Origin of the sequence: Bacillus cereus group sp. MYBK108-1 (assembly GCF_051917185.1) — a bacterium.
Classification (GTDB): domain Bacteria; phylum Bacillota; class Bacilli; order Bacillales; family Bacillaceae_G; genus Bacillus_A; species Bacillus_A cereus.
Genome location: NZ_JBQAHZ010000005.1, coordinates 1 through 57671, shown reverse-complemented (window position 1 = coordinate 57671; position 57671 = coordinate 1). Strand labels below are relative to the sequence as shown.

Here is a 57671-nt window from a genome sequence, read left to right as displayed (position 1 = left end):
TCATGATGAACACCTCGTTCATCGGCCCTACTTATCTATAATGAGGGCTGAATTAATCTTTCTACCTTTAAATCTATACTATTTTGTCATCGCATGTTCTACTTTAATACAACGATCCATTATTACAGTATAGTCTTTTTCTTTTAAAAGTTTATATGTATCCTCATCTTGTACTCCTAATTGTGCCCAAAAAACATCTGCATCAATCTCTACAAATTCTTTTGCAACATCCATTAAAAACTCTGAGCGACGAAATACATTTACAATGTCAACGTGTTCCTTAATATCCTTTAGTGAAGAAACTGCCTTTTCTCCGAGCACCTCATCTACTGTTGGATTAACTGGAATAATGCGGTATCCAGCATCTTGCATTGCTTTTGAAACCATATACGATGTACGTTCTGGCTTATCTGATAATCCAACAACCGCAATTGTTTTGCTTTTCTTTAACACTTCACCAATTTCCGTACGAGTTGGGTTTTCAATTGTCATAATTAATCCCTCCTATTCCTTTAGTATAGCCGATAAAGAAAGTCTCTTTCAATATGAAAGAGACTTTCTTTTATTTCGATTATTGATTCTTTGTAGCTGAATTATCTGCTAAAGTAGCCGATTTCGTCATTTTTTGACCGTTACGGTAGAATGTAACTTCTACTTTCTCGCCTACTTTTTTCTTTTCATATAAATATTTACGGAATTGAAGAGCATTCTCTACTTTTTGATTATCTAATGCTACTACAATATCATATTGCTCTAAACCAGCTTTTTCAGCTGGTGATATTGGGTAAATTTTACCTAATACAACGCCGTTTGTTACTTCTTTCGGTACTTTCAATTGATTGACTGCATAAGCTTGCACATCTTCTAGTGAAACAACACCTACTCCAAGAGCTGGACGTTTTACTACTCCATCTTTTTCAAGAGATTCAATAACTGGTTTTGCGATGTTAATTGGAATAGCAAATCCAATTCCTTCAACTTCTTGTTGTGCAATTTTACTTGAATTAATCCCAATTATTTCACCATTTTGGTTAAATAATGCACCACCACTATTACCTGGATTAATCGCTGCATCCGTTTGAATAACTTGTGCTTGCCAATCTGGTCGTTTATCCCCATCAATATCAACCGGAATTTCGCGTTCTTTACTACTGATTATACCTTCCGTTACACTTCCATCAAATCCAAGTGGATTACCGATTGCAATGGCTTTTTCACCCGCACGAAGTTTACTTGAATCACCTAAAGTGGCAACTTTATTTACATTAGATCCATCAATTTCAACAACCGCTAAGTCTAACCAAGGGTCCTTACCAACTAATTTCGCATCAACTTGCTTTCCGTCGCTCAGCTTCACAGCAAGTTTATTTGCTCCATCTACTACGTGGTTGTTTGTTACAATATATGCTTTATTTCCTGCTTTTTTATAAATAACACCTGATCCTGAACCGGCTTGTTGTTCTTGACCTGTCGGTTGCATTGCAAATGGATCAACACTTTGTTGCATATTAATAACACCTACAACAACATCTTTCGCCCCTTCAATCATACCAGGTAAATCAGTTTCATTTTTCGCTTTATTTACAACAGGAACTACAGTACCTTCTACTTTTGAATCCGAACTAAATGATGATACTGGCGCTCCATTATTTTGAGCCCATGGCATATATGGTGCTGCAAAACTAATCGAAACCGCTCCGACTACAGCTCCCACTAAACCTGTGAAGAAATAGCCTTTTTTACTACCTGATTTTCTCACTTCTCTCGTTTCACTATGCTCTTCATTTAAATTTGGTCCGTCGTAATATCCCATGTTTTATTTCCCCTCTCTGGTGAATTCGTATTTTCAGTATAGTCACGTTTTGTGTCCTTCTTGTGAACTCATCGTGAAATCCAATTAAAAAAATACACTTATCTAACATTGTAGACAAAAAAAGTATTTTTTGTACATTTTACCTTCAAAAGAGAGTATAAAATTACCATTTCCCTAGGCTAAATTACACAAATCGTTCTAGATTATTCTTCAAATTTATAACCAACTCGAATAACAGTACCGATATGCTTCGCTTTATCTCCTAGCTTATTTCGAAGTTTTTTAATATGGGTATCAACCGTTCGGTCATCACCGTAATAGTCATATCCCCATAACTGGTCTAATAAATGTTGACGTGATAACACAATTCCTTTGTTCTCCATTAAATACACAAGAAGTTCAAATTCTTTATGTGTCAATATAATTTCTTCTCCATCTACTAAAACAGTTCTAGATAGACGATTCACTTCTATTCCAGCTAAAGACATAGCATTTTCTTCCGCTACTCCTACCGCACCATCCGCACGTTTCAATAACGTCTTTGCACGAGCTACTAATACTTTCGGGCTAAATGGTTTCGTTACATACTCGTCTGCACCTAATTCGAAACCTAGCAATGTATCATCCTCATCCGAACGTGCTGTCAACATAATAATTGGTACTGCTGATTCTTTTCTAATTCTTCTACAAACAGACCATCCATCTATTTCCGGTAACATAATATCTAACATAATTAAATCAATTTCATGCTCTGCAAATAACTCTAGCGCTTTTTTTCCATCTTCTGCTTCGATTACTTCAAAGCCTTCATTACGAAAATAATCACTAACAATTTCACGTAATCTTCTTTCATCTTCAACAAGCAATACCGTTTTGTTCATATAATCTATCCCGCCTTTTTACTCTTTCAATCGAATAATACGTTGATTGGAGCTTCCGCGAAATGGAAGTGTTAAATCTTTTTCCTCAATTTCAAACCTTCCATCGACTAAAACATCCCCATAATGTAACAACTCTATCATATCATTATTTTGAGAACTCTGTATCTCTTCTAACGTATAACCTGTATACATCCATAGGTTTTTTTTCAAATCTTTCACGATTTTTGCTACCTTTTTCACTTCAGCAGCTTGAAAAAATGGATCTCCACCTGAAAATGTTACATCAGTTAATGGATTACTTGCAATCTCTTTCACAATTTCTTCTACTGTCATTTCCGTTCCGTTGCAAATATTCCACGATTTCGGATTATGGCAACCAACGCAACGATGCGGACAGCCCGCAAAAAACACGACTGTCCGCAATCCTTCTCCATCTACTACACTATCATGAATAATATTCATCACTTTCATTTATGTTTCACCCGATCTATCTCTTCACTACGTTTCGCACTATTCCACTTTGACATATCTCCTACAAGATAGCCTGTTATACGGCGAATTCTTTCTATATTAGCCTCATCTTCATTCCCGCAACTTGGACATTCATTCCCAATAACCCCGTGATAACTACAGCACTTACAACGGTCAACAGGATGATTAATTGAACCGTATCCAACGCCATGTTCTGCCATGGCTTGTACAATTTGTTTTAATGCCTTTTTGTTATGCATTGCTGCTCCGTCTAGTTCAATATAAGTAATGTGTCCTCCATTACAGAGAGCATGGAACGGGCCTTCTAAACAGATTTTATTTATCGCTTGAATGTTATAATAAACTGGAATATGGAATGAATTCGTATAGTAATTATGGTTCGTTATGCCGCCAATCACGCCAAATTCTTCTCTATCTTTTTTCACAAACTTCCCTGATAATCCTTCTGCTGGAGTTGCAATTACTGAGAAATTCAGTTGATGTTCTTCTGTCGCTTTATCCATTCTATCTCTCATAAAGGAAATAATTTCATACCCAAGTTTCCATGATTCTTCATCTTCCCCATGATGCTTTCCTGTTAAAGCTACTAAACATTCCGCAAGACCGATAAAACCAATACTTAACGTCCCTTGTTTTAAAATCGAGGCTACGGAGTCTTCAGGCTGCAACGTTTCTCCACCACGCCATACACCTTGTGAATATAAAAACTGAAAATCTCTTGCTCGCTTCGTACATTGATACGCATATCTTTCTAATAGCTGCTTAATTCCTAAATCTAAATAATAGTTTAGCGCTTCAAAAAACGCTTCTTTTGAACCACTAATTAACGCTAATTTCACTAAATTAATAGACGTAAATGATAAATTCCCTCTACCAATCGCTGTTTCTTCTCCATGTATATTAGACATAACACGGGTACGACATCCCATGTAACATACTTCACTTTCTGGTCTTCCATCATAATGCACTGCATTAAACGGAGCATCTAAAAATGAAAAGTTAGGGAATAATCGCTCTGCGGTTGTCTCTAATGCTAATTCAAATAAATCGTAGTTCGGATCACTTTCTTCAAAATTCACACCTTTTTTCATCTTGAAAATTTGAATCGGAAAAATCGGTGTCTCTCCTTTACCAAGTCCAGCTTGTGTCGCTTTTAAAAGTTGTTTAATTAACATTCTTCCTTCTTTTGATGTATCTGTTCCATAATTAATAGAAATAAACGGTACTTGTCCTCCGCCCCTACTATGCATACTATTCGAATTATGAACGAAAGCCTCACACGCTTGATACGTATCATTTTCCGTTTCTTTCCATGCAAATTCTTCTATTTGTTCTTTAGTAAGCGGATATGATTGTAATCGTTTTTTATGTCTCTCAATTGTTTTTCGTACATAAGGTGCTAAATCAATATCAAAGAGTGCAAACGATTGACCACCATGCTGCATATTTTGATTCGCTTGAAAAATAATAGACGAAAGAGCCAATGCACTTTTAATGTCTTGCGGTTGTCTCATATGTCCATGTCCAGTATGAAAACCGTTAGCAAGCATTTGCGCTAACGGAATTTGTGAACAAGTCGTCGTTCCTGTTGCATAAAAATCTAAATCATGTGGATATAATATATTTTCATTTATCGCTTTTTTCACTTGATCTGACAATAAATTCTCAACAGCATAATATTTTGCACTCTCAGATGCGAACGTTCCCATTACGCCCATTGGAGAGCGGCCGTCTACATTTGCATTTTCTTGCATCAAATCTTGTTCATTGCCGTGGACTATTGTCTCAAACACTTTCATTAATTCTTCTTCTCCACGTGTATTATTTTGTAACATTTATAACCCTCCACCAATATGTTGTTATCTTTTGATTAAAATGTTACTACATATAGTCTTACTGTTTCTGTGAGAAATGTAACATTACTGTGAAATTTTTTTCACGAAATAATGAATTTTTCATTTACAAAAAAGAAATGTGCTCTTTACAAATGTATGGTACAATATACGGGAAAAACTCTTTTTACCCTTTATCAACACATTTGAATAAAGGAGACTGAACTTATGGTTACTACATATCTTTTATTTATCGTTGCCTACTTACTTGGCTCGATTCCATTTGCACTAGTTGTTGGAAAAATCGGCTACGGAATCGATATTCGTGAGCACGGGAGCGGTAATCTAGGCGGAACAAACACATTCCGCACATTAGGGAAAAAAGCAGGTTTTACCGTTACAATTGCTGACATTTTAAAAGGGACATTAGCAACAAGTCTACCAATGATTTTCGGATTAGATATTCATCCACTATGGTTCGGGTTAGCGGCTGTTCTTGGACATGTCTATCCAATCTTCGCGAAATTCCGCGGTGGTAAAGCAGTTGCAACTTCTGCTGGGGTGCTATTATGCTATTCACCAGTTGTTTTTGCAATATTGGCTGTTGTATTTTTCACCCTTTTATTTACAACAAGATACGTATCACTTTCTTCTATGGTAACAGCAGTTGTTGCTGTTATTGCATCCATTGTTAGCGGGGATAAAATCTTCATTATTGCGATGTGTTTATTAGCAGGTATGGTTATTTATAAACACCGTGCAAATATCGGACGAATTATAAATAAAACTGAACCAAAAGCAAACTTTTCAAAAAAGCAAAAATAAGATCGTAACCCACATAACGCAAAAAGAAAACGTGAAGCATATTAATAGCGTCTTTTTGCGTTATTTTTTATACTAAAGAAAAAGCAACATAATTTGGAGGAACTATACATGAATCTTTCCGTAACAAAAGAAGCAGCACAATGGTATAAAAATGAATTAAACTTACAATCAAATGAAACACTACGCTTTTTCGTACAATACGGTGGTTGCAGTACTGTGCAAAAAGGACTTTCTTTAGGTATTCGTAAAGATGACCCTGCACATCCTGCTGTTCAAATTCAAGAAGAAGGTATTAACTTCTTTATTGAAGGCGATGATGAATGGTTCTTCGATGGACATAATTTATCTGTTACACTTAACGAAGGTGACGACTTCCCACAATTTAATTATGAAAAATAAAAAAACGTGGCTTCTGCCACGCTTTTTTATTTTTTCTTAATTTCCTCATATTTCGCATACCACTCAGGATATAACTTTTTAAATGATACAGGGCGGAACCCTTCTTTTTTCGCACAAATATTCGTCGTACTTGCAGTAATACAAAGTTCACCATCACCATTATATATTTCATATCCATATACAACGCGAAGTGGGCTCACAGTATCTACCCATGTTTTTACGATTGCTTTTTCTCCGTAACGCATCGCTTTACGGTATGAAATTTGTAAATCTAACACAGGAGAAATAATTCCTTCTTTCTCCATTTCAACATATGAAAAACCTAAATCTTGTATAAGTTTCGTGCGACCTAACTCAAGCCACACTAAGTAGTTTGAATGGTAAACAACACCCATTTGATCTGTTTCCGCATAACGGATTTCAACTTCATGTTCTGCTACAAACATATGTATATTCGCCTTCTTTCACTTCTGCTACCTTGCATACATTTAATCATAATACAGTAACATCAAAAATAAAATAAAAACAGTGAATCTTTTACTGAAAGGAGCCAGCATATGATTCAAATTGTAACTGTTCGTAGTGGTGATAGCGTATATAGCTTGGCATCAAAATATGGATCAACACCTGACGAAATAGTAAAAGACAATGGATTAAATCCAGCTGAAACGCTCGTGGTTGGTCAGGCACTTATCGTTAATACGAAAGGGAATAATTATTATGTACAGCCTGGTGACAGCCTATATCGAATTTCTCAAACATATAATGTCCCCCTCGCTAGTTTAGCTAAAGTTAATAATTTATCTTTAAAATCTATTCTCCATGTCGGACAACAATTATACGTACCAAAAGGTACAAAACGAGCTGTAGAATCCATCGCTTATTTACAACCTTCCACTATACCGATTAAAGAGAGTTTAGTTAATGCTACACGTGCCATCAATCCATTTTTAACATACTTAGCTTATTTTAGTTTTGAGGCAAAAAGAGATGGCACATTAAAAGAACCTACTGAAACAGCTAAAATCGCTAATATTGCAACGCAGGGTAAAACAATCCCTATGCTCGTTATTACAAATATTGAAAATGGTAATTTCAGTGCCGATCTAACATCGGTTATTTTACGCGACGCAACGATTCAAAACAAATTTATTACAAACATTTTGCAAACAGCTGAGAAATATGGCATGCGAGACATTCATTTCGATTTCGAGAGTGTAGCACCTGAAGACCGCGAAGCGTATAATCGTTTTTTACGAAATGTAAAAACACGCTTACCTAGCGGGTACACATTGAGCACAACTCTCGTACCGAAAACAAGTTCAAATCAAAAGGGAAAATTTTTCGAAGCTCACGATTATAAAGCGCAAGGGCAAATTGTTGATTTCGTCGTCATTATGACATATGACTGGGGATGGCAGGGCGGGCCACCGATGGCAATTTCTCCTATCGGTCCGGTGAAAGAAGTACTTCAATATGCAAAATCTCAAATGCCTCCCCAAAAAATTATGATGGGGCAAAATTTATACGGGTTTGATTGGAAGCTTCCATTTAAACAAGGAAATCCACCCGCAAAAGCAATTAGCTCTGTCGCAGCTGTTGCACTAGCTCGTAAATATAATGTCCCTATTCGTTATGATTTCACAGCCCAAGCTCCTCATTTTAATTATTTTGATGAAAACGGCGTGCAACACGAAGTTTGGTTTGAAGATTCACGGTCTGTTCAAAGTAAATTCAATTTAATGAAAGAACAAGGTATAGGTGGTATTAGTTACTGGAAAATCGGTTTACCATTCCCACAAAATTGGCGTTTACTCGTTGAAAATTTTACGATTACGAAAAAGGGCTGACAAAAGTCAGCCCTTTTTTTCATATTACTGCTAAAAACTCATCTTTCATTTCCTCACAAAAAAGAAGAATGATAACATTCTCCTTTTTAACCGTTATCAACAATCGGTTGTTTACCTGTTTGATCTTGCATTTGCTTTCCTTTATTTCCACCAGCTTTTTTCGATTGTGTTCCAATATGATTTGGTGCAAAGTCTTTTGAATTTTTTTTCGGATTACCCATTACTATCGCCTCCTTAACACTAGTATCGTACTAGTGTTAAGAATTATTCAGCTTGCTTAAAAAGTTTCATTTCATAACGTTTTTCAATGCGCTCTTCAATGCGATCAATTGCATCACGATCGCTTAATAATTGTTGTTTATTTTCATTTACAAGTTCTTCAAACGATTTACGGCGACTTCTTCTCATGTTGTTCACCCTCTCTCCTTCGCTTTCTTATTACATAGTATGAGCAAACGAAAAACTCTTTAATCAGATTTGTAAGAAAATTTTATGTTTTAGTACTCCTAAAAAAACTCCGTGTACAATATATTGCACACGGAGTTTTTTATACCATAATATTTAAATACTCTTTCAACTTTTCATCTGCATTCATTTCATTTTCTTTATAATCATGAAGCGCCTGTAATACAAAATCATACTGCTCTAAAATATAACTTTCTAATCTCATAACATCCTCTAAGCTATTAAGCATAATTCTCGTATTACCAACTTCACTTTTTAACGCTGGTTCACATTTTAAGCTTGTACATATTTCTTTCACATCTTCTTCTAATATCTCTGTTAATATATATTTCTTTCGCCCTTTTACCTTTACTCTCATAACTGGATAAAAAGCTTTTATATCTAAATAACTTCCTACGTTCATACAACGTAGCCATTCTACATTACGTTTATTACATGCAAGTATTTCTTTCACCGCTTCATATACCGCAGTTTCATCAAGCATAACCTTATTTACTTTTCGTTTCCCTTCTTCTTCAATAGCTGCACACTTTTGATAAACAGCAGCACACGTAATGCAATCGTCAAATGCATTATGAGAGCTTAAACGAATTCCAAGCATTCGCTTTAACGTTTCAAGTTTATGATTAGGCGCATGCTTCATGTATTTCTTCGCTAAAAATACAGTATCAATTACTTTATTTTTAGGTTCAGGCAACCCAAGCATATTTACATTACTTTTCAAAAAGCGCATATCAAAAGAAGCATTATGGGCCACAATAACATTTGTATGTAAAAATGCTAAAAATAAAGGTAATACCTCTTCAATCGTCGGTGCATCTGAAACACGATAATTGGTAATACCGGTTAAACTCGTTATTCGGTCCGGAATTGGCCGCTCTGGATTCACGTATGAAACAAATTGATCTACGAGTTCATGATTACGATATTTCACCGCTGCAACTTGAATAATTTTATCATTATAAGGGTTAAATCCTGTTGTTTCAAAATCAATTACAACATAATCTAACGGTAAGGATACATTCCCCACTCCATACACTCCTTTATCTCTAAACGATTATATTTCTTACATCATATCATGAAGTTATTACTACTTGAAAAAGAAAAGGCAGAAATGGGAACTCTCCACCTCTACCTTTTCACCATTATTTTAATTTAGCAACCCTTTTCTCCATCTCTTTTTGCGTCATCGGCCCAATAAACTTATCTTGAATGACACCTTTTGTATCTATAAAATACGAAGTTGGAATCGTAATTACTTTATACGCTGTTGTCACATCAATGTTCTTGTCCAATAAAATAGGAAAAGTAATTCCTTTTTCTTTAGCAAAATTGCTTACCTTTTCTGCCCCCCCACCTTTTTCTGAAGGCGTATAGTTGATTGCTAAAATTTCTACGTTTTCTTTATGTTCTTTATAGAAAGCCTCCATATCCGGCATTTCTTGTTGGCAAGGTCCACACCACGTTGCCCAAAAGTTTAAAATCACTTTCTTTCCTTTTAAATCTGATAGCTTTACATTCGTTCCATCTAACTTCGTTAATTCGAAGTCTGGCGCACTCTTCCCTATTTCAATACCATTCCTTGCGATAATCTCTTTCATCGCAGCTTCACTTTTTTCTTGCTTCACTTTTACCGCCTGCTCTTTATTACCAAACTGTTCATAAGCTGCATATCCCGCTAAACAAAGTAACACTACAATAATCGTAAGCTTCCGCCACATTTTATATCACCCTAACGTATTATCTTCTTTTAACACATTCATCAAAATACTATATACCTTATTTTAGCTTATACGGACAAGCTTGGAAATATTCAGAGTCGAAATAATTAGAATATTCTTATTTAAAGTGTAATTGTTTCCTTTTTATCATATAATTAGAAAAACAGATGAAGTGTTGTTTATCTTCTTATGGGCCCATTCACCTTTTTACTTTCGTACTTATATAAACTTCAAAAAAAGGGGGATTTTTTATGAATTCATTCGAAAAAATAACATTATATATTCTTAGTTTTCTTTTATACCCAATCGGTATTATTACATGGATCATTTCACTCTTTAGTAACGATCTTGAAAAAAAGAAAGTAGGGCGTATTTGTCTTTACATCTCTCTAGTCTCATTCGTCCTTTTCTTAATCCTTGGAATTGCAACTTTCCTTATGACTGCTACTTTTAACGTAGATCTAAATCATTCAGAATCTATCCAATATCAAATAAATGATGTTGAATAAAGATAAGGGCACTGCTCTTATCTTTATTCACATCTCTTTCAAAATGAATGACTATTTATTAATTTTTCAGGACTTCCACATGCAACAATACTTCCTTCTCTCATTATGACAACACGATCCGCTAGTATCACTTTCTCTACATCATGTGTTGCCACAATTCTCGTTACATCTCTTCCTAGTCCTTCAATCATATTCCAAACAGTTTCTTGATTACTCGGATCTAACCCCGCAGTCGGTTCATCTAAAATAATAAGATTCGGATTTGAACCAATTGCTCGTAATAATGCAAGACGTTTTCTTTCGCCTCCTGAAAACTCTTCACCGCTTTTATGTAGCACAGTTTGACTCCCTTCAGGTAACCCTCTAATAATCGGCGTTGCATTTATAAGTTCACTATTTTTTTCTAACTGATTTTCTAAACCCTCTTCCCCGAAATACATATTCTCTGTTACCGTCGTTCGGAAAAAACGTGGTTCTTGCCACACTGTAGTCATTCGAGCCTTTTGACCATAATAAACAACACTACCGTTAGATGGTTTATACAAACCTGTCATTAATTTTAAAAGCGTTGTTTTTCCTGCACCACTTTCTCCTACAATGATAACGAATTCACCAGGATTAATTTGCAAATCAATATTATTAATTCTACATTTCTCTTCTTCACTCTCCTGAAATGAAACATTTGTTATTATCATCCCCATCGCTCTTTCTACATTACTATCTGCCACTCTTTTATCTAAAAAGGAAAAAACTCTATTTGCCGAAGCGACTGCAACTTGTGTCATCATTAATAAATCGCCCACATAACGGACTGGGAAAAAGAGCATTTCAATTGTAGCTAACACTGCAACAAGTGAACCAACTTCCATTTCCCCTTTCATTATTTTTTTTGCACCTACAATGAGAACAACGATATATGCTCCTGTTTCAATCACTGTTCCAACTACTCCAATGCAATGTTGCATCATCGTCTTCTTTACTTCTGTTTTATACGATTGTGCCGTTACTCCCTTAAATAAGCGAATGGCCCATTTTTCTTTTTGCAAACTACGTAAATCTTGTACTCCTTTTACAAACTGTGACACCATCTCTACGACACTTGACTGATTTTTTTGAGCAATGCTTGCAATATTTCTTACCTTTTCCCCAAACAACATCGGAACCGTTGCACTTAAAAATAAAAACGGAGTTATCCACAATATGAACTGTATATCTATATGTTGTAGTGCTATGAACGCACCTATAAATTGCGCAATGGCATGTATATATTCTATTAATATAGAACTATATAACCTAATCCAATTCGGAATATCAGATACGACCAAAGTTTCTAACTCCCCTTGCTTAATCTTCTCACTCTCTTCAAACGGTAATAAGAAATAGTGACGCAATAATTCTATACGTTTCGTTTGTAATATACGTTGACTGGCTTTTGAGCTTATATAATCAAATAAAAGATTGTTCGTCCACATTAAAAAGCGAATACCCGCAAACAAAGCTATATATAAATACGCACCTTTTAGCTCCCTTTGAATAAGATTGTCTACAATTAATCCCATGAAAATTGGGCGTGATAAATTTAAAATGGCAGCAATTATCCCACTACATACAGCTGCTATTACTAATATTTTTTCTTTCTGTAACGGTAACAAAATTCTTTTATATTCTTTCATGACGTTTCCTCCATTTTTTCACAGTAAAAAGAAAGGGATGAAACCAAATGGTTTCATCCCTTTCCATAAAATAAGGAAGCTAACAGTTGTTAGCTTCCTTCTCGTTCATTTCAATTATTTAGTTTGACACTTTTGACTCTTCAATTTTCTCACGAAGAACCATTTGCAGAATACCACCGTGACGGTAGTAATCAATTTCAACTTCACTATCGAAACGAGCTACTACTTCAAATTGTTTTTCGTTGCCATCTAAATCAGTTGCAACTACTTTTACAAGATCACGTGGTCTAACTGATTTGTCGATTTGAATTTCAAATGACTCGTTACCAACAAGACCTAACGTTTCAGCACTTTCGCCATCTTTAAATTGAAGTGGTAATACACCCATTAACACTAAGTTACTGCGGTGAATACGTTCGAAGCTTTCTGCGATTACTGCTTTAATACCTAATAAGTTAGTACCTTTCGCAGCCCAGTCACGAGAACTTCCCATACCATAATCTTTACCAGCAACAACTAGAAGACCTGTGCCATCTTCTTTATATTTCATAGCAGCATCATAGATTGATGTTACTTCACCAGTCGGCCAGTATGTTGTATACCCGCCTTCTGTTCCTGGTGCAATTTGGTTTTTAATACGGATGTTCGCGAATGTACCACGCATCATAACTTCATGGTTACCACGACGAGAACCGTAAGAGTTAAAGTCAACTGGTTGTACGCCGTTTTCTAATAAGTAGCGTCCAGCTGGTGTGTGCTTACCGATTGAACCTGCTGGTGAAATGTGGTCTGTCGTTACAGAGTCACCAAATTTACCAACTACGCGTAAGCCTGATAACGTTTCAACTTCACCTGGTTCTTTAGATAAACCTTCAAAGAATGGTGGGTTTTGAATGTATGTTGAATCATTATCCCAAGTATATAAAGCTTCGTTTGAAGTTTGGATTTCATTCCAACGCTCATTGCTATTAAATACTTGTGCATATTCTTTCTTGAACAGCTCAGATGTAACAACGCTTTGAACTACATCTTCAATTTCTTTAGCTGATGGCCAAATATCGTTGAAGTAAACAGCATTACCATTTGCATCTTTACCGATTTCATCATTTTTCAGGTCAATATCAACAGTACCTGCAAGTGCATATGCCACAACAAGTGGTGGTGATGCTAAGTAGTTCGCTTTTACAAGTGGATGAATACGACCTTCAAAGTTACGGTTACCAGATAAAACAGATGTTACTAATAAGTCGTTTGCTGCGATTGCTTCTTCTAATTCTGGCGCTAATGGACCAGAGTTACCGATACAAGTCGTACAGCCGTAACCAACTGTTTGGAAACCTAATTGGTCTAAATATGTTGTTAAACCTGATTTATCTAAGTACTCAGTAACAACTTTAGATCCTGGTGCTAATGATGTTTTTACGTACTCAGGTACTACAAGGCCTTTTTCAATTGCTTTCTTCGCAACTAGACCTGCTCCAATTAATACGTATGGGTTTGATGTATTTGTACAGCTTGTAATTGCTGCGATTGCAATTGCACCTGTTTTCATCGTTACTTCTTTATCTTCTAATGTAACCTTCACTTCTTTATCGAACTCTTGCTCATTAAATCCAAGTCCTTGTGTTCCAACTGGTGCTACAACAGCTTTATGGAACGCATCTTTCATATCTGAAAGTGGAATTAAATCTTGTGGGCGTTTCGGTCCAGAAAGGTTAGATTCAATTGTATTTAAATCAATTTCAACAAGATCAGTGTAAATTGGATCTTGGCTGTCTGCTGTATAGAATAAGCCGTTCGCTTTACAGTATTCTTCAACAACGCGAATTTGTTCTTCATCTCTACCTGTTAAACGTAAGTATTCTAATGAAATATCATCGATTGGGAAGAATCCGCAAGTTGCGCCATATTCTGGTGCCATGTTTGAAATTGTTGCACGGTCAGCTAAAGGCATGCTCTTTAGTCCATTACCGAAGAACTCAACAAATTTACCAACTACACCTTTTTGACGTAATACTTGTGTTACTTTTAATGCAACGTCAGTTGCTGTAGTACCACTTGGAAGTGTACCAGTTAATTTTACACCGATTACTTCAGGTACTGGGAAGTATGAAGGCTGTCCAAGCATTCCTGCTTCTGCTTCAATACCACCAACGCCCCAACCAAGAACGCCGATACCGTTAATCATTGTTGTATGTGAGTCTGTTCCAACTAATGAATCTGGGTATGCAACTAAGTCACCTTCAGCATTTTTCACCGCGTGAACAACTGGTGCTAAATATTCAAGGTTTACTTGGTGTACAATACCTGTAGCTGGTGGAACTGCGCGGTAGTTATCAAATGATTTCTGTGCCCAGCTTAAAAATTTATAACGTTCTTCATTACGTTTAAACTCTAAGTCCATGTTGAATGCAAGCGCGTCTGCCGTACCCGCTCTATCAACCTGTACAGAGTGATCGATTACAAGGTCTACAGTAATTTCCGGATTAATTTTATCAGGATCCCCACCCATGTCTGCCATTGCTTTACGAAGCGAAGCCAAATCAACAACAGCTGGAACACCAGTGAAATCTTGTAAAATTACACGAGATGGTTTAAATGGAACATCGATATCTTGCACATCTTTCGTTCCCCATTTCGCTAAATTTGTAACATGCTCTTCTGTGATTACACGTCCGTCTACTTGACGAAGTACTGATTCAAGTAAAACTTTCACGGAATATGGTAATTGAGATACGTTGCCAACCCCTGCGTTTTCAAGCGCTTTCAAATCATAATAATGATACGTTTTTCCATCTACTTCAAAAGTTGCGCGTGATTGAAATGGATTATGTTTGACCATTATGTTTCCCCCCTGTTAAACGTGACTAAGTTGTCTGAATATAAAATGTAGACAAACTTTTCAATACCTTACGATAATATCTTATTACAACTTTCTAAATAAGTAAATAATAAGAAACTTATAGATTATCATAAGTTTTCTTTATGTTTCTAAATTTGAATAGTGTTCATGTTCCTTATGAATACTATTACCATAAAGTAAAGTGCTCTATTAGCGCTTTCTTTACAGTTCGTACATACTATGAACTGCTCATCATGCAACTTACAAAAAAAGTTATAGAGGTGAAATAAAATGGGTAAAAGAAAAGCAAATCATACTATTTCAGGAATGAATGCGGCATCTGCACAAGGACAAGGTGCTGGTTATAACGAAGAGTTTGCAAATGAAAACTTAACTGCTGCAGAACGACAAAATAATAAGAAACGCAAAAAGAACCAGTAACGAAAAATCCCAAAAGGAGCATTCACCTTTTGGGATTTTTTCTAATGTTTATAACGTAACAATTCCGAAACCGTTACAAATCGATAGCCCTGCTTTTTCAGTTCAGGTAAAATTTTTGCTAGCGCTGCTACTGTTTGACTACGATTATTTCCCCCATCATGTAACAATACAATATCACCACTTTTTGCATTTTTCACTACATGATTTACAATGGATTCAACCCCTGGATTTGCCCAATCACGTGGATCTTGATGCCACGACCATAGAACAGTTTGATAACCAGCTTCTTTCGCTGTTTTAAATACAGCATCGTTAATATATCCACCCGGTGGACGGAATAGCAAAGGTTCTTTCACCCATTTTTCGAAAAATTTCTTTCCATCTAAAATATCATTTTCTAATTTTTCATCTGATGAATTACTCGCATACAAATGATTCATCGTATGATTTCCAATTTCATGTCCCTCTTTTAACACTTGTTTCACTAAATATGGATTACGCTGAACCCGAAATCCAATCATAAAAAATGTCGCTTCTGCTTTATATTGACGTAATAAATTTAAAATTTGTGGTGTATAAGTTGGATCCGGTCCATCATCAAATGTAATAGCAATAATCTTTTCATTATTAGGTACTTCCCATGTTACATAGCCAGTTGGTTCTAGCTCTTTTCTGAGCAACATTTTCGCTTCCACTTTTTCAACTTGAAATATATGTACTGCGCATAATAAAGAAAAAACGAGTAGAAAAATTTTCTGTTTTAGCATAATATTCGTTAAAGTAATGAGGTTGTCGAATACACAACAACCTCATTTACTTTTCTAATTGATCTACATGCTGCATAATATTTTGAAGGTTATTTTCGTATTGCTCAAGTTGTGGGCGTTGTGTTTCTGAAGCTACTTCTAGTGCATTTTGAATTTGTTCATACGCTTCCTGAACCTCTTGGCGTAATTCTTTTAAATCATGACCGTAGTTTGGATCATTTTTTACAATGTTGTTAAATGCATTTTCTGCTTGTGTAACACCTTGCTGAGCTGCTTGAAACGCTTGTTGTTTATCTTTATGATATGGCATTATATAATCCCCTTTCCATAATAGTTAGTCCCATTTATCTTTACCTTTTTTTCTAAAAACATTCTCGTATAAATTTGCAAACTTCTCTCATTCTAAAGAGGAAGAGGAGGTGTCACATACAATGGGAAAAAACAATCGTGAAGCGAAAGAAAAAAAAGGACAACCTGAACCATTAAGCGGATCTCATAAAGTAAAAAACCGTAACCATTCACGCCAAAAACATCATGCGCATCATGATATGTAAAACAAAAAGTGCACACTAGCTATCTTTTCCACATACAATGTTTATATTTTTCCATTTATTCTTCACCCCTACTTCATTCATGCATAACATAGTATGAATTGAGATTTCACGGAGGGTGTCTTACATGGGCAAGAAAAAGAAGGATTGTCTTTTTCATGTTGATGGTTTCGAAGAATGGATGGATCAATTTTGTTCTGACTCTTGTAGTAACTTTAGTTTCCCAAATCAAATTCATATTGACCTTTGCGAAACGGAACAAGAATACATTTTGGAAACAGATGTACCAAATGTAACTGAACAAAATGTAGTCATTAAAAAGATGAAGACAGGCCTAACCATTTGCATACTTCATAATAATATTTCTTTACAGCGGATCATTCCTTTACCCGATAATATTATTTATAAGAAGATGCTAGCCTGCTTAGAAAATGGATATTTAGCCATTCATATTTCCAAAAATGAAGTTGCTGATAAGCATGAAAAGAAAGTTCTTTTTTCAAATTAAGAGTTAATATAATACACACTAAGCCCCAGTTGGTTACTGGGGCTTATGTTATTTCGCATGCATTTCTATATTAGAATTTCTATCATATCTTTTTTTCGATAAACCTTTTGTAACTAAAAGCACAGGAAATGCCACAGTTGAAAATATAGCTAGTGCTGAAAATACTGCAAACCCATTTTGGTACCCGTAGTAATCGAGAAGTACTCCTCCAAACCACGGACCTATTACTGCTCCAATTCCCGAAAAGCCCATCGCACCGAAGTATGTTCCTTTTAGATGCGCAACAGCAATACCATCAATAAATACATCCGTCATTGAAAACATTAGTACTTCTCCAATTGTAAAAATAATTGTACAAACGACAGCACCTAGCATAGATTCTACTATTCCAAAGCCAAATAATCCTCCGCTCACAAATAAAGTCCCCACCATAATTGATGTTAACGGTGTATACTTTTTGCACATTTGAATAACAGGGTATTGGATAATCACTACAACAATTGCATTTAAAGCGAGCATATATGAGAATAGCTTCACTCCATCCTCAAATATATATGCATTTGCAAAATATTGAGATACTGTCGTCGTTAAATGTGAAAAACCGCAATTACTCAAAATAATACCGACTAAAGCAACTAAAAATACTATATCTTTTCGCAATATACGCATTGCATTTAGCATTGTAACAGGTTTTTCTGTACTCACTTTCTTTTTTTCCATTGGATACTTCTTAAATTGGAACGCTAATATAGCTGTATATAGAATATATACCCCAGCTGCTACTAAAAAAGGAATTGTTGATTTTGCACTTCCAATCTGTAATCCAACAATTGGTCCAATTGCAACTCCAACATTTATTGCACCGTATCGTAAGTTATAGACGAGTAACCGATACTCAGGCTTTGTTAAATCTGATAATAATGCTCTTGATGTTGGCTCAAAAAACGACCTACATAATCCATTTAAAGCATTTAATAAAAAGAAACTTAAAACATGATCCGCAAGTGAAAAACCTATAAACACAAAAATCCAAACAATCATGGACCAGAGCATAATCGTTTTCCGGCCAAATCGATCTGATAAATTCCCTCCGATAAAACTAGCAAAAACACCAACAAGTGCACTCGTTCCGATAATAGCACCCGTCATTCCAGCTGATACACCTTTAACAGTCGTTAAATAAATCGCTAAAAAAGGGATACTCATTGAAGTTGCAAACCTAGCAAACAATGTCCCTAAAATAATACTCATTCCAAGCGGATGAATATGCTGTAACTTCCCCTTCATCGTTAAACCTACTCTCTCTATTTTCACAAAAAAAGAAAGCAAAGGATCTGCTTTCTTTTCCTTTTTCTATACTTGAGCTGTTGATACCCGAGTTGTTCTCGTTATGTCCATATCAATTCCATATGTGAACTGTAATTCTTTACACACATCTTTAATTAAGATTGCGACATTATACTTTTCATTAAATTGTAAAACTATGTTTTCTACTTCTTCATATGTATACTTATATTCCCCTGTAATGACACTTTTTAGATCAAAGCATTCGTTAATACAAAGTTGTACAAGTAGCTGGTCATATTTCTCTATTACATCTTCTTTCTTCCAAAGTAACTCTTTTACATATAACCGATCAAACTTCACACTTTCTCGATTACAATCCGTTAAAATCCGGGTCATTTCATTTAATTCTCGATATAATTCAGAAATATTTCTGCTTAAACTAAGCAGTTTATCTACGCCGTTTTCATATAACATATTCATTCCACCCCCGCATTTTCTTTTTCTTATTATAGCAAGAAAATTCTAAAAATAGTTTCTTTCTTCTGAAATATTAGGAAACTAATTTCAATTGCTTTACAATGAAACTAGTTAATGCGAGAGGAGAAAGAAAATTGGAGCACAAATTATATTACACTGACGCTTATAAGCAAGACTTTACTACTAAAATTATAAAGCAAGATTATGATAAAGACGGTAACTTATACGTTGTTTTGAATGAAACAGCATTTTATCCGACAGGTGGCGGACAACCATATGATACTGGTACATTAAATGATATCAATGTAATTAATGTAGAAGAGATAAACGGAGAAATTCGTCATTACATTGCAGAACAATTACATACAGAAGACGTAGAAGGTAAAATCAATTGGGAGCGCCGTTTTGATCATATGCAGCAACATGCGGCTCAGCACATTTTATCTGCTGCCTTTTGGGACCATTTTAACATGCCTACAATTGGATTCCATCTTGGTAAAGAAACAGTAACAATTGATTTAGAAACAGAAAATCTTCATGCAGAAACGGTTGAAAAAGCAATACAAATTGCAAACAAAATTGTTTTTGAAAACCATCCAATCCGCATCCAGTGGATGAACTTAGAAGAAGCGAAAACGTTGCCCCTTCGTAAAGAACCGACTATGACAGAAAATATACGCGTTGTTATGATCGAAAACTTTGATTATAACGGCTGTGGCGGAACACACCCGAAACGTACTGGTGAAGTAGGTCCTATTCAAGTTCTTAGCTGGGAACGCAATAAAGGTGGCATACGACTAACGTTTATCGCTGGCTGGCGCACACTTAAATTAATAGGGCAGCAACAACAAATTATGAAGAATGTTTCCAAACAATTAAACAGTAGCGAAACTGATATTCCAACAAAAGTGGCGCAACTGCTTACTTCTCAAAAAGAAAACGAAAAAGCAATACAAACAATGAATGAAAAATTATTATTTGCAGAGGCAAATGAACTACTTCAACACCCTACGGAAATACATGCCGGCATACTTATTTCTAAAGTATTTACAAATCGTTCTATGCAAGAAATCGCAAAGCTTTCCGCTATTATTACAGAACAACAAGAGCATGCAATTACGTATTTCGTCATCGAAAATGATGACAAACTACAATGTATTCTCGCTTGCGGAAAATCAGTATCACTCGATATGAATGCTCTTTTAAAAGACGCTCTTCCTACAATCGAAGGAAAAGGTGGCGGAAATAAGAAGAGTGCTCGCGGTGGCGGGAAAGCAATTATGAGCGGAGATGAATTTTTAAATCAGCTTGTTTCTTCTTTACAGTCAGCAGTTTAAAACATGTTATGAAGGATAGCGAACGGCTATCCTTCCCCTATATTTACAGACCTATATTTTGTTTCAAACCTTGATAACCCCCTGCATTTACAAAACCTTCACTTATAAGATTGATAAAAGTTTCCGAAAAACCATAATGACTTAAATCTTTAATCGGCACCATTTGCACATCATGAATTGGATTATGATCAAACTCGTTAGAAGGTAGCATAATTTCACCTTCAATCCTTTTAAGCAAAAACGTTATATGTAATAAAGACGGGCGAGCATCTGGTTTATCACAAACATAGAGTAGCTTCTGAATGTTAACTTCTAACCCTGTCTCTTCTCTCATTTCTCGAATCATTGCTTCCTCTAACGTTTCGCCATTCTCTGCTCTTCCTCCAGGTAAAGACCAATTTCGATTAGCCACTTTTTGCTTTACTAGCAATACCTTTTCATCTTCAATTAAAATTCCTGTAACACGAACTTGCATTACATTTTCCATATGCAATCTCCTCTTCCCATTATATTTACAAATTAACCCTTCCATAAAAAGAACATATGTTTTATAATTGAAGAAAATTATGGAAGAAAGTAGTTGTTACATTCATGCGTCCACCTTTAACAAAGTCTATATCAATTGAAGATTTCCAAAACTATTATTGGCTAAAAGCAGAACTCCAAACATTTTGTCGTGAGAATGGGTTGCCAGCTAGTGGCTCTAAGATCGAAATAACCGATTGTATCTCACATTATTTAACTACTGGTAAAATATTAAAAAACAGCTCTGTTCAAAAGGTGAGTAAAGCTTCCCTATCCTATAAAGACCTTTCTCTTCAAACGATTATTACTAACAATCACCGCTGTAGCGAAGATGTTCGTGCTTTTTTCAAAGAAAAAATCGGAACAAACTTCAGCTTTACAGTAGCTCTTCAAAAATTTTTCAAAGAGAATGTTGGAAAAACATATGAAGACGCGATAGCTTTTTGGCATGAAGAAAACGAACGAAAAAAATACCCTACATACAAAACAACTATCGGTGCACAATTTGAATACAATCGCTTTACTCGTGACTTTTTCGAAGATCCAAATAATAAAGGGAAAGCAAAAGCTGATGCGATTGCTGCTTGGAACGAAATGAAAGCGAAGCCTGGTAGTAATGTTTATGTTCCTCAAAAAGTAGAAAACTAGTTACCTCGCTAGTCTTCTATTTTCTCAAATAATAGCGCCATCCCTATCCCGCCTCCAATTCCTAATGTAGCAATTCCATATTTCATAGACTCTCTTTGAGCCTGATAAAACAAACGTGTTACAAGCATAGCACCAGATGCACCGTACGGATGACCGAGCGCAATTGCTCCACCATTTATATTTACTTTTTCGTACGGAATTTGTAACTCTTTTGCGCAAGCAACAACTTTTGAGGCGAATGCTTCATTTATTTCAAAATAATCGATGTCCTCTACTTTTACATTCATTTCGTTTAATAATTTGTTCACCGCAAATATCGGACCAGTCCCTGGAAGCTTGGGATCCACTCCCACTACAGCACTACGAACGAAACGAAGGACAGGTTTATAACCTAACTTTCGGGCTTGTCCCTCTTCCATTACAAGAACAGCACATGCCCCATCATTTACACCACATGAATTACCTGCCGTCACTGTTCCATTTTGTAAAAATGCGGGCTTTGTTCTTTTAATGATTCGTTCATAATTCATTTCTGGCTTTATAGATTCATCTAATAATCCATTAAAAGAAAATATTTCATCATGTATATATCCTTTTTCTAACGCTTGCAGTGTCCGCTTATAACTAAGACAAGCATACTCGTCTTGCATTTCTCTCGTTATATTATAACGCTCCGCAACATATTCAGCCGCTACTCCCATGTCAGGATCACCAATTGTTTCAGGTGAAAATCGTGCTCTTTTTTGAAAAGGTGACGTACTTGTACTCTCTACTCCCCCGGCGATATAACACTTACCTGCCCCGCCTTGAATGAGATGACACGCAGTTCGAATTGCTTCTAAACCAGCACCACATTGCCGATCAATCGTTACACCAGGAATATGATAGCCAAGTCCCGCCTCTAAAGCAGATAGTCTCGCAACATTCCCTCCTGGCCCAACAACATTACCTAATATGACATCATCTATTTCCCTCTCAATCCCTTTACTTAAAAACGTAAGAAGCGGCGTTGTTAATTGCTGAACTTCATACTCTTTTAACATCCCATTCTTCTTACCAATAGGTGTTCTTTTCGCCTCTACAATGACTGCTCTATTCATATATTTTCTCCCTGTTTTCAATCATACTTTTTGCTTCCATACGAGCGATTTTCCCACTATTTGTATAAGGTATTCCATCTACAAAATGCCATTCTTTCGGTATTTTAAAAGAGGATAATCTCTGTAAGCAAAAACTCTTTAATTGTTGTTTCGTAGCACTTCCTTTTACGATCGCGACGGGCTTTTCACCCCAGTAACTATCTTTCACACCAATTACAACTATTTCATCAACAGCTGGGTGTTCATGTAATACACTTTCTATTTCTTCTGGATAAATATTGATTCCTCCAAATAAAATCATATTCTTCTCTCTACCAACAATATATATAAAGCCTTCTTCATCTTCATAGCCTACATCTCGCACTGTCATCCAACCTTCTGCATTCAACTCCCGTGTTAAAACCCCATCTATTATGTATCCCATAAAAAACTGATCACTTTTCACATAAACAGTTCCTATTTCACCTTTTTGTACTTCTTCGCCTGCTTCATTACATATTCGAACTTGCACATTATGACAAGGTTTTCCTACTGAATTTGGCCTTCTTTCGCTTTCTGCATCGACTAGTGCTGTTACAAAACTTAACTCTGATGCACCATAAAATTCATATCTTTTCGCATAAGGAAATATATTCTTTATTTTTTCTTTCGCTTCAGCTTCCCATTTCGCTCCTGACGAAATAATTTTCACTTTATTTTCTATTAATCTACTTTCTTTATATAAAGATTCAAGCATTGTCGGAACTGTATACATAACTGATATATTTTCAGTTTCTAACTTATCTAATACTTGATTTGGAAAGAACTTTCTCATAATGTGCACTGTTTGTCCTACATATAATGCACTTATTGCCCCGTATAAGAAAAGAGAATGAACGAGCGTCCCAGCTATTAAAATTGAATCCTCCCTTTTCATATGAAAGTCATGTACATTACAATCAAAACTATGAACCCACGATTGCTGTGCACGTAAAAATGCTTTTGCTGTTCCTGTTGATCCTGATGTAAATCCCATATAAAAAGGAGCATGTTGTACACTTTCTACAGTGGAATATGTAGGAAGATATTTCTCTATCATTCTTTTCCACTCATCAATTTCAATTACTCTTCCTTCTTCATCCAATAGATCATTCACCTTATATCGTTCTGTCACAATCATATCCGGATTACTAATTTCAATTCTTTCTCTGAGCTCATCTTGTTTCCACTTTATATCTAACGGAACACAAACCCACCCGGCCATAGCGGCACCAGAAAATAGTTGTAAAAACTCTATACGATTTTCTAATAGGATTGCTATCGTTTTATTCTTCGATTTTTTTTCATTTAACCAGCTTGCTACTTTACAAACTGATTCAAACCACTCTTTATATGTTAAAACTCTATCATTTTCCTTTATCGCTATTTTATTTAGTTGTAAAGAGGCATGCTTTTTATATTCTTTTGTAATCCCCATATGAGACGTCCTTTCTTTACAAAAATAATAAAAAGAAACACGCAATGTACGTGTTTCTTCCCTTTATCATCCCGCATTTGTATATTTTCTATTCTTTAAAGCGGGTGTAATAATATGTTTCAATGAACGATGTAATTTTGTTACGAGAACTGCCGCAATAATTGCTTTTATACAATCCCCTGGTAAAAACACAGCACTCACTTTCATTGTCTCCCATACAGAAACATCCATTAAAAACGCTTGTACAGTAATACCAAATACATAAACTACGAAAATACCACCAATTATATTAATACATAATACTTTTATAATAGAAACTTCACGTAAACGCTCAATTAAATAACCAATAACAAACGCTCCAATGATGTAACCAAGTAAATATCCTGCACTTGGTCCAACAAATACACCAAGGCCACCGCGTCCACCAGCAAGTAATGGTGCTCCAACTCCTACAATAAGTAAGAAAATAAGCTGACTTAACGCACCTAGACGTGATCCTAACAACCCACCCGCAAGCATAACACCGAGTGATTGCAATGTAATCGGAACTGGTGTAATAGAAAGAGCAATCGGAGGTATTAACCCTAACACTCCCATAATAGAACTAAATAAAGCGACGAAAACTAAGTTTTTTGTATTCATATTTGCTTCTCCTATTTGTAAACTTACGATTGTTTTTAGATAACATATTACAAAAGTTATATTATCTTTCCGCCCTTCTTTTGTCAACTATTAATTAATTTAAGTTTACAAATAAGAATTCACTTATTTCTCTCTATGCAAATGCTCCAGTTCTTTCCGAAGCGCCTGTTTTAAAAACTTCCCAACAGATGTTTTCGGTATTTCTTCCATAAATACAATATCGTCTGGCAACCACCACTTCGCAAACTGTGGTTTTAAAAACTCATATATTTCTTCTTTTGTAACCGTACTATTTTTCTTTTGAACAACGCAGGCAATTGGTCGCTCTTGCCACTGAGGGTGAGGAACTGCAACGACAGCCGCTTCAAATATAGCATCATGTGCCATTAAAGCATTTTCAAGATCGACCGAAGAAATCCATTCTCCCCCGCTTTTAATAACATCCTTCGTACGGTCAACAATTTTCACGCAACCTTCCTCATCCACTGTGACAACATCACCAGTATATAACCATCCATCGCGAAAACCTTCGACAGTACGATCATCGTTATAATAGCTTTCAGCGATCCAAGGTGCTCGTAAACATAGTTCTCCCATCTCCGTACCGTCCCACTTCACTTCACCATTTGTACCGACTACTTTCATCTCTACACCAGGGACAAGATACCCTTGCTTTGATCTAATTTCTAATTGCTCTTCATACGATAATTCTGTTTCATAACTTTTTAAACGTGCAAGTGTTACGAGTGGGCTTGTTTCGGTCATACCATATGCATGGATGAAAGGAACATTGTGTTTCTGTTCAAATGCTTTAATAACACTTTTCGGTGCGGCTGCACCACCACATAGTATTCTCGTCATACTAGATAAATCATAACTATTATTTTCTAACTCTTGTAATACACCGAGCCAAATTGTCGGCACACCCGCAGCTAACGTCACTTTTTCAGATTGGATCATTTCTAATAAAATTTTCGGCGTAAACATCGGTCCTGGAAGAACTTGTTTTGATCCAAACCAAGTCGCCGCAAAAGGAAGTCCCCAAGCATTCACATGGAACATCGGTACAATTGCCATCGCCGCGTCACTTTCCGATAAAGCAGCTGTATCCGCTAAACCGAGTGCCATGCAATGCAGTACAGTACTACGATGCGTATATACAACACCTTTCGGATTTCCTGTAGTCGCTGACGTATAACACATACCAGCAGGTGTATTTTCATCAATATCTTTTACAAATTGGAAAGTTGGATCGCCTTCTTCTAATAGCTTTTCATAATGATATACAGGTTCTAGCGTAGTATTTGGAAGTTCATCTTTATCAGTCATAATAATGTAGGCTTGTACAGTTGATAATTGTGATTGAATATTTTCAACGAGTGGTACGAGATCTTCATCAATAAGTAAAATTCGATCTTCTGCATGCTGAATAATGTATGAAATATGTTGAGGAGATAAACGAATATTAATTGTGTGTAAAACGGAAGCAATACCAGGAATAGCAAAATACGCTTCCACATGCCGATGATGGTTCCACGCTAACGTTCCTACACGTTCACCTTCTTTAATTCCAAGCTTTTTCAACGCACTGGAAAGTCTTCTCGTCCTTTCCCCTAACTGCTTATACGTTAACGTTGTAACTGTATCATGCGTCCGTGAAACAATTTCTTTCTTCGAAAACAGTTTCTCTGCTCTTTCCATCATAGAACTAATTGTTAGCGGTACATTCATCATCATATTGGTTATATCCCCCTTTAAAACGTTTTCATTTTTTGTTCATTATAACAGACTTCTACAAATGATTACGACATTTTTCTGTATTTTCTGAATTATTTCTTTGGAAATAATTCAGAAAATACAAAGAAAAAATATACTAAAATTCCTTCTTACGATATATAAATACCGAAATAATAAAAGAACAGATATATATGATAACGCCAAATATTGTATATAGAATGGAAACGTATAAAGATGAATTTAAATTTGATATTGGAAATTGTTCTATTAGGTAGCCAATTACACTTTGTAATCCATAATAAGTAACAAGCCCCCCGCATGCGCCTCCAATTGTAATAGCATCAGATTTTTCTGCTCCAAAAACATAGAGAAGTGGATAGGCTATTGCTCCGGCATTAAGAATGATGAACGTCCCTAAAGAAACACTCTTAAACATACCATCATCAATTGGTGTATCCGAAACTAAACCATGTACATAAAATATGCCATATGATAATACAGTACCAATAATTACAACTAGAAAATAGAAAAAGTAGTGACTTTGCACAATATTACTTCTAGTAATCGGTAAAGTAAGTACATATTTTTCATAACCTGACTTACTCTCATATTTAATAACTTCAAGTGCAGGAATTGCAGCAAAAAAGATAATAAACGTAGCAATTAAACGGTACATTGAAGCATCACCAAAATAAAAAACGCATCCGGCTCCCAATATCGCTATTCCCACGAACATAAAGAAAGTTCGATACACTAGGTAATAGTTTGTCAATAATAAACCTCTCATTTATTTTTCACTCCTCGTTAATAAGACACTCATTTCTTCTATCGAGATGGTTCTATGAGCAATACCACTTGGTAATTTATGTACATCTGATACGAGTACATTGAAATATGAACCATGTCTCCTTCTAGCAACAACTATATCTTTGTTAATTAAAGTGAGTTGTTCCTCATCAACATCTATAATGGCGTAACTGTCTAAAACCTTATCTTTTTCTTCGTTTAATAAAATTTCTCCATCTTTTATAATGATAAGATGGCTAGCTATTTTTTCTACATCACTCATAATATGAGAAGAAAGTAATATACCACCATTACTTTTACCCACAAAACTTTTTAATTCCTCTAACACTTCCTCCCTAGATGAGGGATCCAGACCTCCTGTCGCTTCATCTAGGATTAATAATTTTGCATTATGTGACAACGCAACAGCTATAGTTAGTTTCATTGACATTCCACGCGAGAATTTACCTACTTTCTCATTAGTGGGTAAAGAAAAAGTATTAACTAATCGATAAAAATTATCTCGATCCCAAGATTCAAACATCTTTTCAAAAACTTTGTTTAGTTGCTTTATTGTAAGATGAGCCGGTAGATTCATAGCATCAAATACGACTCCTATCTTTTCCTTAAGCTTGGCATCTTTATTTATATTTTCTTTACCAAATATTTTTACTGTACCACTATCTTTAGAAATTAATTCTAGTACTGTTTTAAAGGTTGTTGATTTCCCTGCTCCATTGTCACCAATGAATCCAACAATTGACCCAGACGGCACATTGAAGGAAACATCCCTTAAAACAACTTTGTTTCCAAATGATTTACTTAAATTTTCAATTTCTAGAAGATTTGACATCATTACACTCCTATCTTAACTTTTCATAAAATATGTTTTCTCCTATTAAAAATTATCTACTTTTTCTCTCACTTTCTTTTTCAGTTTAAAAATAAAACGATTACTATATTCTTTATTTTCTACTAAAATTCGATACACCTCTAATACTCCTAACACACGAACAAAAAGATAAACTCCGATAGCAATAAGTACAACACAGTAAGGGTAATACTGCACTAATTCTCCTGAAGTGATATGCTTTTTCTCAAACAAAAACGGTATCGCGCCTGCGGCTATAAAACAAAATCCAACGATCATCACTGCTGCATACTTTTTCTTAATAATCGCATATCTCTTTGTCAATTCTTTTAAAAATGTTTGATCAAATAGTAGTTCTTCTTTTTTCAATACATTGTATCGACTCTCTTCTATCGTTGCAGGTACCATCATTGCTCCAATTCCAAAGACAGCAACAATAATGACAAGGAACGTAGACATTGTTGCATTTTCCTTAAATAGTAAATACGGTATTGTCGATAAAATGAGCAAGCTAAATCCTAACGCAATATATTTAGAAATTTTTTGTCCATACACTACATACCCTTCTGCCATTTCCTGACTTACGTAATATCCATCTACATTTTCATTACTTTGCTCAGCAGTTTCTTTTAATAAATAGTCGAGTGATACTTCAAATACATTTCCAATTATTATTAACTTTTCAGTTTCAGGAAAACCTTGACCGTTTTCCCATTTACTAACCGCTTGTCTCGTTGTGTTTAATTTCTCGGCTAACGCTTCTTGAGAAAGACCCTTTTCCTTTCTTAATTTAAAAAGCTTTTCACCAAATCCCATATGTGTGTCCCCCTTTGTTTTCTTAACTAAATTGTATGTAAACATTGTCACTATCTCTATCTTCCTGCGGTTGCACTTTGTCAACTTACGGTTGCGATTGTGTTATATAGCGGTTTTGTATACGATTTAGCTATTTTCCTTCTAAAAATATGGTGTTAATAAACCTCGACCTCTCAATAACCAATTATAACAATTAAAGGTAATTATTGTTATAAAAATAAAAACTCCCTTATTCATTTAAAGGAGTTTTTAATATGAAATATTTCATTTATCCATATATCTTTCTCGAGATATACAATATCTTTTCGTGTCACGATACTTACCTTTAATGAACATATCCTTTTGAATCGTGCACTCGTACTCCATATTCAAACGTTTCATTAATTTTTCAGATGCTTCATTTTCTGAATCACATCCCGCTTCAATACTATTAAGATGCAACTCATGAAAACCATAGTAGAAAAAAGCTAATGCAGCCTCCGTGGCTAATCCTCTTCCCCAATATTTTCGAGATAAGGCGTATGCAATTTCTGCTGTATGTGTGACCAAATCATATTTTATAAATCCACACGTGCCTATAAGTTTTTTCTCCTCTTTTAATACAATTCCAAGAGGTGCTACTTGCCCTTCATTATATTGCCCCACAATTTCTTCTACATAGTTATATGTGTCACATAACGATCGATGAGCATCCCATACAGTAAAAGTTGTCATCTCTTTATCTGTAGCATACTCATATATATGTAAACTATCACTCATATTCATTTTCCTTAACATAAGTCGTTTCGTATACAACGTTGGATATGACCATTTCTCAATGATCATAACGGCTTCTGCTTAAACTTTTCATAATGTCGTACTTTTAATAGAAGGATATTCCCACAATCTGTACAAATATAAGCATCCACCGGTGAAGATGTGAACATCGTTTCCTTTTTCCGTATTTGTGCATATCCGACAAACTCACCTTCTCCTATGTTTTGAGAACCACAATTATAGCATGTCTGCACGGTTTTTTGTTTCATGAGAGCACCACCTTTAATCTGTTTCCACTCCCTTCGACAGCTCACTTCCATTTCCCTTCCAAAAAACCTCTTATTCTCTCACATTTCAACAGGAATCTCAAAACAAAAATCGTATATGTACTATGAAATATATTTATTAACGGAGGAATTTTATGACTACTGTTATGACACTCGATATAGCAACAGAAATTGAAAATGCAGAAATTGATATGCTCTCTTCTAGATTAGAGAGACTACAAACAATAAGCGGAAACCCAATGCAAGTGCAAATGAAAAAATTCGGTAGCACCACTGCCTTTTCATCAAAAATAATTGCTGGTCCAGCTTTTAATACGGTAAAAGGTATTACAAATGCAGATGCGATTGATGCAATCATTTCTTATTATGAATCACTACAAATCCCTTGTCGTTTTGAAATTACCCCAGCACAAAGTACAACTGAATTATTTCAATACTTATCTCAAAAAGGGTTTTATCAATCTAGCTTCCATACTGCTTTGTATAGTATACCGAGAGAGGGTTCATCACTTCTTCCTTCTAATATTACAATACGAAAACTAAAAGAAAATGAGTTTGATATTTTTGCAGACATTTATGTACGTGGATTTAATATGCCATCCTTTACAAAAGATAGCGTGCGCCAAAATAATGAAATTCTTTACAATGAACCAGGATGGCATTTTTTCATAGCTGAAATTCAAAATATCCCTGCTGGTATTGGTGTCCTGTATATAAATAAGGGTGTCGCATCATTAGCTGCTTCTGCTACTTTGCCAGAATTTCAGCGTAAAGGCTGTCATACTGCATTAATTCAAAAACGAATTAAGACAGCTATTGAATCCAATTGTACTTTAATAGTTGGACAAGCAAGGTTCGGTAGCGGCAGTCAAAATAACATGGAACGTGCCCACATGAAAATTGCTTATACAAAATCAATATGGACCGCAAAAGACATATTATAATTTACTTTATTTCTCCTTCCGTTACATTTTTAAACATTTTATGACAATTCCTTTTCTATCCTATTAATCATTTGAATATTCAAACTAGATTTGTTACGCTATTACTAGATACATCATTCAACTTGCAATATGAAAAGAGAATTCTAATCAAACTACAAGGAGGAGAAATGTATGACTAAACATGATCATGGTTTAAAAGAAAAAGTAGAAGGTGCCATTGATAAGGTAAAAGGTGAAGTAAAAGAAGTTGTTGGGAAAGTAACTGACAATAAGAAATTACAAGCTGAAGGAAAATGGGATAAGGTGAAAGGCACTGCTAAAGATACAGTTGGTAATGTGAAAGAAAAAGTACATGAATATAAGGAACATAAGAAAGAAAAATAAAAAAGAAAAATAAAAAAGAGCCCATCGGCTCTTTTTTTATTTCCCTTCATTTTTCTCTAACACGTATAAATCTTCTTCCATATTCGTTAATTTCTCACTTACAAGCTTTCTTGCATCTCCAATTGCTTGATTGTATGCAAATGGTCCAACTAATTTAATCATTTCTTCTATTAAACGCTCTGCTTGGAAACGTCCAATTTCATCTAGATCTTCTTCCATGAAAAATTGCTGAATTTGCGCTACAAGCTCTTCTTTTTTATCATTTGGTATTTTTATATTCATCATTGTTGTTACTCCTCTATATTTAAGATAATATCTTCCTTAACTCTACCATAGAAAAACGATTACCAGGACAGCTTTTTGTAACTCCTTCTAACTCTCTATGACCGAGTATATTTTCTTTCTTTATAGCAAATTGCTTCATAAACAGTTTACATAAAGAATATAATGCATTCACTTGCGGGGGAGTTGGATCGTATTTATCGAAATTTCCCGTCATACATATTCCAATTGTATGGCGGTTATGGTCTTTCGCGTGCGCTCCAATATGTAAACCTCGTCCTTCCACTACAGTTCCATCCTTTTCGATAAAATAGTTGTAACCAATTCCGCTCCACCCCCTTACAGTTTGATGAAATTCATGCGTTTTATACACGTCCCATCCATCTTCAGCTGTATGGTGGATAATCAGTTGATTTACTTTTTCTAAAGGAACTAATTCATCTTGAAATGTTAGATTGACATATTTAATTTCCATTTGAACTGCCTCCTCTTAAAAATCAATCATAATAATCGTTTTATCATCTGGTCTTATTCTCTTTTCCCCTTCCAGCTTTTCAATGATTGCTACATATTCGTTTATACTATTCTTTCTTATATATGCAACAGTTTGTTCTAATGACCAATCTGGGTGAAATAACCCGTCTGAACAAATAAAAATCCCACTCACTTCATCTGTATGTAATTCACCATGTTGTAAATAATGTATCGCTTCTTTCATTCCATTTGCAACTGAATAACCATTTGGCACATTTGCAAGATAACGATTGTACTTTAATTGTTCTCGAACATCTTGAAAAACATATTCTTCCGGCACAGATAAACCTTTCTTACGATCTTCTTCCCTCTTCCTTTTTGCTCGTTTACTAATTCCTTCAACTGTGTCTTTCGTTAATACTTGCATCGTTCCATTTTGAAAAGTTGCGACAATCATACAGTCCCCAAGCTGCGCATATTCAATTTTCTCACCAACTATTTGAACTGCCGCGATACATGTGCACCACAAATGCTCTTTTTTTCTCGTGTCTACTTCATATTCTAACATTTTGCTTTGCAATGCTTCATTTGCTTTAGCAACTGCAAATTGTAAACTATGATTCTCTCGTAATGCAGTAAAATAACTTGCAAATAAATGCGAAGCGATGTATGCTCCATTATGTCCCTTTTCATCACGAAACGGGACAAGTGGTGTTGCACCGTCACATACACCATAAATCTTTTTATCTTTATTACAAAAATAAGAATCCTCACATTCTTGCTTCAACGGGCTTTTCTGTTGATATGCTTTTATCTTCACAACTGTATCCCCTTTCAAATGATAAAATACTCAAATTCTTTTGATTAATCTAATTTACCAAAATAAACTGTTTTTACCCAAAACTTTCAATATCATATATAATCTTGAAATAATATGAATTTTTCAGTGAAGGACGGGAAAGAAATGGTCAGATTCCTTGGTGTTATTATCGGTTCTATTATTATTGCGGTTGCCTTTAATCTTTTCCTTATCCCCCACAAAATTTTAAGTAGTGGAATTGGCGGAATTGCTATTATTTTAGGGATTGTAACCCCTGTAAACACAGGCATTATTAACTTTGTATTAAACTTACCTATCCTTATTTTAGGGTACATAGGTCTTGGAAAAAAAGTAATTTTTAACACAGTTGTCTCTGTAGTTGTATTATCTGTTGCATTATACTACGTTCCAGTAAAAGTCGTAGCAACAGATCCATTGTTATCTTCTATCTTCGGAGGTGTAATCGCCGGAGCTGGTATTGGTCTTGTTTTTAACTGTAATGGATCCACTGGTGGATTTGATATTATCGGTATGCTTTTATCCCGCAAGCGAGACATTAAACTTGGCGGATTCCTTATTATTTTAAATGCAGTCGTTGTAATAATCGCAGGATTCTTCTTCACCTGGGATGTTGCACTTACAAGCTTACTTTCAATTTATGTAACTGGTAAAGTAATTGATGCTGTTCATACAAAACATCGTAAAGTTACACTTATGATTGTAACAAATGAAGCAGAAAAAATGAAAAAACAACTTCTTTCAACTGTTGTACGTGGAATAACGTTACTTGATGGCGAAGGTGCTTATTCAAGCGAGAAAAAGCGTGTACTTATGACCGTCGTTTCTCGTGAAGAATTAGCAAGTATGAAACTAACAATTTCTGAAATCGACCCGAATGCATTCGTTAATATTACAGAAACTGTAGAAGTGTTAGGACTTTTCAGAAGAAGTTAAAGACTAGGTGGGAATCCACCTAGTCTTTATTTTGCATAAATTCAATTCGGTTTCCAAATGGATCTGACACGTAAAATCGAATTACATCTGGCCGTGCATAATCATCAATCACTTTAACACCTTGCTCTATAAGTGTTTGCTTAAATTCATTAATTTCATTCACATAAAAAGCTGGATGAGCCTTTTTAGCTGGTGTAAAGTTCCGCTCGACACCAATATGGATTTCTTGATTTCCACATTTAAACCAACATCCACCTCGTTTTTTCAACTCTTTTGGTTTTGGAATTTCTTCCATACCAATCGTATTCCCATAAAAATCACGCGCCTCTTCTTCACAGCCTACAGGTGCAGCTACTTGCACGTGATCAATCCCTTGAATATAATTTTTCATTTTCTCTCCCCCTCCTCTACCCTAATGTTATACGGAAAACAGCCGTCTGTAACTTACAAAAGGTTTATAAAACAATATAAGCTCCCCTTATTACCATCCTGCATTCATCTTGCAAAAAATAAAAAAAAAAACAAAATTTATTCTATAACTTCCATTTTTTATAGAAATACACATTACATCTATATTATAGTTATGAATAGACAAATCTTTTTAGATGCTATTTGTACGGAGGAACTATTATGAGTCGTAAAAAATATTCACCAACTCAAAAAAAACGTCATCCGAACATTTCTAGACGTTTGCGAAACCATATACAAGATCGTTCATTAACAGAAATGTATGCATCTCTGTTCGAACACAATCCTGATAGTATTATTTCATTAAATTTAGAAGGAGTTATTCTACATATAAATCCTTCTGCCGAAAGAATATTAGGTTACACTTCTTTAGAATTAGAACAGAAAAATATTACCTCTATTTTAGAAGCCCATATTTCTGAGCAAGTATTACAAAATATAAAGAATACTGAAGCGGATAATCAACAAGAGTATATCTTATCTATTTATCATAAAAATGGATTCTTATTAGATGTTGTGACAAAACTAGTTCCTATTTTTGTTCAAAATCGTCTTACTGGCGTATATGCTATTATGAAGCCGCTTGAAAAATCAGAAAGAATTGAGAATATGCTAAAAGAAAGCGAGAAGAGATTACGTACATTAGTAAACTCCATGCCTGCGTTTGTTATATTTAAAGATCATGAAGGGCGCTGGCTTGAGGCAAATGACTACGCACTTTCTTGCTTCAATTTCCATCATGTACCTTACCATGGAAAAAAAGATAGCGAACTCATTCAATATAATGAAGCATACCGAGAAGCTTTTTTACATTGTGAAGAAATTGATGAACTAGCATGGCAACAAAGACAAATTCTTCATGGAGAGGAATTTATTATACATAGAGATGATTTCGATCTAATCTTAAGTATATCAAAAGTCCCGCTTTATCATCCTGACGGTTCTCGCAAAGGTCTTATCGTGATGGGGAGAGATGTTACTGAGCTAAAAGAAACTGAAAAGTTATTACGAAAATCTGAGAAGCTCGCAGTAGTCGGACAACTGACAGCTGGAATTGCCCATGAAATTCGAAATCCACTCACTTCTCTAAAAGGTTTTCTAACGTTGCTCCTCCCTGAAATAAATGAGGAGCAAAAATGGTATATCGATGTTATGTTAAGTGAGATTTCACAAATGGAATCCATCACGAGTCAATTTATGGCGATGTCTAAGCCACAAGTATTATCTATCCAAACTTGTAACATACAAACTTTAATTGAAGAGGTAGTTACATTTATTTTACCGACTGCAATTATGCATAGCGTTCATATCATCATGGATCATTTTGATTACGTATATGATATTCAATGTGACGGTAACCAATTAAAACAAGTTTTTATAAACATATTAAAAAATGCGATAGAAGCGATGCCAAATGGCGGAAATATTTTCATCCAAACAAAACCATTAGAGGATAATTTCATCTTAATACGAATTATCGATGAAGGTTGTGGCATTCCAGAAGATCGTATCTCCCGTCTAGGCGAACCTTTTTATAGTTTAAAAGAAAAAGGCACAGGACTAGGATTAATGATGTGTTACAAAATAATTGAAGAACATCATGGTAAATTACACATTTCAAGCGAATTAAATAAAGGTACGATTGTTGATATTGAGCTACCACTTTCTTCATCTCATCTTGCAATCCAGTCTTAAATAAAAAAGAAGCATCTGCTAATCGTTAGCAGATGCTTCTTTTTTTAAAATGCTTTGTCATACCACTCTTTTGCTTTTTCTACTTCACCCATCGTTAATTGATGCCCTCGATTTTCCCAATGCATTGTTACATTCGCATTTGCATTTTCTAATAGTACCTTCAATTCCTCTGACTCTGCTGATGAACAAATTGGGTCATTTGTCCCAGCAGCAATAAACACAGATTTCCCTGCTAAATTTGCTAATTGCATTCCCCTTCTAGGTACCATTGGGTGATGAAGCACAGCACCTTTCAATGCATTCTCGTAATGGAATAATAAGCTTGCTGCGATATTCGCTCCATTCGAATAACCGATAGCTACAATGTTATTTCTATCGAATTTATATTCTTTAGCCGCTTCATCTAAAAATTCATTTAATTCCTTCGTACGGAAAATTAAATCCTCTTCATCAAAAATGCCCTCTGCTAATCGGCGGAAGAAACGCGGCATCCCATTCTCTAACACATTTCCCCTAACGCTTAATACCGACGCTTCCGGATCAATTATTTCTGCAAGTGGTAGTAAATCTAATTCATTACCACCTGTGCCATGAAGTAATAACAACACTGGTTTTGACGTATCTTTTCCTTTTTGAAAAACATATTTCATCATAATCCTGTTCCCCCTTCAATCACTTTAATCTAAATTTCTCACTTCAAATGGTAAAAGCGTTTGTTCAATCTGTTTTCTATGTTGTTCATATTGTTCCGGTAACTTTAATTCCTCCCCCATCGTCTCTAACGATTCATCATGAGCGAAACCAGGAGGATCTGTTGCAATTTCAAATAAGATTTCACCATGTTCTCTAAAATAAATCGCGTTAAAATAATTTCGATCTTGTACAGGAGTTACGTGATATCCAAAACGCGACACATACTCTTTCCAGTCTAGCTGATCAGCATCATCACTCGCTCTCCAGGCAATATGATGAACCGTGCCAACGCCCATTTGGCCACGACCGATTGTTGATAATTTCAAATCAATAATATTTCCAATGTCAGCAGAAGAACGGAATCGAACAAATTCGCCCTCTTCTCCAATTTTTTCAAGACCCATAATATGTTCTAACAATTCAGCGGTTTTTTGAGGCTGTGCAGATAAAAGAACAGCACCTCCAAACCCTTTAATTGCTACTTCTGGTGTAACTTCTCCAAAACTCCAATTGTTTAATTCGCCTGCTTCTCTTTCAACTAATTCTATATGCAAACCATGCGGATCATCAAATTCTAAATACTGCTCTCCAAAACGAGTCATTTTTGTATACGAAACATCGAATTTTTCTAATCTATTTTCCCAAAACTCCATTGCACCTTTTGGTACAACGTAAGACGTAATTCCTACTTGACCGTCCCCAATAATACCTTGACGAGCACCTGCCCATGGGAAAAATGTAATAATTGTTCCAGGCTTTCCTCCTTCATTTCCAAAATAAAGATGGTACGTACCTGGATCATCAAAATTCACTGTTTGTTTCACTAAACGTAACCCTAATACACCAGCATAAAAGTCTACATTTTCTTGCGGATGTCCTACAATCGCTGTAATGTGATGGATTCCCATTGTTTTCTTTTCCATTTCTTCCACTCCTTTTTTATTTCATTATAAAAATTCTTTTACATTTAAATTCATTATTCATTTTGTCCATACCATAAAGTAAAATCCTTAATTATAATTTATCTCGAAATTGAGGTATTAACTTTAAAATTACATCCTAATAACTAACCCGCCAAAACTATCTCGAATTCGAGATAATTCACAAAAAATATATGTTCAATCTACAAACATAACAAATCTTTATTTTTCTCGATCTCAATACTTATTATAAGTTACTTACTTTTCTTTGTCAATAAGTTACGTATTTCATTTAAAGTGAAAAGAGAGTAAACGCTATTCAGCGTTTACTCTCTTCACTAATTATTTTGTTTCCTCTTCCAATACTGCTTCCATCTCATTAAATTCACGATGTATCGCTTTAACTGGTTCTTTCGTTAATAAACTTACAACGATAACAGTTAATAAACTACAGAAGAATCCAGGTACCATTTCATACATAGTCGCTTTTAAACTTGAAATTTGTACCCAAGTGATAACAACTAATGCACCGACAATCATCCCAGCAAGAACGCCCCATTTGTTCGTTCTCTTCCAATATAAACTTAATAAAATTGCTGGTCCAAATGCTGATCCAAATCCTGCCCAAGCATATCCAACAAGCGTTAAAATTGTATCACTCGGATGATACGCTAAAACAACTGCAATCATCGCTACAACTAATACTGACAGCCTACCGATAAATACAAGTTCTTTATCACTTGCATTACGACGGAAAAATGTTTTATAGAAATCTTCCGTTACTGCACTTGAAATAACAAGTAATTGTGAGGAAATACTACTCATAATCGAAGCCAAAATAGCTGATAATAAAAATCCTGTAATATACGGATGGAATAAAATATTTGAGAATGTTACAAAGACCATTTCTGGGTCTTGTAATGTCGCATTATTTTTAGCATAATAGGCGATACCAATTAGACCAGTAAGCATTGCACCTATAATTGAAATCGTCATCCAACCGATACCGATTCTACGAGAAGTTTTTAAATCTTTAATAGAGGTAATTGCCATAAAGCGGACAATAATATGTGGTTGACCAAAATATCCAAGGCCCCATGCTAAAAATGAAATAATGCCAAGTATTGTGGTCCCTTTAAACATATCTAAATGCGATGCATCGACTTGTTTAATCGTATTAAATGTTTCTGTTACACCACCGACATCCGTAAAAGCAACAATTGGCACTAGTACAAGCGCAATAAACATAATACAACCTTGCACAAAGTCCGTCCAACTTACGGCTAGAAAGCCACCAAATAGTGTATACGCAACAACGACACCTACTGTTACAAATAAACCAATTTTATAATCAAGGTTAAAAGAATTTTCAAACAAACGTCCACCTGAAACTAAACCAGCCGACGCATAAAATGTGAAAAATACTAAAATGACGATAGCGGAGACAAAACGAAGTATTTTCGTACGATCTTTAAACCGATTCTCTAAAAAGTCTGGAATCGTAATTGAATCATTTGCCACTTCTGTATACGTTCGTAAACGCGGGGCAATGATTAAATAGTTTGCATACGCACCTATTAATAAACCTATCGCAATCCATACACTTGATAATCCTGTTGCATACATCGCACCAGGTAATCCCATTAGCATCCAACCACTCATGTCAGAAGCACCGGCTGATAAAGCTGTAACTGCTGGGCCGAGTCCCCTCCCGCCTAACATATAATCTGATAAATCGGATGTCTTCTTATAAGACCAATATCCGATATACAACATACCTGCCATATAAATAGCAAGCGAAACCATAATTTCAATCTTCACCAAATCTCTCCCTTAGTCCATAAGCCATTCAAAATTTCGAAAAATGACTTTTTCTATTTTCTTGTTTTCGCTTATGGTTCCCTACCTTAACAAACATTTTTTGTTCTTTCAAGTGAACGAGCACTTTTCATTACATGTGAAAACCTTTATAAACGCCTTTATCCCAGTGGATTACCCTGTTTTCAAAAGAAATTGAAGTAAAAATATTCTGATAATTAAACGCCTTATTTTTTAATAAAAATAAGCCATACAAATGTATGACTTTTAATCTATTAAACATAGCTTACTATTTACTAGTAGGAAACAATTCTGAGAGAGGAACTACCCGCCCCATCTCGTCTTTAAATACAATATGATCTCTCTTTAAATGGCGCGGGCTCTTCACTCCCGCCGCTGCCGCTAATGAAAATAAACTATATCTCATACTAATAATATAATTCATGACTCGCCACTTCTTCTCATACGGATCTAACGCTTTTTGATAATGCGGATTCGTCGTGGCTACACCAGATGGACATTGACCAGAATTACATTGAAGGGCCATAATACAGCCACTTGCCATCATAAACCCACGGGCTGAACTTACAGCATCCGCCCCAATCGCTAAAGCAATCGCCACTTTATCTGGTGTGATTAATTTACCCGATCCAAATACTTTAAACTTATTACGGACACCATAATGGTTTGCTGTATCAATAAATGTAAGTAATGCTGGAATAAGCGGCAGTCCCATACAATCTGCCATCGATTTATACGTTGCCCCTGACCCGCCTTCTGAACCGTCGATTGTAATAAAATCTGGATAAATGTTTAGTTCTTTCATTGTTTTTATTAAATCTTCCAAAGGCTTCTGCTGACCAATTACAATTTTCATTCCAACTGGTTTACCGCCGCTTTCTTGCAACTGTTGAATAAAATAAAGTGTATCCGCTGCATTCTTTAAAAATGAAAATCGATTCGGTGAATTAATCGTCTCTCCCTTTCGGACGTTGCGAACAAACGCAATTTTCTCATTTACTTTTTGCCCCTCTAAATGACCACCACGTATTTTAGCACCTTGCCCAAATTTCAATTCGAATGCTCTAATATTACTTTCTTTCACTTTCTCCATGAATTTTCCCATTGAAAAATTACCGTCTTCATCACGGTATCCAAATAACCCTGGACCAATTTGCGCAACGATATTCGCTCCTGTATGTAAATGTTCTGGAATAACGCCACCTTCACCCGTATTAATCCACGATCCGCCTGCCATTTTTGCTCCAAGACCACTCGCTAAAATATAATTTTCTCCAATCGCACCATAAGAAGTCGCAGATGCACCAAACATGCCATGTAGCTTCCACGGATATTTACGGTTCTCACCGACTATAATTGCATCATCTTCTTCGTACAGCCAAAGATTCGTTGTATCCGCTGTCAATTTTTCTCTTCTTGAAAATAACCCTTCTTTATGAATCACGTACTTTTTACCTTCTCGCTCTTGCGTGAGATTCACACTTAATTCCTCCGTTAATATCGGAAATAATGTATTAGCAATATAATATCCAGAAGCTTCAAAATCTCGTTTTGATCCAAAACCAAGTATTTCAGAGCGATATTTCGCTAAAAACATAACACTTTGAAAATCATAACGTGAGAAAGGCTTTCCATCCGTATCATGATCAAACCAATATTGTCGAAATTCAGGCCCTATCTTTTCCAGTAAGTAGCGCATTCTTCCTAAGTACGGATGTAATTTTAAAATAGAATGGTGTGTTCGTTTTTTTATAAAAAATGTAATGATAAAAAAGACGATTAAAAGCAACATTAAAAATAGTAATATACTAATAATAACGAGTAGCGTTTCACTCATCCCGCTTCCCCCTATGAAATTCCATAATAAAAGGAGAACACTAGATGTGCTCTCCTTTTATCTTTATTCATACTAACGTAGCAAGATGCTCTTTCGCGTCATATTCAACTAAACTTTCAGCGTGTTTAATTCGATGAACAAAGTCTGGATTAGCAATTAACGGTCTTCCGAATGCCGCTACATCAATCGTTCCTTCTTGCAACGCTTCTTCGGCCTCTTTCGGATTTAAATTACCAACCCCAACAATCGTACCATCCCAATATTTTCTTACTAGTTGATGAAAATTCTTTCCGTCAGCAATCTCTTGGGTATAATTCATCGTTGAAGGATGGATCATCGTTAACCCAACCTCTTTAAACATATTTATGAACGTTTCAATTGCAAACTCAGGGTTTTCCCACATATAAGTAGGATTATCACCTTTGAAAGCAGAGAAACGAAGAAGTGTTTTATTAGCTCCAGCAGCTTCTATTACAGCCGCCGTTACTTCTTTCATAAACGTTAACCTTTGTTTTAAATCACCGCCATATTTATCTGTTCGCTTATTCGCAAACTCATACGTAAATTGATCGATTAAATATCCGTGTGCACCGTGAATTTCTACTCCATCAAATCCAGCTTCGATCGCATTTTTCGCAGCTTGTGCGTATTGATCGATCACTTCTTGTATTTCTTCTAACGTCATTGCTTCTGGCGTATCAAACGGTTTACGAAAGCGTGGAACATTTCCCTCTGCAGCGATAGCCGACGGTGCTTGTGGCATTTGACCACCAATTATTTCATGATGACTCATACGCCCAACATGCCATATTTGAGCAATAATCGTCCCGCCTTCTTTATGTACTGCCTCTGTAACAGGTTTCCAAGAATCGATTTGTTCTTGTGTATAAATACCTGGTACTCCTGGGTTTCCTTTTGCTCTCGGACTAATGACAATTCCTTCTGTAATAATTAGTCCAATTCCATCTGCAGCACGTTTTCTGTAGTACTCCACTACATCCGCACCAACTACTCCAGTCTCATTATCTGCAAAGCATCTTGTCATCGGTGCCATCGCTATACGATTACGAAGAGACCAAGCTCCAACTTGAATTGGATCAAACAACTTTGTTTCTTCAACGTTTTCAAAAAATCCCCCAGCATTTACATTTGTTCCTTCATAAATACTCGCTGCTTTATTACTTGAACTTGTCATTTTTCTTCCCCCTAAAAAATCTTACTATAATCGCATCATACTTACTTTTAGATAGTAACGTCAATTTTTACGACTTTAAAATAAAAAAATCGAATATTCAAAAAAAAAAAAAAAAAAAAAAAAAAACAAAACGCTATAAATAATATTAAAAAGGTTTCCTTAGGAGGAAACCTTTTTTGTTGACCATATATGGCTGTCAATTCGTTTATCTCTTTAATAAAAAAGCACCTTATCAATAGAAGTGAAAATGGTTCAGTATTCTTCTAAAAATAATAACTTATATACCTAAAACAATGAAAGCCCTACCTCTCTTTCATCCTTACGGCTCCTCGTCCGTGCCAGTGTGAATCAGGATTGCAAAAATCAAGTAACTATTTTATCGAAGTATTCAATTAAACTTCGAACATTCATAAATGAAATTAAAAAATAAAAATGGATTTGATTGTAGTAATAACAATAGAGGTAATACTCTAAAAGTGGTTTGAAAGAGTTGAATGTCTTTGAAATGATAAATTTTCTATAATTATGTTCCCAAAAAATTCAAGATCTTTTTTGGGATATAATACATTATTTGTAATGAACCTTAACAAAAGCTTTTTATCTGATTTTCTGTGATACCTTCAATTAATCCCAGTTCACTAATCAAAAATTCATATGCGTTATCTAACATCTTCTTTTCGCTTGCATTAAGTGCTTTTTCTTTCTGTATACGCATTAAATCACGCACAACTTCAGCACCTTCTTGCATTTTACCCGTCTTTATTTTATCAGTGTTCAATTTATACCTTTGTTTCCACGTAAGTAATCTATCTGATTCCCCATACAAAAAAATATCTATTATGTGTAGTAATGCCTTGATATCTGTAACTGGTCGTATATTTGAGTTCAATATTTTGCCTTCAGGAATCATTATTTCCATATTGTTAGCCGACATTTTTATAACATAATATTGTTGTTTTTTTCCTGCGATTTCTTTCTCTTCTATGGCTTTAATTATACCTGCTCCTTGCATTGGATAAACAATGTTATCGCCAATTTGAAACAAATAATCCACCTCCATATATGGTAACCTTCTTAAGCTTAACACACATTCATTTTTTTAGCAAAATTTTTATTTTATCACAAAATTATTTTACACGTCAACACTTCAGAAGCAAGAAATTAAATTTACACAATACACTATAAAAACCGCAATTCCATTAACGGTTCCACACACATTCATTCTCTTTTAACACAAAAACACATCACTACATTTAAGTAGTGATGTGTTTTTGATAAGGCATAAATAAAGATCTACTTTTCTGTCTATATACTAACCTGCTTACGAATCGTCTCCCGCGCTAAAAGAAAACTCATAATCACTTGCGCAGCTACTCTACTCGTCATATCCCTAAAATCAAGAGTTGGATCAATTTCTACTATATCCATCCCTTGAACGAGTGGCTCTTTACCAAGAAATTCAATTGCATCAAGTAAAGTAGTACTATCCATCCCACCAGGGCCAATTGCTGGACAACCTGGCGCAAATGCTTGGTCTAGTACGTCCATATCAAGAGAAATGTAAATAGAAGTCACACCCTGATTTCTTAATACTTCAATACTTTCCGTGATAATATCTTTTATTTCTCGTTTTCGTACGTCTTTCATTGTGTACACTGTCACACCATGTTCTTTTGCATATTCATGGTACGCACGTGCATTTGAAAAATTACGAATGCCGATTTGAACGAGTTGTTTTCCTGTTATGACATCATTTTCTAGCAAACTACGGAACGGTGTACCATTTGATGGACCACCATCATCTAAATTACGTAAATCATGATGAGCATCAAATTGAATAATACCGATTTTCCCTTTACTATTTGCAAATCCTGTTATACTCGGAAAACTAATTGAGTGGTCACCACCAAGTACGATTGGTATCATGTTCGGATTTACTTTCGTTACATGACCAACTGTTTTCGCAATTCGGTTATGACTTTCTTTTATATCCGTCACATGCATCGTAATATCACCGCAATCATACAGAACACTTTCTTTCATATCGTGTTCTTCTGTAATTGCGTATGTACTATATGCATCTAACATCGCACGAATTGTTTTTGGCGCAAAACATGCACCTGAATGACTAATAGATGGTTTAGAAAGGGGTGCTCCAATTAAGGCAGCACCGAATATTTCTACACCTTCCTCCCAATCTTTAATCATTTCACTCCATTTCGTCACTTCACAATCAATAAACTTTGCATTTTTCTTTAAATAGTGGCCGTGCTCCACGATTGTTCACCTCTTGTATATGCAATATTCCCATTCTTCCATACTGTATTTACATGACTTACGCCGTAATGATACGGTACATAAGCATAATTGTAAGCATCCCATAACACTAAATCTGCCTTACGACCAACTCTAATTTTCCCAGCTACATCACCACGGTTAATGGCATAAGATGAGTTAACTGTTACGGCATTCCAAACTTCTTCTGGTGTCATTTTCAGTTTTAGCATTGCAATGCTCATAATAAGCTGAATGTTTTCAGTTGGACAGCTACCTGGGTTAAAGTCTGTAGCTAATGCAACTGCAACACCTTCATCAATCATTTTACGACCGCGAGCGAAGCTTTCTTTATTTAAATAGAAAGTTGTTCCTGGTAATAGAGTTGCTACTGTATTCGAGTTTGCAAGCATTTCAATTCCTTTATCAGAAGCGCCAACTAAATGATCTGCTGATGCTGCACCGATTTCAGCAGCAGCTTCCGCACCACCAAGAGGGTCGATTTCATCTGCATGAATTTTCACATCAAAGCCAAGCTCTTTCGCTTTTAGTAAAAACTCTTTTGACTCTTCGACAGAGAACACACCTGTTTCACAGAAAATATCGACGAACTCAGCCAATTGCTTCTCTTTCATTTCTGGCAATAAATCTAACATCCATTGTAAAAACTCTTTTGATCTTCCTTTATACTCTTTTGGAACTGCATGAGCACCTAAAAATGTTGAAACTAAATCGACTGGATGCTCTTTTTGTAATTGTGCAGTTGCCTCTAATTGTTTCCATTCCGTCTCATCATCTAATCCGTAACCACTCTTCGCTTCTACAGTTGTCACACCGAAAGATAGCATGCGGTCTAAATGGAATTTCGCTTTTTGAACAAGTTCTTCTTTCGATGCTTGTTTCGTTGCATTTACAGTCGAAAGAATACCGCCGCCTTGTTCTAAAATTTCTAAGTACGGAACTCCTTGTAATTTCAGCGCGATTTCATTTTCACGAGATCCACCAAATACAAGATGAGTATGCGGATCAACTAGGCCAGGAGAAACCATTTTCCCTCCGCAATCAATAACTTCTTTCGCTTGTAATCCTTTTACTTCTTCCGCTGTTCCAACGAAAGTGATTACGCCATTTTCAATTCCGACTACACCGTTTTCGATAACAGGAAGCGTGTTCATTGCTTCCCGTCTTAACAAGCCATCTTCTTGATCCATTGTTAGTAATTGACCGATATTTATTAGTAAAGTGTCCAGCATGTTTTCTCCTCCTTATTTCATCATTGGAATGTTAACGCCTTTTTCTTTCGCAGTTTCAACAGCTAAGTCATACCCAGCATCTACGTGACGAACAACACCCATACCAGGGTCAGAAGTTAATACGCGTTCAATACGTTTTGCTGCTGCTTCTGTTCCATCTGCAACGATAACCATTCCAGCGTGAAGTGAATACCCCATACCAACGCCGCCACCGTGGTGAACAGACACCCAGCTTGCACCGTTTACACTGTTAATTAATGCATTTAAAATTGGCCAGTCTGCTACTGCATCACTACCGTCTTTCATCGCTTCTGTTTCACGGTTTGGAGATGCTACTGATCCGCAATCTAAATGGTCACGACCGATTACGATTGGTGCTGATAATTCACCATTTGCCACCATTTCATTAATGATGCGACCAAATTTCGCACGCTCACCGTAACCTAACCAACAAATACGTGATGGAAGACCTTGGAATTCAACTTGCTGACGAGCCATACGAATCCAGTTACATAAATGTTCATTATCAGCGAACTCGCGTAAAATTACTTCGTCTGTTTTATAAATATCTTCTGGATCACCAGAAAGTGCTACCCAGCGGAACGGTCCTTTTCCTTCACAGAATAATGGACGGATAAATGCTGGAACGAATCCTGGGAAATCGAATGCATTTTTCAAGCCTTCATCGAAAGCAACTTGGCGAATGTTATTTCCATAATCAAATGTAATTGCGCCTTTTTCTTGCATTACAAGCATTGCTTCTACATGTTTTGTCATACTTTCTTTTGATAATTGTACGTAACGTTCTGGATCTTCTTCACGAAGTTTCGCTGCCTCTTCTAACGTATAACCTACTGGAATATAACCGTTTAATGGGTCATGAGCAGATGTTTGATCCGTAACTAAGTCAGGGATAATATTACGATTTACTAACTCAGGTAAAATTTCTGCTGCATTGCCTAATAATCCAATTGAAATAGGCTCTTTCTTCTCTTTATACTCGTTTGCAATAGCCAATGCTTCTTCTAATGATTCTGTATACTTATCACAATATCTCTTTTCAATACGACGATCGATACTACGCTTATCTACATCAATAGCAATGACAACACCGCCATTCATCGTTACAGCAAGAGGTTGTGCACCACCCATACCACCTAAACCAGCAGTAAGTGTTAATGTACCTTTTAATGAACCTTCAAAATGTTGACGAGCTGCTTCACCAAATGTTTCATATGTTCCTTGTAGAATCCCTTGTGTTCCAATGTAAATCCAGCTACCAGCTGTCATTTGTCCGTACATCATAAGACCTTTTTTCTCTAGTTCTCGGAAGTGATCCCAATTCGCCCATTTTGGTACTAAGTTTGAATTCGCTAACAGAACACGCGGCGCGTCTTCATGTGATTTAAAAATGGCAACTGGTTTTCCTGATTGAACAAGTAACGTTTCATCGCTTTCTAACGTTTTTAATGAATCTACGATTGCATTGTAGCTTTCCCAGTTACGAGCTGCACGGCCAATTCCACCATATACAACTAATTCTTCTGGTTTTTCAGCTACCTCAGGATCTAAATTGTTCATTAACATTCGAAGTGCTGCTTCTTGCACCCAACCTTTCGTTTGTAACTCTGTACCTCTTGGCGCGCGAATTGTTTGTTGTACTTTTTCCATTTCAATCTCTCCCTTTTCTCATTTTATAGTGCTGCGTTTACATCTAATCTTTCTTTTATCGAATAATTCGTTTTTAACCAATGCGCAATATTTTCAATATCAGTTGAGAATATGCGGTCATTTGTAATAGAAGGTACTTGTTGACGGCCTTGATGGTAGAAGCTCTTCGTCACTGCACTCATGTTTTCAATACCGCGATATTCTGCTGCTTGCATTGCACAAATCATCTCAATTGAAAGAACACGTCTTGCATTTTGAATGATCTGATGTGCATGGCGTGAAGCAATTGTTCCCATACTTACATGATCTTCTTGGTTAGCAGAAGACGGAATTGAATCTACACTCGCCGGATGTGCTAACGTTTTATTTTCAGAAACTAGTGACGCTGCAGCATATTGCATAATCATTGCACCTGACTGTAGTCCTGGTTCTGGACTTAAAAATGGTGGTAAATCATTTAATTGCGGATTTACTAAACGCTCAATACGACGTTCTGAAATATTTGCAAGTTCTGCCATTCCTACTTTTAAGAAGTCCATCGCAAACGCAATCGGTTGACCATGGAAATTCCCGCCCGAAATTACTTTTTCCCCACCATCAAAGATAAGCGGATTATCTGTTGCTGCATTCATTTCAATTTCTAATTTTTCTTTCACATAATTTAAAACTTGCCAAGAAGCACCGTGTACTTGCGGGATACAGCGAAGTGAATAGGCATCCTGTACACGTAGTTCTCCTTGTTTTGTTGTTAATTTACTATCATGAAGAATGTCACGAATTCTGCTTGCTACTTCCACTTGCTCTTTATAACCACGTGCTTTATGAACATTTTCATCAAATGCATCAATAATGCCTTGTAACCCTTCAATTGTCATCGAAGCAATTAGTTCAGCTTGATACGCCGTTGCTTCTGCTTCTATATAAGAAAGAACTCCTTGTGCCGTCATCGCCTGCGTACCATTAATTAACGCAAGACCTTCTTTCGCTTCAAGTTCAATTGGCTCAAGCCCTTCTTCTGTAAGAGCAACCATTGCATGAACGCGTTTCCCTTTATAGAACACTTCACCTTCGCCTAATAATACGAGCGCGAGATGAGATAAAGGCGCTAAATCTCCACTTGCACCAAGTGAACCTTGTTGCGGAACGACTGGATGAATTTTACGATTTACAAACTCAAGAAGCATATTTACAACAAGCGGCCTTACGCCTGATACTCCTTTAAGCATCGTGTTTGCTCGTAAAATTAACATTCCGCGCGATACTTCTTCAGGGAATGGATCACCAATCCCGCATGCATGTGACTGAATTAAATTATGCTGAAGTGCCTTTACATCATCTTTTTGGATAAGCACATCACTAAACTTTCCAAATCCAGTTGTAATTCCGTAAACGACTTTTCCGTCCTCTACAATTTTCTCAACTACTTCGCGGCACTCCGCTACCTTTTGCATACTAGTTGGACAAGCTGTTACACCTTCTCCTTCCAGTAATAACCTCTTCATTTCTTCAACTGTCAATGTATGTCCTGTTAACGTAATCATCATTTTTCCTCCTTAAAAAGGCAAAAGGGGACCTTATCTTTTTAAGACAGACTTCTGTCCTAAAAAAGTAAGGCCCCCTTCTAACTAATAGACTATGGGCAAATCATATGTGATTAATTCCTAAACCAATCGCCTCATGCTCAGATCCTTTTACAGGTGCACCAATCGTTCCATATAATGCAACAGCAACCCATTCGCCTTCTTTTTTTCCGTCGTATGGTGTACCGCGCACAATCGCAAAACGAAGTCCTACTGTACGAAGAACGTCTGCTAACTGAATTTGACCTCTCGTCACTCCGTACAAAGCTTCCATAATTGCATGATAAAGTGCATGTGTTTCTCTGTAAACGTCTGTTTCAATAACTTGGTTGCTTTTAGCCGCTGTTTCCATTGCTGCGACAACCTTTTGCGAATTCATTGAACCCACTTTCCCCGTACAATACTTCCAACCTTTTGGAATGGATAATACAGGACTTTCATTCTCATCCGCAAGTGCCAACAGCATGGCCATACGACCAATTCGATGTGTTCCTTGAAGAAGCATGTGACTCTCTCATTTCTTTTGAATTATTTGAATATTACTTAATTTAAGAATATATGAAAACGTTTAAATCGTCAATAGTTTAAAATCATATTCAAATATTTTTTTCATCCCCATAATTTTGTGTACACAAATGATTTACACAAAATTTCCAGACGTGCTATAGTCTCACTAACAGATGCAAAGGGGCGAAATTTCAGTGACAAAACGAAAAGATATTCATTTTCGAATTGAAGAGAAATTACTTGAAAGGTTTGAATTAGCACTCCATTACGAAGGTTTAAAGAAAACAGATGTATTAACGCACGCAATTCAGCAATTTTGCACGAAAGTGGAATGCGAAAAGATGAATGATGTAAAACGCCAATACAACGTAAGTAACCATTTACAAACACGTATTAATACGCATAAACATTATGAAGAAAAACATGTGAATTTAGATGAAGTCGTTGTGGATCATTTACAACTTCAAGGAGATGAAAAAATATTAGAGGTTGGGTGCGCTAACGGGAGTTTCCTTTCCCTATTACAAACTAACGGTCATACAGGACATTTAACAGGTTTGGATCAATCGAAAACGATGCTTTCTGAAGCTACAATAAAAAATAGCATAATTGAGTGGAGACTAGGTGACGCTGGTAAACTTCCTTTCGAAGCTAATTGCTACGACTGGATCGTCGCAAGACATATGTTATACCACATGAAAGACGTCGAAAAAACAATCCAAGGATTCCATAAAGTAATACGTCCTGGTGGCTCACTTTTAGCTACAACAAATTCTGACGTTACATTACCTCGTATAGTTGAAGTGTGTAACCGCATGTTAGACGCATTTGATTTACCGAAAACAACATCTTCAGTCACGCCATTTTGTTTGGAAAATGGTAAAGAGATATTACAGTCTGTTTTTCCAACTGTTGAAGAAGCAGTTATTCATAATGCTCTCGTTTTTCATCATGCTACTCCGATTGTAAACTATATTTCTAGCATGTTTCCGTCGCTAAATATACCTGATAATACATACCTTCACACGGAAATGAAGGTATGGCTAAAAGAAGAAGTAGAAAATGAATTGTCACTTCATAACGGTATATGGCGTGATCCAAAAACGTTAGCCATTTATCAATGTCAAAAAGAAAACAGCTAGCATTTGCTAGCTTTTACACGTTTTCTCGTAAAAGTTTCTCCATTACTACATTGCCTTTACCACCATAAAAATCTGTATTATGTTCGTCTGCCACTCCAAAATAAGAGGCAATTGCTATTCCGAATGGTACAAATGCATGCCCTTGTGCTGTAATGATATTTGAGTGTTGCACAACTTCTTTATACACAAAATTTTCTATTGGAAAACAATCGAACTTTTGATAATCTATAGTCGCAGTATAAGAAATCCCCTTAAATAAGCCCGCTTTTGCTAGCGCATACGGTCCAGCGCAAATTGCCGCCACTAATTTTTCTTGTTCATGAAATTGACGAATGATTGAAAAAAGAGATTTTGCATCTTCCAACTCTCCTTCTTCTCCACCTGGAATAAGTATCCCCTCATACTCATCTACACGTACTTCACTTACTTCTATATGCGGCTGCACTTGCAACCCTGTTTCACTTATAATCAATTCGTTCGTTAAGCCCGCTGTAATGATTTCATATTTATTTTTCAGCAATGCCGTTGCTACTGTTATTTCAAACTCTGCAAATGTTGGGTATACAAATAAAAGTATTTTTTTCATAGCCCTCTCTCCTTTAACCAGTACATAAAATATACCTCTAGATCGTCCACTGTTAATCTATTCGTATCCAAATAAGTTACAGGAAATTGTTTATACCAATCTTTTTCCGTTTCTACTAATTTAAATTGCTCCTCAAATGTACTTCGTTTTCTTGTCCTATCGTTATTTTTTCTATCATATACATTCTTTTTCGTCACATCTAAATAAAAAATGGCATCTGAACGACATTCTCTTAATTTATATAATTCACCTTTCAATTCAGCTTCTATATCCCACTCTTCCCCTATAATCGTTGGATAAAAGAGTGTAAAAAACTCAATGTCTTCTGGTCCGCGATCAAAAATTACGACTGAACCTTTCACATTTTGAAACTCCTTAATTTTTGCTTCGATAAACATTTTTTGATTTATGATAAACCCTTCTTTTGAATTCATATCCAAATTTAATCGCTTTCGCTTTTCTACAATTGGATAAGGATTTTCATATATAACCGAAAGCCCACATCTCTCTAACCTTTTAGCCAATGTTGTTTTTCCGCTAGCCATCGGCCCTTGCAGTGAAATTACGTATACCATACCTCTCATTCCCTTACACTTTAGTACACCTATAATATACAGAATTTTTAAAACTCTCAACATTATATATATCATCTTGTTTCTTATTCCTATCTAACTTATAATAAAAAATAGAGATTATGACGGACGCATCAATAATGTAAGCTTGGAAATCCAAGCTTACATTATTTTTTGCTTTCCCTTTTCGAATAAAAAGAGTATACTAGATTAGAACGTATGTTCTTAATGATTACATACAGTAAGGAGATAGAACAATGGTATACGACACAAAAGCAATTTCTTGGAATGAGTCTTTAAAACAACTTCAACGCCGCTATACAAACAAACAAGTTGACCGAAAAGAATTTGAGGATATTGAACTGATGGAATTCTTCCGCGATAACGACTACATTTCTTTACCTACACATATAAGCGGCCTATCAAAAACACGTTTTACTTCTTACTCTATTTTCACAACTGAAGATAAAGATCGTAAAGTTGGCACACTTATTATTGAGTATGTTGAAGACGATAATAATAATTTATGTGTTGAACAACTATACTTCGTTTAAACTATAACGCTTGGTCAAAATGACCAAGCGTTCTTGCTTTCTATGAATCTCACTGTATATAATATGAATAAAAGAAAACCGCTATCATTAAGGGGGGATATGCTTGCTCGAAGGATGGTTCAGTTGGTTCATTGTATTATGGACGGTTATTTTATTAGGGCTTATGTCTATCGGTGGATACTTTATGTTCAGAAAATTTTTAAAACGTTTACCAAAAGAAGACGGCATGTCCATTTTGGATTGGGAAGAACACTACATAAATAAAACGAGACATTTATGGGCTGACGAACAAAAACAATTGTTAGAAGAGCTTGTAAGTCCTGTTCCAGAACTATTTCGCGATGTTGCAAAATCAAAGATTGCTGGAAAAATCGGGGAACTTGCATTACAAGAAAATGCCTCTCAAATTACACAAGACTTAATTATTAAAGGATATATCATTGCCACACCAAAGCGTGATCATAAATTTTTAATTAAAAAACTACAAGAAAAAAAGATTGATTATTCTAACTATCGATCTTTACTCGCAAAGTAACTTCATATTATTTTCGATAAAAAAGACAGCGCCTTTGACGCTGTCTTTTTATTTGGTACATATACAGTTTTTAAGTTAGCTTCATATCTTTTTCATTATAAAAACCATCTTCTTTTTCCATTTCCTTTTGTAATTTCGTAAAGGAACGGTACATGGCAATTCTCCATGACACAATCATCGCGAACGCCAGTAAGAAGAACATGCCACTAAGTTGTCCTAAATCAAGAGATTGGCTTAAGTATGTTTTAAATACAATTCGCACGACAAGTAATCCAATTAATATAAAAACAAAGGCTTTTGAACGCTTCAAATAAATCTCTTGTCCTCTAATTTCAAATTTAGATGTTTTAATAAGAAAAATAGAGAAAAACAAACCGACGCCAATTGCTTCTAACATTTCCGCTGGAGTTAATCGAAATTCAGGAAAAACATACATCAATGCGCCCGTGCTCATAAAAAATGGCGGAAGTATAATTTTTTTCAATGTTGCAGGTTTCTTAGCTGCTTTTAAACGAATAAACATCGCACCGACAGCCATACAAACAGCAACGATACTTGATAAAAGAACTATGTTCATATTTTCTCATCCTTTTTTGTGGCTATATGCAAAATATACTTTCATTATATGCTTTTCCGTTAGTATTTCCAACATTTTCGCAGAATAATACTAAAAACCGGTAAAACCACCAAATAAACTTGAGAAATATACGATAATTTTCGTCATCCAGTTAAAGTATAGGAAGACCCCCATAACAATCATAATATATCCTCCGACTTTCATGAAGGTCATACTATTTCTTTTAATCCAAGACATTTTCGTAATAAAGAATGACAGTACGAAAAACGGGATAGCAAATCCAAGTATGTAAGCAATCATGTAAATCATTGCTGATTCTGGGTTTGTTGCTGCTAATCCAATTACGGACACTAGAATTGGTCCGGTACATGGCGTCCACCCTGCTGCAAAGGCTAATCCAATTAGTACTGATCCAAAATAGCCACTTGGACGATTTTTAAATGTAAATTTACGGTCTTGCATTAAAAATTTCGGCTTAAACACCCCGACAATAATTAAGCCGAACACGATGATAAATATACCACCTAACTGTCTGATTAAATCTTTATAGTCAGTAAAGATTCCTCCAATAAAACTTGTACCAAATCCAATTGCAATAAATATAATTGAAAATCCAAGTAAGAAAAACGCTGTATGTATCATACTTCTTTTGCGAAGCATTGCATTTTCTTCTTTCAATTCAGAAACCGACATACCTGTTATGTACGATAAAAATGCCGGATAAAGCGGTAAGCAACATGGGGAAATAAATGATAAGAACCCGGCGCCAAACGCTAAAAAAATACTAATATCTTGCATCATTCCACTCCTCTCCCTAAATATTGTAACAAAAACACATAAAAATACTATGAACAATTCGTGAAATCACTTTTACAACGTGGCAATAAGAAAAACCGTACTTCCTCACAGTTTCTAATAAAACGTTTTCATTTCCTTCTATTATATAGAAAAAACTCAAATGGATTATGAAACTCCTTTAATTGTCATTACCATAACAAAGGTAACATAGTTTCTCAAATAATTAGCACGTTACTAGTACGTCTATATACATATTGGTTTAAAAAATATTTTTTTCAAATGCTGGCTCTATACAATGCAAAGTTGATTTTATAATACTTCTACTATTAATAATTTCAAGATTATGCATAAATATCATACTTTTATTATTATTCTATAAAATGTCATACTTTTCTTTCATTTGACCCTTTATTTCTAATTTTGTATACTTCCCTCTAGTTATATATTTTCGATACGGAACAACTTCATATAGATGGGAGGAATTTTTCATGCTTCGTTATTCTCTTTTAGTTTTATTAGGAGCGTGTAGTTATGGAATTTTAGCTATTTTTGTTAAGCTTGCATATGCAGAAGGATTTTCACTTGGAGAGGTAATTGGCAGCCAATATTTGTTCGGTTGGATTATTTTGCTTGCTATTACACTTCTATTTTCTAGACATCGCGTTCCTTTAAAGCAAGCATTACTTTTATTCGTTGCAGGAACATCTGCAAGTTTTACCGGAATTTTTTATTATGCTTCATTAAAAACTGTACCAGCTTCTATTGCAATTATTCTTTTATTCCAATTTGTTTGGGTCGGAATTATCATTGAAGCAGTCGCAACAAAAACATTACCTTCAAGAGAAAAAGTTATTTCTGTTATTTTCTTACTTGTAGGGACATTTTTATCAAGTGGTTTACTTGAACAATCAGCAGGTGCTTTCAATACGACTGGGATCATTTTAGGTTTATTATCTGCTGTTACATTCGCAACATACATTTTCGTGAGCGGAAAAGTTGCTGTTGAAGTACCTTCATTACCGCGCGGTGTTCTCTTAATGACTGGTGCTTTAACTTTAGTCATGATTGTATTCCCACCAACATTTATTTTTAATGGTGCCATTTCTCAAGGTCTTTGGAAATACGGTTTAGGATTAGGAACATTTAGTATCGTAATTCCATCTATTGCCTTTACAATCGGTATTCCAAAAATCGGTTCTGGCTTAGCAACTATTCTTGGTGCAGCGGAACTACCAGTTACAACAATTATGTCCGTATTCGTTTTAAAAGAGGCTGTACTATCTTCACAATGGTTCGGTGTATCACTTATTTTAATCGGGATTGCAATCCCGCAAATTGCATACGCAATGCGTGGACGTTATCGTAAACATCATACGCATAAAAAAGTCGCAGCATAAAGCGAAACTTTAATTAGTTGAACCAATCGGACTGCCCATTAATACAGGATAAACGAGAGAGGATTTTCATTTGAGAATCCTCTCTTTTATTGTTGTATACTTATGATAAATATTTTGCTGAAGAAAGAAGGCATACTACATGGTATCTATTTCAACTCAACTAAAAGAAAAACTTATTTCCATCCGTCGACATTTACATGAGTATCCAGAACTATCATATGAAGAGTTCGAAACAACAAAAGCAATAAAAAATTGGTTAGAAGAAAAAAACATTACTATCATTGACTCCAATTTAGAAACAGGAATTATCGCTGAAGTGTCTGGTAATAAAAACGGGCCAATTGTAGCAGTTCGTGCTGATATTGATGCCCTTCCTATTCAAGAAGAAACACATTTGTCCTATGCATCTAAAGTACGAGGAAAAATGCATGCTTGTGGACACGATTTTCATACAGCTGCCATTTTAGGTACTGCTTTCTTATTAAAAGAAAGAGAATCTTCCCTAAATGGAACGGTTCGCTTCATATTCCAACCAGCTGAAGAAAGTAGTAATGGCGCTTGCAAAGTTATTGATGCTGGACATTTACGTAATGTGCAAGCGATTTTCGGCATGCATAATAAACCTGATTTACCAGTAGGTACAATTGGCATTAAAGATGGTCCACTGATGGCTGGAGTTGATCGATTTGAAATTGAAATTCACGGAGTTGGTACACACGCGGCTGTACCAGATGCTGGCGTAGATCCTATTGTCGCATCCTCTCAAATTGTGATGGCACTGCAAACAATTGTAAGCCGAAATATAAGTTCATCTCATAATGCGGTTGTTAGTGTTACAAATATTCACGCAGGAAATACGTGGAACGTAATTCCTGAAAAAGCTACGTTAGAAGGAACGATTCGCACGTTCCAAGTTGAAACACGTGAAAAGATTCCAGCACTCATGGAGCGTATTATTAAAGGTGTATCTGATGCATTAGGTGTAAAAACAAAATTCCGTTTTTATTCAGGTCCTCCTGCTGTTCACAACGATAAAGCTCTTACAGACTTATCTACTCAAGTTGCCACAAAGATGAATCTTAATATCATCTCGCCTAGTCTATCAATGGCTGGAGAAGATTTCTCATTTTACCAACAGGAAATACCAGGTTCATTCGTCTTTATGGGAACGAGCGGTACACATGAATGGCATCATCCTGCTTTTACAATTAATGAAGAGGCACTGCCTATAAGTGCAGAATACTTTGCTTTACTAGCCGAAAGAGCACTTAAACAATTCTCATAAAAAAAGCCGTTCAAAGTGCATCTCAGCACCTGAAGTGACCCCTAAAAGTTAGACACGGTTATTTCATTAGGCAGCTTGATAAAAATGAGTCCGGTATTGCACCGGGCTCATTTTTAATTTTGCCTTTATCCGTTTTGTATT

The 57671-nt window shown here is 35.6% G+C and carries 64 protein-coding genes; 18 read left to right on the top strand and 46 right to left on the bottom strand.

Translation table 11 applies throughout. The features are described from left to right. Positions 1–78: 78 nt before the first annotated feature. The 5 genes from ACTFSL_RS10170 to ACTFSL_RS10150 form a co-directional block, all read right to left on the bottom strand. Positions 79–492, bottom strand: a complete 414-nt coding sequence (locus ACTFSL_RS10170) for a CoA-binding protein (RefSeq protein WP_000151390.1) — start codon at positions 490–492, stop codon at positions 79–81. A gap of 79 nt (positions 493–571) precedes the next feature. After that, a complete protein-coding gene (locus ACTFSL_RS10165; RefSeq protein WP_000542646.1) occupies positions 572–1813 on the bottom strand; it encodes a S1C family serine protease in 1242 nt (413 codons plus the stop codon). 203 nt (positions 1814–2016) lie between these two features. Further along, a complete protein-coding gene (locus ACTFSL_RS10160) occupies positions 2017–2694 on the bottom strand; it encodes a response regulator transcription factor (RefSeq protein WP_001044679.1) in 678 nt (225 codons plus the stop codon). Positions 2695–2712: 18 nt separating this feature from the next. Beyond that, on the bottom strand, positions 2713–3165 hold the full coding sequence (nrdG, locus tag ACTFSL_RS10155; protein WP_000867076.1) for an anaerobic ribonucleoside-triphosphate reductase activating protein: 453 nt from the start codon (positions 3163–3165) through the stop codon (positions 2713–2715). Beyond that, the gene (locus tag ACTFSL_RS10150; RefSeq protein ID WP_440041642.1) at positions 3162–5021 is read right to left on the bottom strand and encodes an anaerobic ribonucleoside triphosphate reductase; all 1860 of its coding nucleotides are present in this window, start codon (positions 5019–5021) and stop codon (positions 3162–3164) included. Before ACTFSL_RS10150 ends, nrdG begins: the two co-directional genes overlap by 4 nt. A gap of 225 nt (positions 5022–5246) precedes the next feature. Between ACTFSL_RS10150 and plsY the strand changes: the two genes are divergently transcribed. Together plsY and ACTFSL_RS10140 are read left to right on the top strand one after the other, a co-directional pair. Next, complete coding sequence (gene plsY, locus ACTFSL_RS10145) at positions 5247–5843, top strand: glycerol-3-phosphate 1-O-acyltransferase PlsY (RefSeq protein ID WP_000258974.1); 597 nt, start codon at positions 5247–5249, stop codon at positions 5841–5843. 108 nt (positions 5844–5951) lie between these two features. Then, a complete protein-coding gene (locus ACTFSL_RS10140) occupies positions 5952–6242 on the top strand; it encodes a HesB/YadR/YfhF family protein (RefSeq protein WP_001054453.1) in 291 nt (96 codons plus the stop codon). A 26-nt stretch (positions 6243–6268) separates the two neighbouring features. On the opposite strand, the gene ACTFSL_RS10135 is transcribed toward ACTFSL_RS10140, so the two are convergent. Further along, positions 6269–6688 (bottom strand): acyl-CoA thioesterase, encoded by a 420-nt coding sequence (locus tag ACTFSL_RS10135; RefSeq protein ID WP_000495812.1) that lies wholly within the window; start codon positions 6686–6688, stop codon positions 6269–6271. Positions 6689–6799: 111 nt separating this feature from the next. Here ACTFSL_RS10135 and ACTFSL_RS10130 point away from each other — a divergent pair, with 111 nt between their 5' ends. Further along, complete coding sequence (locus tag ACTFSL_RS10130) at positions 6800–8092, top strand: glycosyl hydrolase family 18 protein (RefSeq protein WP_000614855.1); 1293 nt, start codon at positions 6800–6802, stop codon at positions 8090–8092. Positions 8093–8178: 86 nt separating this feature from the next. Here the strand turns inward: ACTFSL_RS10130 and sspN are convergent, their stop codons facing one another. The 4 genes from sspN to ACTFSL_RS10110 all read right to left on the bottom strand — a co-directional run bounded on the left by sspN (position 8179) and on the right by ACTFSL_RS10110 (position 10278). Continuing rightward, complete coding sequence (gene sspN / locus ACTFSL_RS10125) at positions 8179–8313, bottom strand: acid-soluble spore protein SspN (protein ID WP_000527987.1); 135 nt, start codon at positions 8311–8313, stop codon at positions 8179–8181. A gap of 43 nt (positions 8314–8356) precedes the next feature. Then, positions 8357–8500 carry an FbpB family small basic protein gene (locus ACTFSL_RS10120; RefSeq protein WP_001254699.1) on the bottom strand — a complete coding sequence of 48 codons (144 nt, stop codon included), beginning with the start codon at positions 8498–8500 and terminating at the stop codon, positions 8357–8359. A gap of 139 nt (positions 8501–8639) precedes the next feature. Next, positions 8640–9587: a 3'-5' exonuclease gene (locus ACTFSL_RS10115; protein WP_033695658.1), complete on the bottom strand. Its 948-nt coding sequence runs from the start codon at positions 9585–9587 to the stop codon at positions 8640–8642. A gap of 115 nt (positions 9588–9702) precedes the next feature. Then, entirely contained in the window at positions 9703–10278 is a 576-nt protein-coding gene (locus tag ACTFSL_RS10110; protein WP_000269082.1) for a redoxin domain-containing protein, read from the bottom strand. 251 nt (positions 10279–10529) lie between these two features. Here ACTFSL_RS10110 and ACTFSL_RS10105 point away from each other — a divergent pair, with 251 nt between their 5' ends. Next, positions 10530–10787 (top strand): hypothetical protein, encoded by a 258-nt coding sequence (locus tag ACTFSL_RS10105; RefSeq protein WP_001083876.1) that lies wholly within the window; start codon positions 10530–10532, stop codon positions 10785–10787. 38 nt (positions 10788–10825) lie between these two features. On the opposite strand, the gene ACTFSL_RS10100 is transcribed toward ACTFSL_RS10105, so the two are convergent. Further along, the gene (locus ACTFSL_RS10100; protein ID WP_440041640.1) at positions 10826–12460 is read right to left on the bottom strand and encodes an ABC transporter ATP-binding protein; all 1635 of its coding nucleotides are present in this window, start codon (positions 12458–12460) and stop codon (positions 10826–10828) included. Positions 12461–12578: 118 nt separating this feature from the next. Beyond that, positions 12579–15302, bottom strand: a complete 2724-nt coding sequence (acnA, locus tag ACTFSL_RS10095) for an aconitate hydratase AcnA (RefSeq protein WP_440041639.1) — start codon at positions 15300–15302, stop codon at positions 12579–12581. A gap of 291 nt (positions 15303–15593) precedes the next feature. Between acnA and sspO the strand changes: the two genes are divergently transcribed. Further along, entirely contained in the window at positions 15594–15743 is a 150-nt protein-coding gene (gene sspO, locus ACTFSL_RS10090; protein WP_000518051.1) for an acid-soluble spore protein SspO, read from the top strand. Between the two features lie 41 nt (positions 15744–15784). Here sspO and pdaB read toward each other — a convergent pair whose 3' ends face one another. Together pdaB and ACTFSL_RS10080 are read right to left on the bottom strand one after the other, a co-directional pair. Beyond that, entirely contained in the window at positions 15785–16510 is a 726-nt protein-coding gene (gene pdaB, locus ACTFSL_RS10085; protein ID WP_002041622.1) for a polysaccharide deacetylase family sporulation protein PdaB, read from the bottom strand. Between the two features lie 46 nt (positions 16511–16556). Beyond that, positions 16557–16820, bottom strand: a complete 264-nt coding sequence (locus tag ACTFSL_RS10080) for a hypothetical protein (RefSeq protein ID WP_001146294.1) — start codon at positions 16818–16820, stop codon at positions 16557–16559. Between the two features lie 121 nt (positions 16821–16941). On the opposite strand from ACTFSL_RS10080, the gene ACTFSL_RS10075 reads away from it, so the two are divergent. Both ACTFSL_RS10075 and ACTFSL_RS10070 read left to right on the top strand, forming a co-directional pair. Then, positions 16942–17064: a small acid-soluble spore protein P gene (locus ACTFSL_RS10075; RefSeq protein WP_000517649.1), complete on the top strand. Its 123-nt coding sequence runs from the start codon at positions 16942–16944 to the stop codon at positions 17062–17064. 124 nt (positions 17065–17188) lie between these two features. After that, on the top strand, positions 17189–17569 hold the full coding sequence (locus ACTFSL_RS10070) for an Hsp20 family protein (protein WP_000516748.1): 381 nt from the start codon (positions 17189–17191) through the stop codon (positions 17567–17569). Between the two features lie 48 nt (positions 17570–17617). Here the strand turns inward: ACTFSL_RS10070 and ACTFSL_RS10065 are convergent, their stop codons facing one another. Next, positions 17618–18856, bottom strand: coding sequence for an MDR family MFS transporter (locus ACTFSL_RS10065; RefSeq protein ID WP_440041636.1), 1239 nt, complete (start codon positions 18854–18856; stop codon positions 17618–17620). Positions 18857–18922: 66 nt separating this feature from the next. After that, entirely contained in the window at positions 18923–19330 is a 408-nt protein-coding gene (locus ACTFSL_RS10060) for a hypothetical protein (RefSeq protein WP_000965149.1), read from the bottom strand. A 137-nt stretch (positions 19331–19467) separates the two neighbouring features. Here ACTFSL_RS10060 and ACTFSL_RS10055 point away from each other — a divergent pair, with 137 nt between their 5' ends. Continuing rightward, positions 19468–20670, top strand: a complete 1203-nt coding sequence (locus tag ACTFSL_RS10055) for an alanyl-tRNA editing protein (protein WP_162900596.1) — start codon at positions 19468–19470, stop codon at positions 20668–20670. 43 nt (positions 20671–20713) lie between these two features. Here the strand turns inward: ACTFSL_RS10055 and ACTFSL_RS10050 are convergent, their stop codons facing one another. Then, positions 20714–21157: an NUDIX hydrolase gene (locus ACTFSL_RS10050; protein WP_440041634.1), complete on the bottom strand. Its 444-nt coding sequence runs from the start codon at positions 21155–21157 to the stop codon at positions 20714–20716. 104 nt (positions 21158–21261) lie between these two features. On the opposite strand from ACTFSL_RS10050, the gene ACTFSL_RS10045 reads away from it, so the two are divergent. Then, entirely contained in the window at positions 21262–21843 is a 582-nt protein-coding gene (locus tag ACTFSL_RS10045) for a DUF6434 domain-containing protein (protein WP_440041633.1), read from the top strand. 8 nt (positions 21844–21851) lie between these two features. Here ACTFSL_RS10045 and ACTFSL_RS10040 read toward each other — a convergent pair whose 3' ends face one another. The 9 genes from ACTFSL_RS10040 to ACTFSL_RS10000 form a co-directional block, all read right to left on the bottom strand. After that, a complete protein-coding gene (locus tag ACTFSL_RS10040) occupies positions 21852–22943 on the bottom strand; it encodes an acetyl-CoA C-acyltransferase (RefSeq protein ID WP_440041631.1) in 1092 nt (363 codons plus the stop codon). After that, a complete protein-coding gene (locus ACTFSL_RS10035) occupies positions 22936–24399 on the bottom strand; it encodes an acyl-CoA synthetase (protein WP_440041629.1) in 1464 nt (487 codons plus the stop codon). The genes ACTFSL_RS10040 and ACTFSL_RS10035 overlap by 8 nt, the downstream gene beginning before the upstream one ends. A 66-nt stretch (positions 24400–24465) precedes the next feature. Next, positions 24466–25041 (bottom strand): biotin transporter BioY, encoded by a 576-nt coding sequence (locus ACTFSL_RS10030; protein WP_153581151.1) that lies wholly within the window; start codon positions 25039–25041, stop codon positions 24466–24468. A gap of 123 nt (positions 25042–25164) precedes the next feature. Then, positions 25165–26778 carry a long-chain fatty acid--CoA ligase gene (locus ACTFSL_RS10025; RefSeq protein WP_416809868.1) on the bottom strand — a complete coding sequence of 538 codons (1614 nt, stop codon included), beginning with the start codon at positions 26776–26778 and terminating at the stop codon, positions 25165–25167. Positions 26779–26914: 136 nt separating this feature from the next. Beyond that, positions 26915–27565, bottom strand: coding sequence for an ABC-2 transporter permease (locus ACTFSL_RS10020; protein ID WP_001214696.1), 651 nt, complete (start codon positions 27563–27565; stop codon positions 26915–26917). Beyond that, the gene (locus ACTFSL_RS10015; protein ID WP_440041626.1) at positions 27566–28417 is read right to left on the bottom strand and encodes an ABC transporter ATP-binding protein; all 852 of its coding nucleotides are present in this window, start codon (positions 28415–28417) and stop codon (positions 27566–27568) included. Positions 28418–28462: 45 nt separating this feature from the next. Further along, entirely contained in the window at positions 28463–29251 is a 789-nt protein-coding gene (locus ACTFSL_RS10010; RefSeq protein ID WP_000505598.1) for a helix-turn-helix domain-containing protein, read from the bottom strand. A 264-nt stretch (positions 29252–29515) separates the two neighbouring features. After that, complete coding sequence (locus ACTFSL_RS10005) at positions 29516–30076, bottom strand: GNAT family N-acetyltransferase (RefSeq protein WP_000582844.1); 561 nt, start codon at positions 30074–30076, stop codon at positions 29516–29518. Next, a complete protein-coding gene (locus tag ACTFSL_RS10000) occupies positions 30073–30276 on the bottom strand; it encodes a hypothetical protein (RefSeq protein ID WP_440041623.1) in 204 nt (67 codons plus the stop codon). Before ACTFSL_RS10000 ends, ACTFSL_RS10005 begins: the two co-directional genes overlap by 4 nt. A 152-nt stretch (positions 30277–30428) precedes the next feature. Between ACTFSL_RS10000 and ACTFSL_RS09995 the strand changes: the two genes are divergently transcribed. Together ACTFSL_RS09995 and ACTFSL_RS09990 are read left to right on the top strand one after the other, a co-directional pair. Beyond that, the gene (locus ACTFSL_RS09995) at positions 30429–31238 is read left to right on the top strand and encodes a GNAT family N-acetyltransferase (protein WP_440041621.1); all 810 of its coding nucleotides are present in this window, start codon (positions 30429–30431) and stop codon (positions 31236–31238) included. A 171-nt stretch (positions 31239–31409) separates the two neighbouring features. After that, positions 31410–31622, top strand: a complete 213-nt coding sequence (locus ACTFSL_RS09990; RefSeq protein ID WP_000160410.1) for a CsbD family protein — start codon at positions 31410–31412, stop codon at positions 31620–31622. A 36-nt stretch (positions 31623–31658) separates the two neighbouring features. Here the strand turns inward: ACTFSL_RS09990 and ACTFSL_RS09985 are convergent, their stop codons facing one another. The 3 genes from ACTFSL_RS09985 to ACTFSL_RS09975 are packed head-to-tail and all read right to left on the bottom strand — an operon-like array spanning position 31659 to position 33216. Then, the gene (locus ACTFSL_RS09985) at positions 31659–31907 is read right to left on the bottom strand and encodes a DUF2164 domain-containing protein (protein WP_000981066.1); all 249 of its coding nucleotides are present in this window, start codon (positions 31905–31907) and stop codon (positions 31659–31661) included. A gap of 19 nt (positions 31908–31926) precedes the next feature. Beyond that, complete coding sequence (locus ACTFSL_RS09980; RefSeq protein WP_000404194.1) at positions 31927–32379, bottom strand: peptidoglycan recognition protein family protein; 453 nt, start codon at positions 32377–32379, stop codon at positions 31927–31929. 15 nt (positions 32380–32394) lie between these two features. Further along, positions 32395–33216 carry a protein phosphatase 2C domain-containing protein gene (locus tag ACTFSL_RS09975; protein ID WP_002178703.1) on the bottom strand — a complete coding sequence of 274 codons (822 nt, stop codon included), beginning with the start codon at positions 33214–33216 and terminating at the stop codon, positions 32395–32397. A gap of 126 nt (positions 33217–33342) precedes the next feature. On the opposite strand from ACTFSL_RS09975, the gene ACTFSL_RS09970 reads away from it, so the two are divergent. Continuing rightward, positions 33343–34152 (top strand): YitT family protein, encoded by an 810-nt coding sequence (locus tag ACTFSL_RS09970; RefSeq protein WP_000251344.1) that lies wholly within the window; start codon positions 33343–33345, stop codon positions 34150–34152. Between the two features lie 19 nt (positions 34153–34171). Here ACTFSL_RS09970 and ACTFSL_RS09965 read toward each other — a convergent pair whose 3' ends face one another. Beyond that, positions 34172–34543, bottom strand: coding sequence for a VOC family protein (locus tag ACTFSL_RS09965; RefSeq protein ID WP_000800773.1), 372 nt, complete (start codon positions 34541–34543; stop codon positions 34172–34174). A 239-nt stretch (positions 34544–34782) separates the two neighbouring features. On the opposite strand from ACTFSL_RS09965, the gene ACTFSL_RS09960 reads away from it, so the two are divergent. Then, the gene (locus ACTFSL_RS09960; RefSeq protein WP_000087650.1) at positions 34783–36315 is read left to right on the top strand and encodes a BA3702 family sensor histidine kinase; all 1533 of its coding nucleotides are present in this window, start codon (positions 34783–34785) and stop codon (positions 36313–36315) included. Between the two features lie 44 nt (positions 36316–36359). On the opposite strand, the gene ACTFSL_RS09955 is transcribed toward ACTFSL_RS09960, so the two are convergent. The 11 genes from ACTFSL_RS09955 to hutP all read right to left on the bottom strand — a co-directional run bounded on the left by ACTFSL_RS09955 (position 36360) and on the right by hutP (position 50082). Next, on the bottom strand, positions 36360–36968 hold the full coding sequence (locus ACTFSL_RS09955; RefSeq protein ID WP_440041619.1) for an alpha/beta hydrolase: 609 nt from the start codon (positions 36966–36968) through the stop codon (positions 36360–36362). 24 nt (positions 36969–36992) lie between these two features. Further along, on the bottom strand, positions 36993–37931 hold the full coding sequence (locus ACTFSL_RS09950; protein WP_000412728.1) for a ring-cleaving dioxygenase: 939 nt from the start codon (positions 37929–37931) through the stop codon (positions 36993–36995). A 339-nt stretch (positions 37932–38270) separates the two neighbouring features. Next, positions 38271–39749, bottom strand: coding sequence for a sodium/proline symporter PutP (putP, locus tag ACTFSL_RS09945; RefSeq protein ID WP_440041617.1), 1479 nt, complete (start codon positions 39747–39749; stop codon positions 38271–38273). Between the two features lie 286 nt (positions 39750–40035). Further along, a complete protein-coding gene (locus ACTFSL_RS09940) occupies positions 40036–41604 on the bottom strand; it encodes a glutamate synthase-related protein (RefSeq protein ID WP_440041616.1) in 1569 nt (522 codons plus the stop codon). Between the two features lie 67 nt (positions 41605–41671). Next, the gene (locus ACTFSL_RS09935) at positions 41672–42799 is read right to left on the bottom strand and encodes an alkene reductase (RefSeq protein WP_440041615.1); all 1128 of its coding nucleotides are present in this window, start codon (positions 42797–42799) and stop codon (positions 41672–41674) included. Positions 42800–43382: 583 nt separating this feature from the next. Continuing rightward, entirely contained in the window at positions 43383–43844 is a 462-nt protein-coding gene (locus tag ACTFSL_RS09930) for a CarD family transcriptional regulator (protein ID WP_440041614.1), read from the bottom strand. A gap of 260 nt (positions 43845–44104) precedes the next feature. Continuing rightward, complete coding sequence (gene hutG, locus ACTFSL_RS09925; RefSeq protein ID WP_440041613.1) at positions 44105–45076, bottom strand: formimidoylglutamase; 972 nt, start codon at positions 45074–45076, stop codon at positions 44105–44107. Beyond that, positions 45055–46326 (bottom strand): imidazolonepropionase, encoded by a 1272-nt coding sequence (gene hutI, locus ACTFSL_RS09920; RefSeq protein WP_063548369.1) that lies wholly within the window; start codon positions 46324–46326, stop codon positions 45055–45057. The genes hutG and hutI overlap by 22 nt, the downstream gene beginning before the upstream one ends. Positions 46327–46338: 12 nt before the next feature. Further along, entirely contained in the window at positions 46339–47997 is a 1659-nt protein-coding gene (gene hutU, locus ACTFSL_RS09915; protein WP_023522768.1) for a urocanate hydratase, read from the bottom strand. A gap of 23 nt (positions 47998–48020) precedes the next feature. Then, on the bottom strand, positions 48021–49538 hold the full coding sequence (gene hutH / locus ACTFSL_RS09910) for a histidine ammonia-lyase (protein WP_023522769.1): 1518 nt from the start codon (positions 49536–49538) through the stop codon (positions 48021–48023). A gap of 103 nt (positions 49539–49641) precedes the next feature. Further along, on the bottom strand, positions 49642–50082 hold the full coding sequence (gene hutP, locus ACTFSL_RS09905; protein ID WP_000926516.1) for a hut operon transcriptional regulator HutP: 441 nt from the start codon (positions 50080–50082) through the stop codon (positions 49642–49644). 196 nt (positions 50083–50278) lie between these two features. Between hutP and ACTFSL_RS09900 the strand changes: the two genes are divergently transcribed. Further along, positions 50279–51226 carry a class I SAM-dependent methyltransferase gene (locus ACTFSL_RS09900; RefSeq protein ID WP_440041610.1) on the top strand — a complete coding sequence of 316 codons (948 nt, stop codon included), beginning with the start codon at positions 50279–50281 and terminating at the stop codon, positions 51224–51226. A 13-nt stretch (positions 51227–51239) separates the two neighbouring features. Here ACTFSL_RS09900 and ACTFSL_RS09895 read toward each other — a convergent pair whose 3' ends face one another. Further along, the gene (locus ACTFSL_RS09895) at positions 51240–51812 is read right to left on the bottom strand and encodes a DJ-1/PfpI family protein (RefSeq protein WP_097920582.1); all 573 of its coding nucleotides are present in this window, start codon (positions 51810–51812) and stop codon (positions 51240–51242) included. After that, a complete protein-coding gene (locus tag ACTFSL_RS09890) occupies positions 51809–52396 on the bottom strand; it encodes an AAA family ATPase (RefSeq protein WP_140157222.1) in 588 nt (195 codons plus the stop codon). Before ACTFSL_RS09890 ends, ACTFSL_RS09895 begins: the two co-directional genes overlap by 4 nt. Before the next feature lie 245 nt (positions 52397–52641). On the opposite strand from ACTFSL_RS09890, the gene ACTFSL_RS09885 reads away from it, so the two are divergent. Continuing rightward, complete coding sequence (locus ACTFSL_RS09885) at positions 52642–52938, top strand: hypothetical protein (RefSeq protein WP_000262400.1); 297 nt, start codon at positions 52642–52644, stop codon at positions 52936–52938. Between the two features lie 103 nt (positions 52939–53041). After that, positions 53042–53473: a DUF2621 domain-containing protein gene (locus ACTFSL_RS09880; RefSeq protein WP_000889373.1), complete on the top strand. Its 432-nt coding sequence runs from the start codon at positions 53042–53044 to the stop codon at positions 53471–53473. 70 nt (positions 53474–53543) lie between these two features. On the opposite strand, the gene ACTFSL_RS09875 is transcribed toward ACTFSL_RS09880, so the two are convergent. The 3 genes from ACTFSL_RS09875 to ACTFSL_RS09865 form a co-directional block, all read right to left on the bottom strand. Continuing rightward, entirely contained in the window at positions 53544–54050 is a 507-nt protein-coding gene (locus ACTFSL_RS09875; RefSeq protein ID WP_001028439.1) for a CcdC family protein, read from the bottom strand. Positions 54051–54140: 90 nt separating this feature from the next. Then, positions 54141–54848: a cytochrome c-type biogenesis protein CcdA gene (gene ccdA, locus ACTFSL_RS09870; RefSeq protein WP_001152677.1), complete on the bottom strand. Its 708-nt coding sequence runs from the start codon at positions 54846–54848 to the stop codon at positions 54141–54143. A 16-nt stretch (positions 54849–54864) separates the two neighbouring features. Beyond that, complete coding sequence (locus tag ACTFSL_RS09865) at positions 54865–55014, bottom strand: peptidase T (RefSeq protein WP_071732505.1); 150 nt, start codon at positions 55012–55014, stop codon at positions 54865–54867. A gap of 322 nt (positions 55015–55336) precedes the next feature. On the opposite strand from ACTFSL_RS09865, the gene ACTFSL_RS09860 reads away from it, so the two are divergent. Together ACTFSL_RS09860 and ACTFSL_RS09855 are read left to right on the top strand one after the other, a co-directional pair. Then, positions 55337–56245, top strand: coding sequence for an EamA family transporter (locus tag ACTFSL_RS09860; RefSeq protein WP_061457608.1), 909 nt, complete (start codon positions 55337–55339; stop codon positions 56243–56245). Positions 56246–56384: 139 nt separating this feature from the next. Continuing rightward, positions 56385–57530 carry a M20 peptidase aminoacylase family protein gene (locus ACTFSL_RS09855; protein ID WP_440041608.1) on the top strand — a complete coding sequence of 382 codons (1146 nt, stop codon included), beginning with the start codon at positions 56385–56387 and terminating at the stop codon, positions 57528–57530. The last annotated feature ends 141 nt before the right edge of the window (positions 57531–57671 follow it).

What these genes read in the sequence shown, in the direction of transcription:
- ACTFSL_RS10170 (WP_000151390.1), bottom strand. Translation starts at nt 492, where the DNA reads ATGACAATTGAAAACCCAACTCGTACGGAAATTGGTGAAGTGTTAAAG.
- ACTFSL_RS10165 (WP_000542646.1), bottom strand. Translation starts at nt 1,813, where the DNA reads ATGGGATATTACGACGGACCAAATTTAAATGAAGAGCATAGTGAAACG.
- ACTFSL_RS10160 (WP_001044679.1), bottom strand. Translation starts at nt 2,694, where the DNA reads ATGAACAAAACGGTATTGCTTGTTGAAGATGAAAGAAGATTACGTGAA.
- nrdG (WP_000867076.1), bottom strand. Translation starts at nt 3,165, where the DNA reads ATGAAAGTGATGAATATTATTCATGATAGTGTAGTAGATGGAGAAGGA.
- ACTFSL_RS10150 (WP_440041642.1), bottom strand. Translation starts at nt 5,021, where the DNA reads ATGTTACAAAATAATACACGTGGAGAAGAAGAATTAATGAAAGTGTTT.
- plsY (WP_000258974.1), top strand. Translation starts at nt 5,247, where the DNA reads ATGGTTACTACATATCTTTTATTTATCGTTGCCTACTTACTTGGCTCG.
- ACTFSL_RS10140 (WP_001054453.1), top strand. Translation starts at nt 5,952, where the DNA reads ATGAATCTTTCCGTAACAAAAGAAGCAGCACAATGGTATAAAAATGAA.
- ACTFSL_RS10135 (WP_000495812.1), bottom strand. Translation starts at nt 6,688, where the DNA reads ATGTTTGTAGCAGAACATGAAGTTGAAATCCGTTATGCGGAAACAGAT.
- ACTFSL_RS10130 (WP_000614855.1), top strand. Translation starts at nt 6,800, where the DNA reads ATGATTCAAATTGTAACTGTTCGTAGTGGTGATAGCGTATATAGCTTG.
- sspN (WP_000527987.1), bottom strand. Translation starts at nt 8,313, where the DNA reads ATGGGTAATCCGAAAAAAAATTCAAAAGACTTTGCACCAAATCATATT.
- ACTFSL_RS10120 (WP_001254699.1), bottom strand. Translation starts at nt 8,500, where the DNA reads ATGAGAAGAAGTCGCCGTAAATCGTTTGAAGAACTTGTAAATGAAAAT.
- ACTFSL_RS10110 (WP_000269082.1), bottom strand. Translation starts at nt 10,278, where the DNA reads ATGTGGCGGAAGCTTACGATTATTGTAGTGTTACTTTGTTTAGCGGGA.
- ACTFSL_RS10105 (WP_001083876.1), top strand. Translation starts at nt 10,530, where the DNA reads ATGAATTCATTCGAAAAAATAACATTATATATTCTTAGTTTTCTTTTA.
- ACTFSL_RS10100 (WP_440041640.1), bottom strand. Translation starts at nt 12,460, where the DNA reads ATGAAAGAATATAAAAGAATTTTGTTACCGTTACAGAAAGAAAAAATA.
- acnA (WP_440041639.1), bottom strand. Translation starts at nt 15,302, where the DNA reads ATGGTCAAACATAATCCATTTCAATCACGCGCAACTTTTGAAGTAGAT.
- sspO (WP_000518051.1), top strand. Translation starts at nt 15,594, where the DNA reads ATGGGTAAAAGAAAAGCAAATCATACTATTTCAGGAATGAATGCGGCA.
- pdaB (WP_002041622.1), bottom strand. Translation starts at nt 16,510, where the DNA reads ATGCTAAAACAGAAAATTTTTCTACTCGTTTTTTCTTTATTATGCGCA.
- ACTFSL_RS10080 (WP_001146294.1), bottom strand. Translation starts at nt 16,820, where the DNA reads ATGCCATATCATAAAGATAAACAACAAGCGTTTCAAGCAGCTCAGCAA.
- ACTFSL_RS10075 (WP_000517649.1), top strand. Translation starts at nt 16,942, where the DNA reads ATGGGAAAAAACAATCGTGAAGCGAAAGAAAAAAAAGGACAACCTGAA.
- ACTFSL_RS10070 (WP_000516748.1), top strand. Translation starts at nt 17,189, where the DNA reads ATGGGCAAGAAAAAGAAGGATTGTCTTTTTCATGTTGATGGTTTCGAA.
- ACTFSL_RS10065 (WP_440041636.1), bottom strand. Translation starts at nt 18,856, where the DNA reads ATGAAGGGGAAGTTACAGCATATTCATCCGCTTGGAATGAGTATTATT.
- ACTFSL_RS10060 (WP_000965149.1), bottom strand. Translation starts at nt 19,330, where the DNA reads ATGTTATATGAAAACGGCGTAGATAAACTGCTTAGTTTAAGCAGAAAT.
- ACTFSL_RS10050 (WP_440041634.1), bottom strand. Translation starts at nt 21,157, where the DNA reads ATGGAAAATGTAATGCAAGTTCGTGTTACAGGAATTTTAATTGAAGAT.
- ACTFSL_RS10045 (WP_440041633.1), top strand. Translation starts at nt 21,262, where the DNA reads ATGCGTCCACCTTTAACAAAGTCTATATCAATTGAAGATTTCCAAAAC.
- ACTFSL_RS10040 (WP_440041631.1), bottom strand. Translation starts at nt 22,943, where the DNA reads ATGAATAGAGCAGTCATTGTAGAGGCGAAAAGAACACCTATTGGTAAG.
- ACTFSL_RS10035 (WP_440041629.1), bottom strand. Translation starts at nt 24,399, where the DNA reads ATGGGGATTACAAAAGAATATAAAAAGCATGCCTCTTTACAACTAAAT.
- ACTFSL_RS10030 (WP_153581151.1), bottom strand. Translation starts at nt 25,041, where the DNA reads ATGAATACAAAAAACTTAGTTTTCGTCGCTTTATTTAGTTCTATTATG.
- ACTFSL_RS10025 (WP_416809868.1), bottom strand. Translation starts at nt 26,778, where the DNA reads ATGATGATGAATGTACCGCTAACAATTAGTTCTATGATGGAAAGAGCA.
- ACTFSL_RS10020 (WP_001214696.1), bottom strand. Translation starts at nt 27,565, where the DNA reads ATGAGAGGTTTATTATTGACAAACTATTACCTAGTGTATCGAACTTTC.
- ACTFSL_RS10015 (WP_440041626.1), bottom strand. Translation starts at nt 28,417, where the DNA reads ATGTCAAATCTTCTAGAAATTGAAAATTTAAGTAAATCATTTGGAAAC.
- ACTFSL_RS10010 (WP_000505598.1), bottom strand. Translation starts at nt 29,251, where the DNA reads ATGGGATTTGGTGAAAAGCTTTTTAAATTAAGAAAGGAAAAGGGTCTT.
- ACTFSL_RS10005 (WP_000582844.1), bottom strand. Translation starts at nt 30,076, where the DNA reads ATGATCATTGAGAAATGGTCATATCCAACGTTGTATACGAAACGACTT.
- ACTFSL_RS10000 (WP_440041623.1), bottom strand. Translation starts at nt 30,276, where the DNA reads ATGAAACAAAAAACCGTGCAGACATGCTATAATTGTGGTTCTCAAAAC.
- ACTFSL_RS09995 (WP_440041621.1), top strand. Translation starts at nt 30,429, where the DNA reads ATGACTACTGTTATGACACTCGATATAGCAACAGAAATTGAAAATGCA.
- ACTFSL_RS09990 (WP_000160410.1), top strand. Translation starts at nt 31,410, where the DNA reads ATGACTAAACATGATCATGGTTTAAAAGAAAAAGTAGAAGGTGCCATT.
- ACTFSL_RS09985 (WP_000981066.1), bottom strand. Translation starts at nt 31,907, where the DNA reads ATGATGAATATAAAAATACCAAATGATAAAAAAGAAGAGCTTGTAGCG.
- ACTFSL_RS09980 (WP_000404194.1), bottom strand. Translation starts at nt 32,379, where the DNA reads ATGGAAATTAAATATGTCAATCTAACATTTCAAGATGAATTAGTTCCT.
- ACTFSL_RS09970 (WP_000251344.1), top strand. Translation starts at nt 33,343, where the DNA reads ATGGTCAGATTCCTTGGTGTTATTATCGGTTCTATTATTATTGCGGTT.
- ACTFSL_RS09965 (WP_000800773.1), bottom strand. Translation starts at nt 34,543, where the DNA reads ATGAAAAATTATATTCAAGGGATTGATCACGTGCAAGTAGCTGCACCT.
- ACTFSL_RS09960 (WP_000087650.1), top strand. Translation starts at nt 34,783, where the DNA reads ATGAGTCGTAAAAAATATTCACCAACTCAAAAAAAACGTCATCCGAAC.
- ACTFSL_RS09955 (WP_440041619.1), bottom strand. Translation starts at nt 36,968, where the DNA reads ATGATGAAATATGTTTTTCAAAAAGGAAAAGATACGTCAAAACCAGTG.
- ACTFSL_RS09950 (WP_000412728.1), bottom strand. Translation starts at nt 37,931, where the DNA reads ATGGAAAAGAAAACAATGGGAATCCATCACATTACAGCGATTGTAGGA.
- ACTFSL_RS09940 (WP_440041616.1), bottom strand. Translation starts at nt 41,604, where the DNA reads ATGAGTGAAACGCTACTCGTTATTATTAGTATATTACTATTTTTAATG.
- ACTFSL_RS09935 (WP_440041615.1), bottom strand. Translation starts at nt 42,799, where the DNA reads ATGACAAGTTCAAGTAATAAAGCAGCGAGTATTTATGAAGGAACAAAT.
- hutI (WP_063548369.1), bottom strand. Translation starts at nt 46,326, where the DNA reads ATGCTGGACACTTTACTAATAAATATCGGTCAATTACTAACAATGGAT.
- hutU (WP_023522768.1), bottom strand. Translation starts at nt 47,997, where the DNA reads ATGGAAAAAGTACAACAAACAATTCGCGCGCCAAGAGGTACAGAGTTA.
- hutH (WP_023522769.1), bottom strand. Translation starts at nt 49,538, where the DNA reads ATGATTACGTTAACAGGACATACATTGACAGTTGAAGAAATGAAGAGG.
- hutP (WP_000926516.1), bottom strand. Translation starts at nt 50,082, where the DNA reads ATGCTTCTTCAAGGAACACATCGAATTGGTCGTATGGCCATGCTGTTG.
- ACTFSL_RS09895 (WP_097920582.1), bottom strand. Translation starts at nt 51,812, where the DNA reads ATGAAAAAAATACTTTTATTTGTATACCCAACATTTGCAGAGTTTGAA.
- ACTFSL_RS09890 (WP_140157222.1), bottom strand. Translation starts at nt 52,396, where the DNA reads ATGAGAGGTATGGTATACGTAATTTCACTGCAAGGGCCGATGGCTAGC.
- ACTFSL_RS09885 (WP_000262400.1), top strand. Translation starts at nt 52,642, where the DNA reads ATGGTATACGACACAAAAGCAATTTCTTGGAATGAGTCTTTAAAACAA.
- ACTFSL_RS09875 (WP_001028439.1), bottom strand. Translation starts at nt 54,050, where the DNA reads ATGAACATAGTTCTTTTATCAAGTATCGTTGCTGTTTGTATGGCTGTC.
- ccdA (WP_001152677.1), bottom strand. Translation starts at nt 54,848, where the DNA reads ATGCAAGATATTAGTATTTTTTTAGCGTTTGGCGCCGGGTTCTTATCA.
- ACTFSL_RS09860 (WP_061457608.1), top strand. Translation starts at nt 55,337, where the DNA reads ATGCTTCGTTATTCTCTTTTAGTTTTATTAGGAGCGTGTAGTTATGGA.
- ACTFSL_RS09855 (WP_440041608.1), top strand. Translation starts at nt 56,385, where the DNA reads ATGGTATCTATTTCAACTCAACTAAAAGAAAAACTTATTTCCATCCGT.